Genomic DNA, 57037 nt, shown 5'->3' on the forward strand with positions numbered 1-57037 from the left:
CTCATGGACGAAGCCACCCTGCTCGCGCACGAGGATCTGTGGGTGCCCGAACCGAAGCCGAGCTCTGGCACGTTCCCGGAACTGACCGGCACCGAGGCTCGCGCGCTCGCCCGCATCCGGGCCGCGGGAGACGTGCGGCTCGAACAGGAGCGGATTCCCTGGGACACTGTCCTGGCCCGGCTGGCAGCCGCGGTCGGACAACCGGCGCCGGGCCACCTCGGCGCGGGTATGGACGGTTTCGCGGGAGGGGAGAGCCGCCTCGGCGAGGGGACGGGCCGGTCCGATGAGGAACCGCGCTGAATGGCTCCGCTGACGACCGACAAGCCGCGCGGGGGACTGACCGCGATGTGCATCGCAGAGCTGGTCTGCTGGGGCCTGCTCTACTACTCGCTGCCGGTGGCGGTCACCCCGATCTCGGCGGACATGGGGTGGAGCCACACCACGGTGACGGCTGCTCTGACCGTGGGTCTCATCGTCTCCGCGCTCGTCGGGCCCGCCGTCGGGCGGATGCTCGATTCGCACGGGCCCAGCCTGATCATGGGCGCGGGAACGCTCATCGGCGCCATCGCCTTGACGCTCGTGGCCGCCGCCCCGAACCTCATCGTCTTCTTCCTCGCCTGGATCCTCGCCGGCTTCGCCCAGGCCGCAACGCTCTACCCGCCGGCATTCGCCGTCGTCACCCGCTGGTACGGGGCCGAACGGACGAAGCCGCTGACGACGATCACGCTCGTCGGCGGACTCGCATCGACGGTGTTCGCCCCGATCATCGCCTGGCTCATCGATGAGGTGGGGTGGCGGACGACCTATGTCGTCCTCGCCGGGCTGCTCGCAGTCGTCGTCCTGCCGCTGAACCTGGGCTTCTTCAACAGACGATGGACCGACGAGGCGGCCGCACGCACCGAGAAGCCGAGCCGGGCCGAACTGCGCCGAGTCACCCGCGACCCGCGCTTCCTCATCCTCCAAGCTGCGGTCGCCGTCGCGACCTTCACCCTCTTCGCCGTGACGATCAACATCATCCCGCTCATCATCGAACGCGGTGCGGGGTACAGTCTGGCCGCCGTGGCGCTCGGCCTCGTCGGCTTCGGCCAAGTGGCCGGACGCTTCGGCTATCCCAGCCTGGAGAGGCACACGAACGCCCGCACGCGCACGGTCGTCCTCTTCGCCGCTGGGGCGGCCGGTCTCTGGCTGCTGGCGTTCGTGCCGAGGCCGATCTGGCTGCTCATCGGCATCGCCATGCTCGCCGGGGGAGTGCGCGGGTGCATGACTCTGCTGCAGGCCACCGCAGTCTCCGATCGGTGGGGGACGAAGAACTTCGGTGCCGTCAACGGTGTCTTCGTCGCCCCGATCACTGCCGGCACGGCCCTGGCGCCCGTCGCCGGTCCGGCCCTGGCCGGAGTGCTCGGCGGCTATCCGATGATGGCAGTGGCGATGGCCGGTCTGCTCACAGCGGCGACGCTGCTGTCGGCCAGGTCCTGAAGCACCGTCGGGCCTGGGTCGGGCCCGTGGCCGGTCCCGAAGCGCCGGCCAAGCCTGGGTCGGGCCCGTGCCCGGCCCCGAAGCACCGTCCAGGGGGAAGGCGTAAGGGTTTTCGCGTCAGGGACGTGACGCAGCTCGCGTGAGGAACCGGACAGCCTCGGCGGAGGATTCCGCGGCTAGACTGAAGACGCGGTCAAGGCCTCGCCTCGAGGCAGCCCCTGCCGGGGTTCGCACCAGCGCTTCCCTGGCGTTCGTGTTTCAACGGAAGGAACCACATGCCCACCGTCGCAAGAAACATCGTCGATACTCTCGTGGCCAGTGGAGTGGAGCGCGTCTACGGCATCCCCGGCGACTCGCTCAACGGCTTCACCGATGCGCTGCGGGTCAATCCGCAGCTCGAATGGGTCCACGTCCGCCACGAGGAGGCCGCCTCCTTCGCCGCCAGCGGCGAGGCCGCGCTGACCGGTGAGCTCGCGGTCTGCGCCGGCAGCTGCGGTCCCGGAAACCTCCACCTCATCAACGGCCTCTACGACGCCCAGCGCTCGCGCGTGCCGGTGCTTGCCATCGCCGCCCACATCCCCAGCGACGAGATCGGCTCGAACTACTTCCAGGAGACCCACCCGACGGATGTCTTCCGCGAGTGCAGCGTCTACGTCGAGCACGTCGCCAACCCCGAGCAGATGCCGCGGCTGCTGCGCATCGCCATGCGCGAGGCCATCGAGAAGCGCGGTGTCGCCGTCCTCGTCATCCCCGGTGACATCGGACTGAGCGAGATCGATGCCGCCGCCGAGGTGGTCAAGGCCTATCCTTCCCGCATGATCCCCGCCGAGTCCCAGATCGAGGCCGCGGCAAAGGCGCTCAACAAGAGCAGGAAGACCACGATCCTCGCCGGGGCCGGCACCGAAGGCGCGCACGATGAACTGCTCGCCATCGCCGAGAAGCTGCAGGCGCCGATCGTCCATTCCCTGCGCGGCAAGGAGTTCGTCGAACACGACAATCCCTATGACGTGGGCATGACCGGACTGCTCGGGTTCTCCTCCGGCTACGCCGCGCTCAAGGACTGCGACGCTCTGCTCATGCTCGGCACCGATCTGCCCTACCAGCAGTTCTATCCCGAGAATGCGACAGTCATCCAGGTCGATGTCCGCGGCTCACAGATCGGACGCCGCACCCCGGTGGACATCGGACTGGTCGGCACGGTCGCCGATACCGTCGAGGCCCTGCTGCCGAAGATCACCCCGAACCGCAGCAGCTCCCATCTCAAGGCGCTGACCAAGCACTATGCGAAGACCCGGAAGGATCTCGACGAACTGGCCACGCCCTCGAAGCGGACGATCCATCCGCAGTACCTGACCCGGCTCATCGACGAAATGGCCGATGACGACGCGGTCTTCGTCCCCGATGTCGGCTCACCGGTCGTCTGGGCGTCCCGCTACCTGACGATGAACGGCAAGCGCCGGCTCATCGGCTCCTTCAGCCACGGCTCCATGGCCAATGCCCTGTCCCAGAGCGTCGGCGTGCAGTCGGCCTTCGAAGACCGGCAGACCATTGCGCTCGCCGGCGACGGCGGTCTGGCCATGCTGCTCGGCGAGCTCATCACGCTGACCCAGAACAAACTGCCGGTGAAGACGGTCGTGTACAACAACTCCTCGCTCAACTTCGTCGAGCTCGAGATGAAGGCCGCCGGTTTCGTCACCTTCGGCACGGACCTCGCCAACCCCGACTTCTCCACCATCGCGGAGGCGGTCGGCATCAAGGGCTTCCGGGTCGAGAAGTCCAAGGACCTGCCGAAGGTGGTGCGGGAGTTCCTCGCCTACGACGGGCCGGCCGTCCTCGACGTGGTCACCGAGCGCCAGGAGCTGTCGATGCCGCCGTCGATCACCGTCGAGCAGGCCAAGGGCTTCGCCCTCTACGCCATCCGCACGGTGCTCTCGGGCAAGGGCGACGAACTCATCGACCTCGCCCGGACGAACATCCGCCAGCTCTTCTGAGCCGGCTGCGGGAGGCGCGCCGGCGAGGCCGCCGCGCGGAAGCCGCTGGCGCGGATGCGAAGCGGCCGGCGCGCCGTGTCGTGGAGCGCGGATGCTTCCTGTGGGCGGATCCGCTCTGAAATGCGCGCGGATTTCGTGCTGGATCCACCCGCAGGAGACACGTTTGGTGCGGAAGCGGCCAGCGCTCTCAGCCCAGGGGGTAGGGCGCGAGGGCGCGGGCGGTGACGAGGGCTGCGGTCATGGCTTCGTGGCCCTTGTCCTCCTGGGAGCCCTCCAGCCCGGCCCGGTCGATTCCCTGCTGCTCGGTGTCGCAGGTGAGAACACCGAAGCCCACGGGCCTGCCTGAGTCGATGGCAACCCTGCTCAGGCCGTCGGTGGCGGCCTGGCAGACATAGTCGAAGTGCGGAGTGCCGCCGCGGATGACGACGCCGAGTGCGACGACCGCATCGAAGTGCGGGGCCACTCGGGCCGCGGCGACAGGCAGCTCGAAGCTGCCGGGCACGCGGATCAGCGTGGTGTCTGCTCCGGTCTCGGCGGCGGCGCGCTGGGCTCCGTCGACGAGGCCGTCCATGATCTGCGTGTGCCAGGAGGCGGCGATGATGGCGACGCGCAGGTCGGCGGCGTCGACGGTGAGTTCGGGTGCTCCGAAATGGGCCATGGCTGTGTCCTTCGTTCAGGGCTCCGGTGAGCCGGGTTCGTGGATGATTCGGGGTGCGTGGCTGATGCCGTTCGTGCGTGATTCGGGGCGAGGGTCCGTGAATGCTGAGAGTCGGTGAATGGTGAGGACCCGTCCGCGCAGACTCAGTCTCAGCTGGCGACGGCCCCGGGCGCGGGGGTGCCCGCGACCTCCGGCAGCGCGAGCGCATGGTGCATGCGCTCGCGCTTCGTGGTCAGATAGTGCGTGTTCTCCGGCCGCGCCGCGATCTCGAGCGGCACGACCGCTTCGACCGTGATGCCCAGCTGCTCGAGCGATTCCGTCTTGGCCGGATTGTTCGTCAGCAGCCGGATGCGAGTGAGCCCGAGTGAGCCGAGGATCGCTGCCGCGGCACGGTAGTCGCGGGCGTCGTCGGTGAATCCGAGCTCGCGGTTCGCGTCCACGGTGTCCCTCCCCTGATCCTGCAGCGCATAGGCGCGCAGCTTGTTGCTCAGACCGATCCCGCGTCCTTCGTGACCGGTCAGATAGATCACCGCTCCACCGTGCTCGGCGATGACATCGAGCGCCTGGTCGAGCTGTTCCCCGCAGTCACACCGGTGCGAACCGAAGACGTCCCCGGTCAGGCACTCCGAATGCACCCGCACGAGCGGCGTCGGACCGGCCGAAGTCGTCTCGAGAGACCCGGCGAACACGCCGAGGTGGTCGTGCCCGTCGATCGTGAATGCGCGGGCCCGCAGGTGCCCGTGCTTCGTCGGCAGCGGCACCTCTTCGGTCGACATCAGCTTCTCGTCAGCTGAGTCCGGATCGGCCGGCTTCTCCGTCGCGGGCGATGGGGACCCGGCCGGGCGCCCATCGGTCTGCGGAGCCGCGTCGCGTTCCTCGAGGTAGGCGATGAGCTGTTCGATCGAGACCATCACGAGCTCGTTGTCATCGGCGAAGTCGCGCACCGCATCGAAGCGCATCATCGAACCGTCGTCGTGGACCACCTCGGCGATCATCGCCACCGGTCGGGCACCGGCCAAGCGCGCGAATTCGACCCCGGCCTCCGTGTGGCCGGGCCGCTCCCGCACACCGCCGGACTTCGCGACCAGGGGGAAGACATGACCGGGACGCGAGATCGCGGCGGGATCCGGGTCTGCCGCAGCGAGGACGCGACCGGTCCGGGCGCGCTCGGCGGCACTGATGCCGGTGGTCACACCCACCGCGTCGCAGCTGATCGTGTAGGCGGTGCCCTTCGGGTCTTCGTTGTCGGCGACCATGGGCGGCAGCTGCAGGGCGGCGGCGCGCTCGGCCGTCATCGGGGCGCAGATGACGCCGGAGGTGTGCCGGACGAAGAAGCCCATCGTGGCGGCATCGGCGAATTCGGCGGCCATGATGAGGTCTCCCTCGTTCTCCCGATCCTCGTCGTCGACGACGAGGATGGGCCGACCTGCGGCGATGGCGGAGACGGCGTCTTCGATCGGATCGAGACGGCTGGAATGGGCGACTGATTCAGTCATGATCGACTCCTTGGTGTGTGTTCGTCGCGGGGTGGGGACTCGCCGAGGCTGGCCCCGGGTGGGTCGGGGCGGTGTCGTCGACGGCATGGAAGGACAGGAGGCGGGCGGTGTACTTCGCGAGCACGTCCGCCTCGATGTTCACGGCCGCTCCGATCTCGAGCTCGCCGAAGGTCGTGTGGCTCAGCGTCGCTGGGATCAGCCCGACTTCGACCCATGCGGTGGCCTCAGTGGGTTCGGACACGGCGGTCAGGGTCAGGGACACCCCGTTGAGGGTGATGGAGCCCTTGACCGCGGTCAGCGGGGCGAGTCCGGCAGGGATCGCGATGCGCAGGGTGGACCAATCGGGCCGGTCGGTGCGGTCGACGAGTTCGCCGCATCCGTCGACGTGCCCTTGGACGATGTGGCCGTCGAAGCGTCCCGAGGCGGGAGTGCAGCGCTCGAGGTTGACCCGGTCCGCCGTCTGCAGCCTGCCGAGACCGGTCAGGCGCAGGGTCTCGCCCATGACCTCGGCGGTGAAGAGCCCCGGCTGCTCGGCGTCCTTCCGTCTCGTCGAGGTCAGGCAGACGCCGTTGACGGCCAGGGAGCCGCCGAGCTCGAGGTCGGCGACGAGCTCGCCGGCATCGATGGTGATCTCGGCCGAATCGTTCGTGTATTCGATGGCCTCGACGGTGCCGAGTCCTTCGATGATTCCGGTGAACATATGCCTCCGTGGTGCTGATTGCTGGGTGATGGTGGCCTGGTGCTGATGGCTGGCAGATGTGTGGTCAGCGCTGTGGTGCGGGCCGAGTGACCGGTGCAGGCGGGGCGATCGGCCATGGGCGGACCTGCGCGGTGGACTGCCCGCGGCCGAGCGCTGTCGCTCGGCTGTCCGGCGGCGCAGGGGCCGTGGTGAAATGCAGCAGGAAGTCCGGGCCGAGCCGCGAGACTGCGGGCACCTCGGTGTCGTCGGGGATCAGCCGCAGCGCCTCGCCGAGGGTGTCGATGCCCAAGCCGTCGACACTGGAGCGCCCGGGACCGATGAGCATCGGGGCCTGGTAGCAGAAGACTTCGTCGACGGCTCCGGCGGCGAAGAAGGCGCCGAGGACCCGCGGCCCGCCCTCGACGAGCAGGTGGCGGACGCCTTCGGCATACAGTCGTTCGAGCGCCGCGTCGATGTCGTGGGTGGGCAGCCGGAGAGTGTCCGGGTTGAGCGCGAGGAAGGACTCGGCCGGCAGCGGAGAGGTGCCGAGCACGACCGGTCGCGGCTGGTTCGGCAGCGGGGAGCCGTCGCCGTCGCGCGCGTTGAGACGGGGGTCATCGGCCAGGGCCGTGCCGGTGCCGACGAGGATGGCATCGACGCGGGAGCGGATCTCATGCGCATGGGCCCGGGACTCCGGCGAGGTGATCCACTGGCTGGTCCCGTCCGCGGCGGCGACGGCCCCGTCGAGACTCTGCGCGATCTTCGCCGTGACGAAGGGCCGGAGCTCGGCCATGGTCTGCGCCCACCGGGCGTTGAGGGCTTGGGCGTCCTCCCGGTGCAGTCCCGACCGCACCTGCAGACCCGCCTCGGCGAGGATCCGGCCACCGCCGGAGGCGCGGGGGTTCGGGTCGGGGGAGGCGAAGACGACAGAAGGGATTCGGGCGGCGATGATCGCCTCGGTGCACGGCCCGGTCCGCCCCCGGTGGGAGCAGGGTTCGAGGGTGACGAACAGCGTCGCGGTGCTCAGATCGATGTCGAGGTCGTGGGCGGTGGTGATGACGTCCACCTCGGCGTGGGCGGTCCCGGCTCCCGCATGATGACCGGTCACGATCTGCCCGTCCGCGGTCAGGACAGCGGCACCCACCAGCGGATTGGCCCCGCGGAAGCCCTCCCGCGCAGCGTCGAGGGCGGCCGACATCGCCGTGGATTCGAGTTCGGTGAACTCCGCGTCCAAAAGAAAACCTCCCGAGCCTTCGCCGGGAGGGAGGATATTGCGGGTGCAACCATCAGGGTGTCTCGGATGCGCGCCGGTGCCGTCGAATGCACCGAAACACAGCGGCCGAGGCCACCATGCTCCTCCCATCCAGACTCTGACTGTCGGTTTCGGAATTTCACCGAATCAGCCGCCGGCGCGAAGCTGGCGGGTCGCGGACTGTGACCGCCGGTACGGAATTTCACCGTCCCCGGAACATGTGAGGCCAGGTTAGCACGCCGATCGCCGAGGCGGGAATGGCATCGGTCACAGACCGAGTCCATCGGCCGGTGGGCTGAGCGATTTGCAGGGATGCATAACCTGGGTATATAAATAAGTTATGGATGATGTGGATTCGGCAGAGCTCGTCTCGCGGCTCGTCGTCGTCTCGTCGCGCCTGACTCGGGCGTTTCGGCGAGTGATCGGCAATGAGAACTCCTTGGCGACTCTGCGCGCGCTCGCCGTCGTCGAGCAGTATCAGCCCGTTCGGGTCGGCCATTTCGCGCAGGGGTATCTGAGTTCGCAGCCTGCGGCGACGAAGCTCCTCGCCCGACTCGAGGAGGCGGGTCTCGTGCTCCGGGAGGCGAGTCCGACCGATGGGCGCGCTTCCCAGTTCTCTCTGACCGAGGAGGGCCGCCAGCGGCTGGCCGAGAACCGGTCGATCATGATCGAGCAGATGCAGCCCTATTTCGAATCGCTGTCCCCCGATGAGCGGATGAGCGTCGATCGCGCGCTGGGGCTGGTGTCGGACTTCCTTAAGGACCGCCACCCGGTCGACAGCGCCGAGGAGGCTGTGCAGGAAGCGCCCGTACAGGAAGGTTCCGTGCAGGAGGATTCCGTGCAGGAACGCGACGGGGACGGATCCACGGAGGTCGAGCCCGCCTGATCCGGGCGCGACCGCGAATCACCCACAGATTTCACCACATATCGCACCACAGGGAAGGGGCCGCGGCCACCAGATGAGAGCGTCAACCGACAACGAAGCACCAGGAGACACCGCAGCGGAAGCATCCATTCTGCGTCAGCCGCGAGCCGTATGGGCCGTGGCATTCGCCGCGGTCATCGCGTTCATGGGCATCGGCCTGGTCGATCCGATCCTGCCGGCCATCTCGGCCGAGCTCGATGCCACACCGGCACAGTCGATGCTGCTGTTCACCAGCTACCTGTTCATCACAGGCGGCATGATGTTCTTCACCAGCTTCCTGTCCTCGCGCATCGGCGCCAAGACGACACTGCTCGTCGGGCTCGTCCTCATCGTCGCGTTCTCCGCCCTCGCCGGGTTCTCCGGCACGGTCGACCAGATCATCGGCTTCCGGGCCGGCTGGGGACTGGGCAATGCGCTGTTCATCTCCACGGCGCTGTCGACGATCGTCGGCGCGGCCTCGGGCGGTGCCGATAAGGCGATCATCCTCTACGAGGCGGCCCTGGGCGTGGGCATCGCCACCGGCCCGCTGCTGGGCGGTCTGCTCGGCGGCATGTCCTGGCGCGGGCCCTTCTTCGGCACAGCTGTCCTCATGGCCATCGGCTTCATCGCCATCGTCGTGCTGCTTCCGGGAGGTACGAACTCGAACGGCCCCACCGCCGAGCCGATCAGGCTCAGCGCCACGTTCCGCGCCCTGGCTCGGCCGGGCGTGGCCGTGCTGGGCGTCTCCGCTCTGCTCTACAACTTCGGCTTCTTCATCCTGCTGGCCTACAGTCCCTTCCCCGTCGAGGCGGCCGCCGCGAAGATGGGCATCGAGGAATTCGGTGCCATGGGGCTCGGGTACGTCTTCTTCGGCTGGGGCATCTGCGTGGCAGTCACCTCGGTGTTCGGTGCTCCGCTGCTGACCAAGCGCATGGGCCGTCGCCGCAGCCTCATTGTCACGCTCATCGGACTGGCCGCGCTGCTGGCCGTCATGTCGTTCATCGTCGAATCGTTCATCGGCATCATCGTCTGTGTCGTGATCGCGGGACTGCTGCTCGGCCTGCTGAACACGATCTTCACCGAATCGGCCATGGAGGTCAGCGACCTGCCCCGCCCGGTGGCCTCGGGAACCTACTCGGGCGTGCGCTTCGTCGGCGGCGCAGTGGCGCCGATCGTCGCGGGCTCGGTGTCCGAGTCGATCAGCGCCGGCGCACCCTACCTCTTCGGTGCCGGAGCCGCGCTGCTGTCGGTCGTGGTCATCTCGCTCGGCTGGAAAGCGCTGCGTCGCGTCGACGGACACATCGACGAGACTGCCGTCGACGAGGCCTATGCGCTGACCGGTGGCGATTCCTGAGCCCTGGCTCCCGTGGCCCGGCACAGCGGTGTTGCAGATCTGAAACCGGGTATTCACGTGATCGACGGGTGCGATAAGGCAGAATGGTGATCGCGCTTCCTGATGATCGGCTGAAGGAACCCTGACGATCAGCGGAAGAGTGCCGCCGGAAATATCACCTAACAATGAAGGCCATCATGTCCTACGACGCGAACGCAGCATACAACTCGGGCTCCGGAGCGCCCGGCCAAGGAATGCCAGGCGCCGGGACGCCCGGCGGACAGGGGTACGGTGCACAGGGCTTCGGCGGAGCGCCTCGCGGAGCCGCCAGCCCCGACGACCTCTCGCTCCCGCTCTACGGTGCGTCCTTCGGGCAGGCCATCAAGCGCTTCTTCAAGAACTACACGAAGTTCTCCGGACGCGCCTCGCGCAGCGAATACTGGTGGGCGTACCTCTTTGTGACTCTGCTGCCGGTGATACCCGGGATTCTCTGTGGGATCGGCGTGGGGATGTCGGCGGCATCGGCCTCGATGTCGGCCGCGGACCCCTACGGCATGTCGGCAGGCCCGTCCGGTGGGGCCTTGGCGCTCACCGGGATCGGCGGCATCCTGATGCTTATCATCGGTCTTGCGACGATCATCCCGTACCTGTCGATCTCCTGGCGCCGTCTCCATGATGCGAACTACCCGGGACCGATGTGGTTCCTCCACTTCATCCCCGGAGTCGGGTGGATCATCGTGCTCATTCTGATGGTCATGGAAACCAAGCCCGAGGGCCAGCGCTTCGACGCCTGACCTGCCAGGGTTCGAGGAGTCTGAGCGACCGCGGAGTCGGGGTAACCAGGGTGATCGTCCGGAGGGTCTCCTGACCGCTCGAACCGCCTCGTCGGTGGCAGTCTCCTCCCGCTGTGCGGTCATCACGCCCCGTCCGTGCCATCTCCTCCCGCTGCGCGACCATCACGCCCCGTCAGTGCCATCTGACACCGTTGCATCGGTGCGAGTTGGCATCGGCGGGGCGTTTCGTCTCTCGAAAAGCGGTGCGGAGCGTCAGAGTCGCGAAATGTGATGCTGTGCCTCCGCTGAATTTGCAGAGACCCCCGCGCCGAGCTCGCGGAGACTCACCGGTCGCGCAGAGAGCTCGTCGGCCGGGCAGGAGACTCACCGGTCGCGCAGGGAGCTCGCCGGCCGGGCAGGAGACTCACCGGTCGCGCAGGGAGCGGATGAACGACCAGACCATGGCGGCGAAGACGATCGCCCAGACGGTGAAGCCGACCCAGAACCAGTGCTGACCGATCCACTCGATCGCCGGCACGTGGTCCGAGTTGCCCAGGTACATGCTCGCCACTGCATACATGCCCAGCGGAAAGACCATGCTCCACAGCCCCGCCGAATAGCCCAGCGGTACGCGGTGGCGCAGATGACGCCAGGCCCCGGCCAGCACGAGCGAGGGGATGAGCCACGTGGCGAAGGCCCACAGCAGAGCCGAAGAGCCTCCGACGAGCAGACGCGTCGCATCGAGGAGCGGCGTCGATTCGAGTTCGAGGATCCTGGAGCCCGCAACGATCGAGATCGCCAGCGCGCCCATCGTCACCCAGTACGGGGCGTCGAAGTCCTCCGGCTCCAGTCGGTGCAGCAGCACCCGTACCCCGAGGAAGACCGCGCAGGCGATATAGAGCGCGAGGCCGACCGACCACATCACCACGGCGAGCAGTGACAGGGGCACCACGAGCTGTGGGGCGGTGTTCGTCTTCGGCAGCGCGATGGCCAGGCTCGAGGCCGCGACCGCCACGGACTGTGCCGCGACGACCCAGACGAACCACGTGCCGTTGACCCCGGTGACGACCGGGCGGATGCTCGAGCCGAGCACAGCGGTGAATGGGATCGCATAGCCGAGCACGAGCCACAGCAGGCCTCCGACGCAGAACAGGACCATCGCCACAGGTATGACGCCGAGGCCGACGAGGGCGGTGACGAGGACGTTCGTACCCGCGATGATGGTGAAGAAGCCGAAAGCCCGGTTCGGATCGTGGAGGTCGTGGCGAAGGCCCTGCCGGAAGCGCAGAACCCGCCAGAGGGTGAGCACGATGAAATAGGCGTAGAGCGCGACCGCCACCCAGAACAGCACCGCCGAGATCAGCGCGAGTCCTTTGAACTGTGCGCCGATCGAGACGATGCCCGTGGCCATGACCGAGGCGAAGCAGCCGGGGGCGAGGGTCGCCGGGTTCAGTCCCCAGTCCCTGTGCAGTTGCGAGAGATCGCCGCTGGCTGTGCTCATCCGTTCCTCGTTCTCGTTTCCCTCTTCTCCACCTTCGATACTACGACCCTCGGGCAGGTTGTGCCCTCGGGCCGCCGAGGGACTGTGTGATTGCAGACATTCGCCCGCGTGAGATTCAGAATCGCGGTCGGCTTGATTATAGTTACCTATGGGTAACTTGACCCGAATCGGGGTATGCCGCAACGAGCGCGCCGCAGTGGCGTAGTCTGCTCAGAAACGGGACGTGCGGATGCACCCCAATGCGATCGACCGACGCAGACACAGACGACGCAGGCACAGACGATTGGGAGCCAGGGCAATGGAGAGCACATCGGACACGCTCACCGAGGATGCCGAAACCAGCAGCGATGCGGTCCATCTGCAGGGCTGGGGCATGTCAGGAAAGCAGGGAAGCGTCTTCTCGGGCATCGATCTCGACGTGCCGACCGGCGGCATCGCGATCATCCGCGGCCCCGCCGGCAGCGGCAAGACCTCGCTCCTGCTCTCCATCGCCGGGCGGATGCGCGTCTCCGCAGGGGAGGGCCGCCTCGGCGATCTGGATATCCGGAAGCAGGCCCGCGCCGCCCGCGAGCACGTCGCCGTCGGGCACGTCGAGGGGCTGACCGATCTGGAGAACGACTTCACGGTGGCCCAACACGTTGCCGAGCGGCAGATCATGTTGCAGCCCTGGTACAAGCCGTGGGTGTCGAAACCGTCGCTGCGCGAGGTCATCGGTCTCATCCGCGATACCTTCCGCTCGGCGACCGAGTTCATCGATGAGCTGCCCGAGGGGACCTTCTCGACCGAAGACGCCCGGGAAGCCGACTTCCTCATCGACGCGGACGGTGAGGTGTTCGTCTCCGAGCTGAGCGAGCTGCAGAAGTTCCTCCTCGAGTTCGGACTCGCGAGCCTCAGTCGGCCGCCGCTCATCGTCATCGACAATATCGACTACCTGCGTGAACGCTCCGATCGCGCCCGGGCATGGGCCGGTCTGCTCATCTACCAGGAGCTGCGGAAAACGAGAGACCCGGACAATCCGCTCACGTTCATCGTCTCCTGCGAGGATTCCTCGGAATTCGACATCGCCCTGGAGGCTCTGCAGTCGGAGGTCTCGCCCACCGGGGTGAGCGAACTGCAGCTCAGCCCGCACCAGCCCCCACGCCACTGAGGCCGCCGCACTCCGTGATCCCTTCACTTCGACCCCAAAGGTGATTCTTCGATGTTCTCCCTGCCATGGCTCGAGCTCTCTCGCTTCAAACGGCACGCGATCACCCGTCTGGCGATGATCGTCGTCGCCGTCATCCCCGCCATCTACGGTGGCCTCTACCTCGCCTCGAACTGGTCTCCGACCGACCACCTCGACAAGCTGCAGGCGGCAGTGGTCAACGAGGACACAGGGGCGAAGAAGCCGGACTCCGACGGCGAATCCCTGCACGCCGGCGATGAGCTCGTCGACGAGATCACGCCCAAGGGCGAGGGCGGCTTCGACTGGGAAGAGACCTCTCAGAAGGAGGCCGATGAGGGACTGGCCGAGGGCAAGTACTTCGCCGTCCTCGAGATCCCTTCGGACTTCTCCGAGCAGCTGGTATCCACCGGTGGCGACGATCCGGAGCAGGCAGGGCTCCAGCTGCGCACCGACGACGCCCACAACTTCATCGTCGGCCAACTGGCCGGCACGGTGCTGACCGAGATCAAGTCGAGCCTGAACGAGACCACCACGGCCGAATACGTCTCGGAAGTCTATGTCGGGTTCAACGACATCCACTCCCAGACCGAGAAGGCCGCCGACGGAGCCTCGCAGCTCAACGACGGCTCCATCGAACTCCACGACGGCACCGGCGAACTCGTCGACGGCACGACCGAACTCGACAAGGGCGTCGGCACTCTGCAGAAGGGCATCGGCGACCTCGACGACGGAGCCGGCGAACTCGTCAAGGGAAGCGGCGACCTGAAGACGGGCGCGGACACCCTGGCGAAGTCCACCACCGAGGCGAAGAACGGTTCGAAGGACCTCGCCGACGGGGCCGGCCAGGTCGCCGACGGCACCTCGCAGCTGCGCGACGTCGCCGATGAGACCACCGGAAAGGCCGAGGATCTCAAACGGAAGGCCGACGACCTCGTCGACGGTGCCCGGCCCAAGCTCGAAAGGGCCGAAGGCGACTTCGACGATGCCCGCACCACCGTGCGCGGGGACATGGACGACCGGATCAAGCAGCTCCAGGAGGACTACCCGGACGATCCGAACGTGCAGCGGCTCGCCGAGGACATGAACGGACTCGGGGACGACCTCGACTCCGCTCATGAGCGCGCCTCCGATGCCAAGGACGAGGCCAAGAAGCTCGAGGACCCGGTGACGAAGGCCGTCGACGACGTCATGGCGAAGATCAAGGCCGCCGACAAGAAGATCGGGCAGCTCGACGACGGTGCGCAGCAGGTCTCGACGGGAGCCGATGACCTGCACTCCGGCCTGGTCAAGCTCGATGCCGGAGCGGGCAAACTCGCCACAGGTGCCGGTGATCTCAATGACGGAGCCAAACAGCTCAAGGACGGCACCTCCCAGGCGAAGACTGGCGTCGGCGACCTCAAGGACGGCTCTTCGCAGCTCGTCGACGGGTCGAAGGAGCTCGACACCGGCGCCGGCAAGCTCGTCGATGGCTCCGGCGAGCTCTCCGACGGCCTCGAGGAGGGGCTCAAGCAGATTCCGACCTATGACAAGAACGACCGCGACCACCGCTCGGACGTCGTCGCCGTGCCGGTCGATGCCGATAAGGTCAAGGACAACGCGGTCGACGCCTATGGTGAGGGCCTGGCGGCCTTCTTCGTCTCCCTGGCGCTGTGGATCGGCGGAATGATCACCTACATGGTCATCAACGCCATCCCGTATCGCGCTCTGGCGTCATCGGCGAAGTCCACGCGCATCGCCTGGGCCGGCTATGTGCCCGGTCTCCTCTTCGGCATCGCCCAGGTGGCCGTGCTCTACCTCGTTCTCACCTTCGCGCTCGACTTCTCGGCCGGCGCCTGGCTCTGGACCCTGCTGTTCTCCATCCTCGTCGCCGCGAGCTTCCACTCCGTGCATCAATTGTGCGTCGCGGCGCTCGGGGGAGTGGGCAGACTCATCGCCCTGGTGCTGCTGATGATCCAGATCGCCTCGGCCGGAGGGACCTATCCGGTCCAGACGGCACCGGGGATCTTCCAGATCATCTCACCGTTCCTGCCGATGACCCATGCGGTCAACGGACTGCGCACGCTCATCGCCGGCGGCGATATGTTCATCGCGGCGCAGTCGGCGGTGGTCCTGCTGTTGATGACGCTGATCTGCCTGGCCGCGACCGTCGTCGTCTGTTCCCGCAAGCGCATGGTCACACTCACTCAGCTCCACCCGAGCCTGAGTCTGTAGGCGGCCAGGGCGCGTCCGCCCGATGCGGGCTCGAGGCGTCGTCTCCTGCGGCGCTCTCTCCCGAGAACTGGTCACGTTCGGATACCGGATCGCCGATTTCGTATCCGAACGCGACCAGCTCTCGCTGTGTTCAGTGCCGCGACAGACGACGGCGGTGGAGGGTCGAGAGCCCGGGGGACCTGCGAGCTGGACGAGCCAGCCGCCCTACCCGAGTGCCAGCCGGACGGCGAGGATGATGAGCACGATCGCGATGAGCACATCGAGGACCTGCCACACCCGGGGCCGGGCCAGATAGCGGGAGAGCCCGCGGGCGCCGTAGCCGATGCCGAGGAACCAGGTGATCGAGCCGAGCATCGCGCCGATCGTGAACGGCCCGACGCCGCCGGGTCCCTGCTGGTTGGCGAGGTTTCCGAGCATTACGACGGTGTCGAGATAGACGCCGGGGTTGAGGAACGTCAGGGCCAGCGTGGTCACGATCACCGACTTCAGGCTGCGCTGATGCGTGTCCGCCTCGAGCCCCGACGCCGTCCTGGCAGATCTCAGGCTGCTCCACGCGAACCACAGCAGATAGGCCACGCCCAGCCACCGCAGGACCTCCAGGGCCCACGGGGCGAGGAGGACGATCGCCCCGATTCCCACGGTTCCCGCGCCGATGAGCAGCACATCGGCGAGGATGCAGATCCCGACGACGACGCCGAGGTGCTCGCGCCGGATCCCCTGCCGGAGGATGAGCGCGTTCTGCGGCCCGACGGCGATGATGAGCGACCAGCCGGTGAGCATTCCGGTGATGAGATGAGCGAGCACGGCTTCAAGAGTAAGGATCGCCGGGAGATAAGAAAAACAACAGAATATGCAATTGATGCACAATTGCTTCATGAACATCGACCATGTCAAAGCGCTCGCCGCCGCTGTGGACGAAGGCACCGTCGAAGGTGCGGCCTTCGTCCTCGGCATCACCGCCTCGGCGGCCAGCCAGCGCATCCGCACACTCGAGACCCGCCTCGGGCAGGTGCTCATCCGGCGTACGAATCCGATCACCGTCACCGAGGCTGGGCAGGCCATTCTGCGCTATGCACGGCAGGTCGAGCTCCTCGAATCCGAAGCGCTCGACCGGCTGCACGGCATCGATGCCGATGCGCTCGGCGCGGATGAGGCCAGCGGCCGACGGCGCGAGCCCACAGTGCTGCGGATCGGCGTCAACGCCGATTCGATGGCGACGTGGTTCCGCCCCCTCTTCGCCGAGGCGGCCGGCTGGGACGACGTCGTCGTCCGCATCGAAGTCGTCGATCAGGACAAGGCGCTGCCGCTGCTGGCCTCGGGGGAGGTGCTGGGCACGATCACATCGGCGGAGACAGGAGGATACGGGACGAAGGTCGATGAGCTCGGGACGATGCGGTATGTCGCCGTGGCAGAGCGGTCGCTGCTGGAAAGGCATGCCGCAGAGGGTGATCCTGACCTGACGCAGCTGCCGATGGTGAATTTCGGACAGGACGACGACCTGCAGTTCGAGTTCCTCCGTCGCTGCGGCATCGCTGCGAGGCCGCCGATCTCGGTTGTGCCGGGTTCGGCGGAATTCGCGGCTGCAGTCGCCGCCGGCCTCGGCTGGGGGATGATTCCGGTGATGCAGCTCGAGGCGCTCGATGCCGACCTCGTGGAGATCGGTGAGGACCCGCACATCGACGTTCCGCTGTACTGGCATCATTGGACGCTCGCTTCGGACAAGCTCTCCCGCCTCACCGAGGCATTGCGGCGCGCGGCTGCCGCCATGTGCTGAGCCGAGGCCTGGGAGTGCGGTGCGCTCAGGTGGTCGAAACAGGCTGATTCTGCCTGCTTAGGTGGTCCAAATGGGATGAATTTTTCGCAAGAGATCCTGCCCATTTAGCCCACCCAAGGTGTCTGGGGTGCCGATTCGCCTGCCCAAGCGCCCACACTCCGGAAGATCAGGGGGCCCAGAAAGTCAGGGGTCCAGAAGGTCAGGGGGCGAGGATCCTGCCGATCGTCCACTTGGCCTGCTTATGGCAGGTGCGTCAGTGCCTCGGCCTAGACTGGCCCCATGACGGAAAGCGCCCCGACATCCCCGCCGGTCCCTGCCGCCCATGACGACTTCACCGCCGAGGCCCAACGGATCCTCACCGAGCTCACCGCGAATCCGGACGCGCAGTTCCGCGAGGGGCAGCTCGAGTCGATCCGCGACCTCGTGCAGTTCAAGAAGCGCGTCCTCGTCGTCCAGCGCACCGGATGGGGCAAGTCCGCGGTCTACTTCGTGGCCACGCGGATGCTGCGCTCGGCAGGAACCGGCCCGAGCCTCATCATCTCCCCGCTGCTGGCGCTCATGCGCGACCAGATCGCAGCGGCGCAGCGTGCCGGAGTCCGCGCCGCCAGCCTCAACTCATCGAACGTCACCGAATGGGACTCTGTGCTCGACGACCTCAGGGCCGGCAGCCTCGACGTCCTCCTCGTCTCCCCGGAGAGGCTGAACAATCCGCAGTTCCGTGATGAAGTGCTCCCGCAGCTGCTGTCCTTCCTCGGCCTCATCGTCGTCGACGAGGCCCACTGCATCTCCGACTGGGGGCACGACTTCCGTCCGGACTATCGACGCATCGGTCGCATCCTGGCCGAGCTGCCCATGAACACCCCGGTGCTGGCCACCACCGCCACGGCCAATTCGCGGGTGGTCACCGATGTCGCCGAACAGCTCGGGGAACACACGACGGTCGTCCGCGGCGAACTCGCCCGCGACTCCCTGCGCCTCGGCGTCCTGTCCGACCTCGACGCCAGTGCTCGCATCGCTTGGCTGGGCTCCCATCTCGCCGATTTCGCCGGATCCGGGATCATCTACACACTCACCGTCAGCGCCGCCGAGGACATCACCCGGATGCTGCGCGACCAGGGCTACGAGGTCCGCGCCTATACCGGTCGGACCGATGCCGAAGAGCGTGCAGAACTCGAGCAGCAGCTCAAGGACAACCGCCTCAAGGCGCTCGTGGCCACCTCGGCGCTGGGGATGGGCTTCGACAAGCCCGACCTCGGATTCGTCATCCACATCGGCGCACCGTCCTCGGCCGTGGCCTACTACCAGCAGGTCGGCCGTGCCGGCCGCGCCACTGACTCGGCCGATGTGCTCCTGCTCCCCGGCCCCGAGGATGAGCAGATCTGGGAGTACTTCGCCACCGCCTCGATGCCGAACCAGAACGATGCGAACGCCGTGCTCGCCGCCCTGGCCGAGGCGGACGGCCCCCTTTCCGTGGCCCGCCTGGAGACCCTGGTCGGAACCAAGCGCTCCCGGCTCAACCTGCTGCTCAAGACCCTCGAGGTCGAAGACGCCGTGTCCAAGGTGCGCGGCGGATACATCTCGACCGGTCAGGGATGGACATACGATCGGGAGCGCTACGAGAAGGTGGCGGCTGTGCGGGCCGACGAGGCGCAGGCCATGCTCGACTACGAGGCGACCGAGCAGTGCCGGATGGAGTTCCTCATCCGGCAGCTCGACGACCCCGATCCGCGCCCCTGCGGCCGGTGCGACAACTGTGCAGGCGCGTGGTTCTCATCCGAGATCTCCGAGGAGCAGCGCCGGGCTGCGGTGGGGAACCTCCACAAGATCGGCCTGCCCATCGAACCGCGCAGCACCTGGCCGAGCGGACTGGCCAATATCGGCGTGCCGCTCAAGGGGCGCATTCCGGCCGAAGAGCTCGCCGAGGAGGGGCGTGCGATCGCACGCCTGAGCGACCTCGGACAGGGGCAGACACTGCGGTCCTTCCTCGCCCCCGACGCTCCCGATGCCGAGGTTCCGGCACAGATCGGCAAGTGGTGCCTCGAGGTGCTCGGGCAATGGAATTGGGACACCCGCCCCGAGGTGGTCGTGTCGATCCCGAGCGCCCGTCGACCCGTGACCGTGCGGTCCCTGGCCGCGAACCTCGCATCGGCCGGTCGTCTCGTCGACGGCGGTGAGCTTCTGCAGGTCGGCGATCACGGCACCCCGGACGTCAACAGCGCCTTCCGCGTCAAGGACCTCTTCGAAGCCTTCGTCGTACCGCCCGAGGTCGAGCAGGCAGTGTCCGGCAAGTCGGTGCTGCTGGTCGATGACGAGGTGGTGTCGCGGTGGACGATGACGATCTGCGCGCGCCTGCTGCGCCGGGCAGGAGCAGCTTCGGTGCTGCCGTTCGCACTGGCTCTTCGAGCTTGACGCAGACGGCGGACTCAGCGGGCCAGGCGCAGGTCCCTGGCCAACCTCGGTGTTGACCGGCGCCCGACCTGCCGGGTCCAGGTCGACCAGGGGTAGGACAGGCGGACGTGGAAGTAGTTGATGTACTCGACGACGGCGAACAGCCAGACGAAGACGATGAGCACACTGCTCAGGCTCGACCCGGGCCAGGCGGCGACGATGCCGATTCCGCAGCCGAAGAGCACGATCGGATCGAGCACGCGCAGCCCCCGGAAGAGGCGGTCGGCACCGCGCGGAATCGTCTCCGGCAGGTGGTGCCGGGCGAGCAGCCAGTAAGTCCCGGCCTGGACGAGGACGAAGATCAGCGGTGACAGTGCGAACCACAAGGCGGCTTCGGCGCCGTCCGCGGCCACGAATGCGAGGTTCGACGGCACAACGGCGAAGACGGCCGCGGCGACGAACTCCCCGAGCCCGAGGCTGAGCAGGCGCCGCCGCAGTGGCCGGAAGCGGTCGGCGGCAGCTTCGGCGTCCGTCACGGGTTCTGCTGCAGCTGGAACGTCGCCCCTTCCGGATCGGTGACCGTGACGATGCGCCCGTACGGGGAGTCTTCGGGGCCGTCGAGCACCTTGCCGCCGAGCTCTGTAACCTTCGACGCCGCCGCATCGGCGTGTTCGACGTTGAAGTAGGTGCGCCAGTAGGAGTTCTGGACCCACTCTCGGGCATCGCAGATTCCGGCCACGGCATCGTCGCCGGCGCCGTGCGTGGAGTAGGGGAAATCTCCCATCGGGGTGATCTCGAAGGAGAACACGTGGCCGTAGAACTCGTTCGCGGCCGAGTAGTTCACGGTTATGAGCTCGAACCAGACGGGCGTGCCCGGCGTCAGAGGTGTGTCGAAGCCGGAGAACTCTCCGGGTTGCCACATGCCCACACCGGCACCGGTGGGATCGGTGATGACGGCCATCTGTCCCAGCGGCCCCACGGCCATGGGCTCGGCGACGGGGGCGGCACCGGCTTCGAGCGCCTTCGCATAGACGTCGGAGATGTCCTCAGTGTGGAGATAGGTCGTCCACGTCGCTGGGATCATCGGATTCGGGGTGCCGTCCATGTTGAGCGCGCGCATGGCACCGCCGATGGTCACTCCGTCCTTCGTGATCATGTTGTAGTGGCCGAAGTCGGGCCCCTGGTCGTTGAACTCCCATCCGAAGATCTGCGAATAGAAGTTCGTGGTCGACTCGAACTCATGGCATGTGTAGTCGATCCAGACGGGCTGGCCCTCGCGGGGGTCGGCAGGCATTGCGGCTCCTCTTCATTGTGGTTGTCTCGGCCTGGGTCTCATCGGCGCCGGCGTCCGTTTCCCTGGTGGTTCGCCTAGTGCCAGTTCCGGGTGAAGTCTGCGAAGCAGTCCTGCAGCGCCGCCTGGAGCAGGGGCCCGAAGGTCACACGCTTGACGCCGAGATCGGCGACCTGGGACAGGTCGAGCTCATCGGGGATCGCGCCCTTGATCGGGTGCGCGGTGACATTGAGCGGCAGCGTGACCTCGGACAGGATGGTCGTGAGGGTTTCGGTGTCGGGGATCGCGACGGGGTAAAGCGAGTCCGCACCGGCCTCGGTGCACAGCTTGAGACGGCGGATCGCCTCGGCGACGGGGTCGTCGAACTGTTCGGCATTTTTGAATACATCGGTGCGGGCGTTGATGACGACGTGCACGCGCTGGGCCTCGGCGGCCTGCCGCAGGCTCCAGATGTACTCCGCATGCTCCTCGGCGCTGCGCATGCTTCCGCGGCTGTGGACGGTGTCCTCGATGTTCACCCCCACTGCTCCGGCCTCGAGGAGACCGGCGATGAGATCGGGGGCGGGGGTGTCGTACCCGGATTCGAGGTCCGCGGTGACCGGCACATTCACCGAGGCGGTCACTCGCGAGATTCCGGCCAGTGCCGTCTCGAGGGACATCGCCTCACCGTCGGCGGACCCGAGGGAGTCCGCCAGGGGATGGGAGCCGATGCTCAGGGCGTTGAAGCCCACCTTCACCATCGCTCGAGCCGACCAGGCATCCCAGACCGTCGGCAGGACGAGCGGTCCGCGCTGGTGGTGTCCTTCGAGCAGGGTGAAAGCACGTTCGGCGAGCACGCTGTAGTCGGTCATGATGACTACTGTTCCACCCCGCGGGTGCGACACGCCAGGGATCGGCCTGGTTCACCCGAAGGTCTCAGGGTGGCACGTTGGTACCATGAGCGTCATCCGAGGTCGTCGCACGGAAGGGGCGAGGTGACCGGTTCGGGCACCATTCGCGTTTCGCCCAAACCTGAGCGGGTCTGGGCACTGCTCGCCGTGCTCGCCGCACTGCTCGCCGTTCTCATCGAGATTCCCGCGGCACTGGCTTCCGAAGGCACCTATTCGTTCGTGCAGCAGTCGATCAGCCACCTCGGAATGACAGGATGCGGGGAGTGGGGTGACTCCGAGCCTCTGATCGAGGTGTGTTCGCCGGCCCACCCCCTCGTCAACGGCGTCTTCATCCTCGCCGGTTCGATGCTCGCGGTGATCGCGGTCGTCTGGCACGACTGGATCGCCCCGACAGCCTGGGGCAGGTGCGGGTCCTTCCTGCTCGCCGCCGGTGGGATGCTTCTGGCCGGAACGGGAATGGTCCCGGCCGACGTGGACCCCACCATGCACGCGGCGCTGGGCTTCGGAGGTGCCGTGGTCGAGAACCTCGGCCTGCTCACGGTCGGCATCGCGATGACCAGATGGTCGAGGGAACGCTGGATCGGGCCCGTCGAGCTGGGCGGACTGACGATCGGTCTGGCGGCGTTCGGATTCGCCGGAACCCTGCTCATGGCCGCTCCGGATGGTTGGGGTCTGCCGGTCGGGATCATCGAGCGGGTCGCCGCCTATCCATTCCTCGCCTGGTTCGTCCTCGCCGGATGGATGCAGCTGCGTGATGCCTCGAGGCGGCACCGCGACCTGGACGGTCGACGGCGCTAGTCCACGAGGACACGGGGAACGGCCTGATGGAATGCCCTCAGGGAACAACGTTTCACGACCCGAAACAGAGTCCTCAGAGCCGCGGGGTCCGCGGAGGCGCCTCGCGTCGGTCCCCGGTGGCCTCGAAGGCCGCGGCGATCTCGATGAGTGCGTTGTCGTCCCAGCCGCGTCCGGCGATCGTCAGGCCCACCGGGATCCCCGTATCGGCCATCGTGCCCATCGGCACCGTCACCGATGGGATGCCGAGGTGCCGGGGGACGAGATTGCCGTTGGCGACCCAGGTGCCGTTGCGCCAGCCGAGGTCCGCCGAGGCCTCGTCGACATCCATGTCGGCCGGGCCGACATCGGCCATGGCCGGGAAGATCACCGCATCGAGCCCGAGTTCGTCCATCCACTTCTCGAGATCGAGCCGGCGGGTCTCCTCGAGTCCGCGCACGCCCGTTTCGAGCTCTGGGATCTCGGTGAGCGACGAATAGCCGTTGGTGCGCACCTGCTCGGGGTAGGTCGCGATGTCGTCATCGAAGCCGGTGTACCGGTCGGGCAGTGCGCCCTGAGGATGCGGGAAGATCTGCTGTCCGTCGACCTGGGTGAGCGAGCTGAGCTTCGGGTCCCCGTTGGCGGCAAGGAAATCGTCCCAGGCCCAGGAGGAGAGGTCGTTGAGCTCGCGATCGAGGTAATCGGAGCTGACGAGTCCGCGGGTGCGGATCGTCGGCGCTCCGAGACGATCGCCCTCGTAGTTGCTCACGACCGGGAAGTCGGTCTCGACCACCTCGGCGCCGGCGGCCTCGAGGTCACGACGAGCGGCCTCCCACACCTCCATCACCGAGGCGCGGGTGTCGATCCGCTGACCGGTCGGTCCGCCGATCCCTCCGTGAGGATTCGTCCCGGCCTCGGGGTCGGCGTTGATGTACATCCGCGGCACGCCGAGGCGCCTGCCGGCCAGAGCCGAGGCCGCGGCCCGGGCGTCGGTCGGCAGCAGGGCCGCATAGGAATCCGGGCGCACAGCGCTCGCCGCCGGGATCTCGACCCAGGGCTGGACGCGCCAGAAGTCGCCGCGGGCCTCGGCGTCGTCGGCGACGATGACATCGAGGACCTCGCACAGGTCGGCCATCGTGCGGGTGTGGGGGACGACCACGTCCATGGTCGGCACGAGGGGCCAGTTCCCGCGCACGCTGATCACTCCGCGTGACGGGGTGTAGGCGATGAGCGCATTGTGCGAGGCCGGGGCTCGCCCGGACGACCAGGTCTCCTCGCCGAGGCCGAAGGCCGCGAAGCTCGCCGTCGTCGCCGTGCCCGACCCGTTCGATGACCCCGAGGCGAAGGCGCTGGTCAGCCACTCCGCATTGTACGGGCTCTCGGCGCGACCGTAGAGGCCGCGCTGCATCCCTCCGTTGGCCATCGGGGGCATGTTCGTCAGTCCCAGGCAGATGGCGCCGCCGGCGCGCAGGCGCTCGATCGTGAACGCGTCCTTCTGCGCCACGAGATCGGCGAATGCCGGGGAGCCCGAGGCGACGGTCAGGCCGGCGACCATGTAGCTGTCCTTCGCGGTGTACGGGATCCCGTCGAGGGGGCCCAGTGTCTGTCCCGCGGCGCGTCGCTCATCCGAGGCGGCCGCCTCGGCGAGTGCCTGCGGATTCTCCACGATCACGGAGTTCAGCTTCGTCTGCGTGTCGGGGCCGTCGAAAGCCGCGATCCGATCCTGGTAGGCCTCGACGAGCTCCACCGAGGTGGTGCTGCCGTCTTCGAGGGCGGTGCGCAGTTGGGCGATCGAGGCCTCGACTGCATCGAACTTCGTCATGCTCATCCTCCGTGCACTCGGCGGTGCGTGCGCGTTGCGATTGTCTGCTCTGCCCAGGGTAGCGTCGACAGGGGGTCGGCCGGGCTGCGGAATCCGTCGCCCCGGCCCCGGAACAGATTTCTACTGGTTGTAGAATGAAGGTGGAGACGGTCTCCGAGCAGTTCCCCACTGAGGCAGTCGCGAGGAAGTGATGGCATGCCGCGAAGAGTGAACGATTTTCGAGGGTTGGCCGAGGTCAGCCGGGTCAAGCTCCTCGGTGCTGTGCAGAACCGGCCGGGAAGCCGGCTGAAGGAGCTCGCCGACGAGGTCGGCCTCCACATCAACACCGCCAGGGACCATCTGCGGATCCTCATCGAGGAGGGCTTCGTCTGTCTCGAGCCCGCCGCGACCGGCACGCGCGGGCGACCTCCGATGGTCTATCGGCCCGTGGACGCTCCCGAGATGAATGAAGCTGCTCGTGAGCGCATCGACCGTGCCCGGGAGCACCGGCAGGTGCTGCGGAGGCTGGCGAACGGCGATGGCACGCAGCCGGCGGCACTCGATGAACTGGGCGATGACGCCGGGGCGCAGTTCGATGTGCTCTATGAGCACCTCGATGATTCGGGGATGGAGCCGATGGTCGACGAGGAGGAGATGCTCATCTCCCTGGCCCCGTGTCCGCACTATCGGATGGTCGGCGACGAGCGCGAGATCGCCTGCGCGATCCACGCGAATCTCGTCCGCAGCCTCCTCAGCCAGGTGCCCGGCCCGCTCGAGCTCGATCGTCTGCTGCCGTTCACCTCGGCGGACACCTGCCAGATCCTGCTGCGCGATGCCGATTGCCCGGGTGCCGCGATCCCGCAGGAACCGGAAGCCGGATCGGGCGCCGAGTCCGAGCGGGACTCCGAGCCCAGGCAGGGCCCTGAGCCGGGTTCGGACCCGGACGACGGCTCTCAGTAGTCGATGCGCTCCCAGCCGCGGCGCTCCGGCTGGGTCTGCCGGTCCTTCGAGCGGTAGATGATGTACGGCCGTGTGATGTAGCCCAGCGGCGCGGCGAACACATGGACGAGTCGGGTGAAGGGCCACAGTGCGAAGATGAGGATCGCGGCCATGACATGGATCTGGAAGCCCAGCGGCGCCTGCGCCATGAGCGCGATGTCGGGCTGGAACATCCAGAACTGGCGGAACCACACGGACACGCCCTCACGGTAGTCGTAGTCGCTGAGCGCCGAGTCGAAGATCGTCGAGTACACCCCGGCGAGGATGACGATTGCGAGCATGAGGTACATGAGCTTGTCGAGTCGGGTCGTCGCCCCGAAGACGCGGTTGTTCGTCCGCCTGCGGTAGATGAGCAGGGCGAGCCCGCCGACCGTCGCGGCCGCGGCGCCCAGGCCCACCGTGATCGCCATGAAGTGGTACATGTGGTCGGTGATGCCCACGGCGGAGGTCCACGACTTCGGAATCCCGAGGCCGATGACGTGACCCAGGAAGACGAAGATGATGCCGTAGTGGAACAGCGGTGAGCCGATCCGCAGCAGCTTCGATTCGTAGATCTGGGTCGACCTCGTCGTCCATCCGAAGCGGTCGCGACGGAAGCGCCAGACATGGCCGAGGACGAACACGGCCAGCGCCATATAGGGGATGATCACCCACAGGAACGTGTCCAGCACTGTCGGTGAGTTCATGATCGCTCTCCTGTCACATCTGTCAGCGGAATGAAGGTGTGCTGCCCGCCGCTCCCACAGCCGCCCGCGGCCTGTGCCGAGCCGGGCGACATCGCAGCGCCCGCCGCCATCGCCGCGGTCATCTCGGCCGCGCTCGGTGGAGCGTCACCGTAGCCGCCGAGTCCGTCGAGGCCGACGGTCTCGGTGGCCGGGCCCTCGGCGGCCAACCGTTCGACGGCGTGGATGTCGTCGCCGTCGAGGGCGGGCAGGGTGGCGCAGACGGCGCGGATCGTGCCCGCCCAGGGGGAGTCGATCTCGGTCAGGTGCAGGCGCAGCAGCTCGATCCCGGCCCGGTTGGACAGCAGGATCCGCACGCCTGCGTCGAGATCGTGCCCGGCGGCGAATTCGAGGACGTAGGTGAGATGGTCCGGCAGCTGCGTTTCGTCCATGTCCAGACCCGCCGATCGGTAGATGTCCTTGATCTGCAGCAGCGCCTGCCCGCGCTTGCGCGTGTCCCCATTGGAGAAATAGGTGAGGAACAGGCAGCCGCGACGCCGCGTGTCGAAGGTTTCGACATAGTCTGCACGCAGTTCGATGGGATCGGCAGCGCCGAGGTGGCCGATCGTCGCGTCAAGATCCTCACGCAGGTTCTTCGGCACGTCCGCTCGGTCGAGGACGGCCGAGATCTGCGGCAGCCTCTGCAGCGCCTCCTCATCGGGATAGTCGATGAGCCAGGAGGCGGCGGCATAGACGGCGCGCAGAGCCTGGCGGCTCACCCCCGGCGCGGTCTGCCCGCCGGACTCGGCGTGCACGGCGGCGCGTTTCGTCCACTTGGACAAGAACTTCAGCGGTCGGTACATCTCAGGCTCCGGCCGGTCCGTCGATGGTCGGGAACAGCCCGGTCGGACGTCCCTTCCCGTCCCAGTTGAGCAGGTTGAGCCGACCGCGCAGATGCGAGCGTTCTCCCTCGTCCTCGGCGCTGCGTTCGGCCAGCGGGTCCGACATCCCGGAGGTGCCCGCGAAGCCCCTGGAGGCGATGTCGGGCATCTCGCTCATCCCGGGCCCGCCTTCGGCGTTGAGCGGGCAGTCGGAGCCGATGCCCTCGAGGCTGTGTGCCTGCTCCGAGTGACCGGCGGGGATGACGTAGCGTTCGTCGTACTTCGCGATCGCCAGCAGCCGGTACATGTCCTCCATCTCCTCGGGCTCCATGCCCACCGAGTGCGGGATGCGCTGATCGGGTTCGACACCCATGTTGATGTCGCGCATGAACGCTCGCATGGCCGCCATGCGCCGGAGCACATCGGCCACGACATCGGTGTCCCCGGCGGTGAAGAGGTTCGCGAGGTACTCGATGGGGATGCGCAGCTCGTCGATCGCGGCGAAGAGGTTCACCGCGTTCTCCGCGTCGTAGCCGGTGTCCTTGACCACGTCGACGACCGGCGACAGCGGCGGGATGTACCAGACCATCGGCATCGTCCGGTACTCCGGATGCAGCGGCAGCGCGAGGTCGTAGTCCTTGATGAGCTTGTACACCGGGGAGCGCTGAGCCGCCATGATCCAGTCGTGGGGGATGCCCGCCTGTTCGGCGGCGTTCATGACATCGGGATCGTGCGGGTCGAGGATGAGATCCTTCTGGGCTGCGAAGAGGTCCTTCTCATCGGGCACCGAGGCCGCCTCGGTGACACGATCGGCATCGTAGAAGACCAGCCCGATGTAGCGCAGGCGGCCGACGCAGGTCTCCGCGCACACGGTGGGTTCGCCGTTCTCGATCCGCGGGTAGCAGAACGTGCATTTCTCGGCTTTGCCGGTGCGGTGGTTGAAGTAGATCTTCTTGTACGGGCAGCCGGAGATGCACATCCGCCAGCCGCGGCAGGAGTCCTGGTCGACGAGGACGATGCCGTCCTCCTCGCGCTTGTAGATCGCGCCCGAGGGGCACGAGGCGACGCAGGAGGGGTTGAGGCAGTGCTCGCAGATGCGGGGCAGGTAGAACATGAAGGTCTCTTCGAACTCGAGCTTGACCTTGTCCCCGATCGATTTGAGCATCGGATCGAGATCGCCCTTGGCATAGGTGCCGCCCAGGTCGTCGTCCCAGTTGCCCGACCACTTGATGTCCATGCGCTCGCCGGTGAGCAGGGACTTCGGCGGTGCCGTGGGGATGTGCTTCTGTTCGGGTGCCGAGAGCAGATTGTCGTATTCGTAGCTCCAGGGCTCGTAGTAGTCCTCGATGCCCGGCAGCTTCGGGTTCGAGAAGATGGACGCGAGCTTCTTGAGCTTGCCGCCGGCCTTGAGCTTGAGCCGGCCGTTCTTGCTCAGCGCCCAGCCGCCCTGCCACTTCTCCTGATCCTCGTAACCGCGCGGGTAACCCTGACCGGGTCGGGTCTCGACATTGTTGAACCACACGTATTCGGTGCCCTTGCGGTTCGTCCACGCCTGCTTGCACGTGACCGAGCACGTGTGGCAGCCGATGCATTTGTCGAGGTTCATCACCATCGCCATCTGCGCCATGATTCTCATCAGTATGCCTCCTGTTCCCGAGTCGGTGTCCGCTGCTGGTCGTCGGTGGGTGCCATCGCTGTTCAGTACTCCACGTTCTGGTTGGTGCGACGCCGGATCACGGTCACCTCGTCGCGCTGGTTGCCTGTCGGGCCGTAGTAGTTGAATGCGAAGGACAGCTGCCCGTACCCACCCACGAGGTGGGTCGGCTTGATCATGATCCGGGTCAGGGAGTTGTGGATGCCTCCGCGCTGTCCGGTCGTCTCCGTGAGCGGAACGTTGACCGTGCGCTCCTGCGCGTGGTGCATGAACGCCGTGCCCTGCGGCATCCGGTGGGACACGACCGCACGGGCGGCGACGACGCCGTTGCGGTTGATCGCCTCGATCCAGTCGTTGTCGGCGATGCCGACGGCCTCGGCGTCCTCGACGCTCATCCAGATCGTCTGCCCGCCCCGACCGAGGCTCATCATGAAGAAGTTCTCCTGGTACATCGAGTGGATCGCCCACTTGTTGTGCGGGGTGAGGTAGCGCACGGCGATCGAGGTGCCGTCCGACTCGCCGATCTGCGGTTCGCCGAACAGAGCGTTCATGTCCAGGGGCGGTCGGAACGTCGGCAGGGCGTCGCCCATCTCGAGGAACCAGTCGTGATCGATGTAGAACTGGTAGCGCCCGGTCAGCGTATGCCAGGGCTTGAGCCTTTCGACGTTGATGGTGAACGGCGAGTAGCGGCGGCCGCCGGATTCGGAGCCCGACCACTCCGGGGAGGTGATGACGGGCACGGGAGCCGCCTTCGCATCCTCGAAGGAGACCTGTTTGCCCTCATGCTCGGCGGCCAGATCGGCCAGCCTCTGCCCGGTGCGCCGCTCGAGGGTGGTGAACCCTTCAGTGGCCATGAGCCCGTTGGTCGTCCCGGACAGGCCGAGGATGTAGTCCGCGGCGCGCCGGTCGGAGTCCAGGCGCGGCTGCCCCTTGCCGGCGCCCTTGGTCGCGACTCCGTTGAGTCGGCGCAGCCGTTCGACGTGATGGTCGACGTTGTAGCGGATGCCGCGGGCGTTCATGCCCTGCGACTCCAGCAGCGGGCCGATCGTCGTGTACTGGTCGTGGATGGCCGTGTAGTCGCGTTCGACCTCGACGAGCTTCGGCATCGTCTTGCCGGGGACGGGCTCGCATTCGCCGAACTTCCAGTCCTTGACCCGGCCGTGGGGGGTGTTCAGCGCATCCGGGCTGTCGTGCTGCAGCGGTTGAGCCACGATGTCTTTGCGCGTGCCAAGGTGGGTGCGGGCGAGCTCGGAGAACTTCTCCGCGATCGTCGCCCAGGTCTCCCAATCGTTGCGGGACTGCCAGGGTGTGGAGATCGCGGGATTGAAGGTGTTGACGAAGGGGTGCATGTCCGTCGTCGACAGGTCGTGCTTCTCGTACCAGGTCGCCGCGGGCAGGATGACGTCCGAGTGCAGCGTCGTCGTCGTCATCCGGAAGTCGAGCGTGAGCAGCAGGTCGATCTTGCCCTCGGGCGCCTCATCCCGCCAGGCGACGTCGCGCGGACGCAGGTTCTCGGGCGTCTCCTCGGCACTGACCGAGTTGTCGACGCCGAGGAGGTGCTTGAGGAAGTACTGATCGCCCTTCGCCGAGGAGCCGAGCGTGTTCGCCCGCCACATCGACCAGATCCGCGGGTAGTTGTTCTCCGCGTCCGGATCCTCGGCCGCGAAGCGCAGACGTCCGCTCTTGAGCTCGTCGACGACGTGGTCGGCGCTCGATTTGCCGGCCCGTGCGGCCTCCTCGGTGAGTTCGAGCGGGTTGGCGTCGAAGGTCGGATAGTACGGCTGCCAGCCCAACCGCGTGGCCTGGGCGACGGCGTCGGCGGTCGACATGCCGTCGAACTTGCCCTGCCCGGCCCGCGCGGAGAGCATGTCGGCCCCGAACTGGTCGTAGCGCCATTGGTCCGAGTGCATGTACCAGTACGTCGTCTGCGTCATCTGCCGCGGCGGCCGCACCCAGTCGAGTGCGTTGGCCAGGTGGAGCCAGCCGGTGAAGGGACGGATCTTCTCCTGCCCGACGTAGTGGGCCCAGCCACCGCCGTTGACACCCTGCGTGCCGCACAGGGTGGTCAGGGTGAGGAAGGTCCGGTAGGTCTGATCGGAGTGGAACCAGTGGTTCGTGCCCGCACCCATGATGATCATCGACCGCCCGTGCGAATCGCGGGCATTGGCTGCGAACTCGCGGGCGATGCGCGCCGCCGCCTGCCAAGGCACTCCGGTGATGGCTTCCTGCCAGGCGGGCGTGTGAGGACTGGTGGCGTCCTCGTAGTCTGCCGGCCACTGGCCCGGCAGCCCCTCGCGGGGCACCCCGTACTCGGCCAGGAGCAGATCGAAGACCGTCGTCACGAGCCGGTCGCCGAGGCGGCGGACGGGGACTCCGCGCACGACCTCGTCGATCTGGCCCTGCGCGGCGGTGTCGAAGCGCGGCAGCCGGATCTCGGCGGTCTCACCGGAACCGATGGTTCCGCCCTCATCCGTGGTTGCCTCGGCGATCGACAGCGCCGGGTCGATGTCCTCGAGGTCGAGGTTCCACTTGCCCTCGCCATCGGCTGCGAATCGATGGCCCAGGGTGCCGTTGGGGATCGCGGGACCGCCCGTGCGGCGGTCCCAGACGGCGGGCTTGAAGTCCGCGTCCTCGGTGTCCGCCTCGGCGGTGGCGCTGCTGCCGAGGTCTGCTGCGGTGACGAAGCGTCCGGGTGAGTGGATGCCGTCCTCACCGGGTTCGAGCTCGACGATGAACGGCAGGTCCGTGTACTTGCGGACATAGCCATCGAAGTACTCGGTCTTCGCATCGACGAAGAACTCTTTGAGGATGACGTGGCCCATCGCCATCGCCAGGGCGCCGTCCGTGCCGGTGGCTGGTGCCAGCCACTCGTCGGCGAACTTCACGTTTTCCGCGTAGTCCGGAGCGATCGAGATGACCTTCTGCCCGTGGTAGCGGGCCTCGGCCATCCAATGTGCGTCGGGGGTCCGGGTCATCGGGACGTTCGAGCCCCACATCATCAGGTACGAGGAGTTCCACCAGTCCCCGGATTCGGGCACGTCGGTCTGATCGCCGAAGACCTGAGGGGATGCCGGGGGCAGATCGGCGTACCAGTCGTAGAAGGAGAGCATCGAGCCGCCGATGAGCTGATGGAAGCGGGCACCGGAGGAGAAGGAGACCGGGCTCATGGCGGGAATGGGGGAGAAGCCGGTGGTGCGGTCGGGTCCGAGGTATTTCACGGTGTACACATAGGCGGCGGCGACGATCTCGACGGCCTCGGCCCAGGTGGCGCGCACGAGTCCGCCCTTGCCGCGCACGGACTTGTAGCGGCGGGCTTTGACCGGGTCCTCGACGATGGACTTCCAGGCCAGCACCGGGTCGTGTCCGTTGGCGGCTTTGGCCTCGCGGAACAGGCGCAGCAGGGCGCCGCGGACATAGGGGTAGCGGACGCGGGTGGGGGAGTAGGTGTACCAGGAGAAGGAAGCGCCGCGAGGACAGCCGCGCGGTTCGTATTCAGGCATATCGGGACCCGCGCTGGGATAGTCCGTGGCCTGGGACTCCCAGGTGATCAGCCCGTCCTTGACATAGACGTGCCACGAGCACGAACCGGTGCAGTTGACGCCGTGGGTGGAACGGACGACCTTGTCGTGCGACCAGCGGTTGCGGTAGAAGGAATCGCCCTGGCGGCCGCCTTTGAGATGCAGCTCGCGCTTGTCCTCGCTCATCGTGGCCCGGGGAGTGAAGAACTTCCGGCTGCCGATGAGGGCGTCCATCAGCGAGTTGTCGGTGCCCGGACGGTCGGTCCTCGGCACCGAGGACTCCGCGGGCGTGTGCTGGTCCCTGCCCTGCGCCATGTTCTCGGTGGTCATGACCGTGTCTCCTTGTCGTCGTCGCTGATACGTGGCTTCGTGGGGCCGCTGTCGGCCGCGGCATGTTCGGCGCTCGAGCCGGTGCCGGGCGCGGAGGCAGCGGCGGTGCCGCCGGCGGTCGCGGCTTCGGCCGGCGGCGTCGCCGGCGGGTTCGTGCCGATCCAGAGTGTGATGAGGAGGGCGATCACCGTGAAGCCGGCGAGCAGCAGCAGCCCGAGGGAGTAGTCGTGGGTCGCCGACCACATCGCTCCCAGCAGGAGCGGCGGGACGAATCCGCCCAGTCCGCCGGCGGCGCCGACGAAGCCGGTGATCGAGCCGACCCGGGAGGGGTCCGAGCGCTGGGCGATGAGAGCGAAGGTCGCGCCGGAAGCCAGCCCGAATCCCGCCGACATGGCGATGAACTCGGAGGTGTAGACGATGAACTCCAAGGGATGGAAGGACAGTGCGATGGCGCAGATGGCGATGAGCGAATAGGCCACGCCGAGTGTCTTCACCGCGCCGAGGCGGTCGGAGAGGACGCCGCCCAACGGACGGGCGACGACGGCGACGATGACGAAGCCGGCCATGCGCAGGGATGCGTCGGCGGGTTCGAGGTCGTAGTCGTTGTTGAGGAAGGTCGGCAGGTAGACGGAGAACGCGACATAGCCGCCGAAGGCGAGAGCGTAGAGGTAGGCGGCCTGCCAGGTCAGCTTCACCGACAGGGTCTGCCCCAGGGTGGCGATGAGGCTCTGGCGCACGGGCTGCCAGTCGGGCGGATTGCGCATCATCGTGAAGGCCAGCACCGCGTAGACGATGAGCACGACGGCGGCGACCACGAAGGGAAGCTGCGGCCAGATGTTGTGCAGGGGAACCGTGGTGAAGGCCGCGATCGCAGTGCCGCCCATGCCCATGCCGTAGACGCCGATGGCCGAACCGCGGGATTCCTTGGGGAACCAGCGGTTGACGTAGGGGACGCCGACGGCGAAGCTCGTGCCGGCGACGCCGAGGAAGAATCCGCCGACGATGAGCGTGGCGTAGTTGTACTGGCCGACGAAGCCGACGAAGAGCACCGGGATGACCGTGATGAGGGCGATGAACGACATCATGAAACGGCCGCCGAGGCGGTCTGTCAGCGCTCCGACGACGATCCGTCCCAGCGAACCGACGAGCACGGGCACGGCCACGAGCAGCGCCGAGTCATCGGTGAGCTTCTCCTCGACGAAGTGCGGACCCAGCGGGCTGATGAGCGACCAGGCCCAAAACGTCACGGTGAAGCCGAGTGTCGCGAAGACCAGTGCTCGGGTCCGCTGGGCGTTCGTGGCCGAAGCGGGTGATCCGCCGGTCGCTGGTTGCTGCCTCTCAGGCTGTGACATCTTCTGCCCTCCTCGACGAATGTGCCGACTGCTTCCGATCACAGCAGAGTTGAGGGGAAAGTGGAACAGTTTCCACCGTGTTTAATCCCGAGGGCGCACAGGAGGCGTCCCTGCGGGGGTCGCAGCCGGCCTCACGAGGTCACGAAGTGATTTAGGTCATGGTTCCATGACTGATTCTACTGTTGGTAGAAAAGCGTATGATCGAGCCATGTCGATCACGGTGATGATTCTCAGCGGCGGTCGCTCCCGACGGTTCGGGGGCGTGCACAAACCCGGTGTCCGCCTCCGCGGGCAGACGGTGATCTCGCGGATCCTCGGCACTGTCCGTGAGGCCGTGCCCGAGGCCGAGGTATGGGTGGCCGGATCCACCGCGGGGCTCACGGAGGCCGAGACGGAATCCGTCGGCAGCGTACGGGAGGAGCCCGAGTTCGCAGGCCCTCTGGCCGGAATCGATGCCGCTGCCCGAGTGATGGGTGACTCCGAGGTCACTGTGATCTTGGCCGGGGACATGCCGCTGGTGCGGCCGGCCCATCTGCGGGCGCTCATCGCCGCGTGCCGGGAGACCGAGCTGCCTGCCGCCGGCGTCGATGATCGCGGCAAGCTCCAGTTCCTCTGTGCCGCCTGGCCCACCGCGTTGCTGCGCCGACGTCTGGCCGATATCGGCCAGACGCGGGACAGGGCGGTCAAGCTCCTCTTCAGCGGACTCGACGTGGCACCGGTCGACGTCGACCCCGCGGAGATCGTCGACTTCGACACCCGCGAGGAGTACGAGCGCGTGGCCCGGAAGATCGACACGGCCGATGCGGCTGTTCCGCACTCGGATGCGTCGGACGAGCAGAGGGCTGCCACGGACGCTCCCGCGAACTCGGCCGCAGCGAAGGCTGAGGCTGCACGAGGCGGCAGGTCCGTGCCGGAGCAGGTGCTGCGGATGCGGGATCTCGCTGCGGCCGAACTGCCGGGAGAAGCGAGGATGACCGATGCCGAGGTCGCTGCCGTGCTCGAGTTCGCCTCGCACATCAAGCATTCGGACTCTTCGCTCAGCCCGGTCGTCGCCGCCTTCCTCGCCGGCAGACTCCACGCCGCGGCGCCGGGGGACGACCGCGCCTCGGTCGCCGAGGCGCTGGCTCAGGTGGAGGAGATCCTCACTCGGCCCCGGCGCTGAGATCCTCGGCCCCGGCGCTGAGTCCGGACGAGGCACCGGGTCGGGCCCCCAGCCCGGGCTCGTGGCCGTGGCCGCGGCCGCCGACGAGTCCGTCGACGAAGGCAAGACCGTGGTCGTCCTCGTCCGCACCGGCGACGCAGCCGGCGAGAAAGGTCCCGAAGGGCCCGGAGGCCCGGGTCCCCGTCTCTGCCGACCAGCGGGCGCTGGCGTCCAGCAGCACCGTGACGAGTTCGGCGGGGGACTCCGCCTCCGGGAGGGGAACTCCAAGTGTCTGCGCGGCGGCGAGGAGTTCGTCCGTCATCGCCGCGATGCGGCCCGGTGAGTAGTCCATCGGCATATCGTCCCTCCTTGGCCACCGACCCTAGCGCAGGGGCCGGTGGCGGGCAGGCGGTTTCGGCCGTGACTAATCGACCAGAGGCGAGGATCAGTCGTCGATCTGAGTCTGCTCCACGGCTTCGACGGCCTCTTCGGGAGTGAGGCGGCAGGCGATGCCGACGTAGAAGACGATGATCGAGAAGACCACCGTGACGATCTCACCGACGATGAATCCCATGATGTCGAGGCCGCCGCCGTAGTGGCCGATGAAGCTGAGGACGACGAGTCCGACCATCCACAGCAGCATCCACCAGCCCGAGCGCATCTTGAGGTCCGGCAGGCGGGCCTTGTCCTTGGCGAAGATGTGGTGCGCGATCATCACGACATACCCGATGGCCACGGCGAGGAACAGCTTCCAGTTCGTCTCCCAGCCGGTCCAGTAGACGATGAGGTTCGCACAGATGAAGCCGATGATCGGCAGCGCGTCGCCGCCGGGCAGCTTGAACGGACGCTCCTGCTCGGGCAGCTGACGGCGCAGAGCCGCGACGACCACTGGGCCGGTGGCGAAGGAGAGGACTGTGCCCGAGGTGATGAAGCCGACGAGCTTCGCCCATGAGGGGAACGGCAGGAACATGATGCAGGAGACGATGAAGACCACGAGCAGCGAGACCCAGGGGATGCCGTTCCTGTTGAGCCTGGCCAGGGCGCGGGGCGCGTTGCCGACCTTCGCCTGCGAGTACGACAGCCGCGGCGCCAGTGCCGTGTAGATCAGCCCGGTGTCGGCCGGCGAGATGATGGCGTCGCCGTAGAGGATGACGGCCAGCCAGACGGCTCCCAGCAGCAGGGAGATCTCGGCCAAGGGGCCCGCATCGTTGGTGAACGCGAGGTTCGCCCAGCCGTCCTTGAGCAGATCGGTCGGCAGCGCCCCGATGAAAGCGGCCTGCAGCAGGATGTAGATGAGGCCGGTGACGAGGATCGAGCCGACGACTGCGAAGGGAACGTTCTTCTGCGGGTTCGTCGTCTCGCCGGCGAACTCCACGCCCTGGCGGAAGCCGAGGTAGGAGAAGACGATGCCCGCCGCGGGCAGAGCGGCCAGGATCGGGGCCACGCCGTTGGGAGCGAAGCCGCCGAACTGCTGCGAGGTGAAGTGGCCCGGGTTGAACGCGAGGACGAAGAACACGACGATGACGAGCAGGATGACGGCGAGCTTCCACCACACGAGGACGTTGTTGAAGCGCGCGAAGAGCGAGACGCCGTAGAGGTTGATGACGCTGAAGACGAGCATGAGCGCGATGCCGGGACCGGTGAGGACGGCGACGTCGTCGACGGTGTGCATGAGCCAGGGAAGGTAGCTCGAGGCGTACTGGACGGCGGCCATGACCTCGATCGGCACGGTCGCGGCGACTGAGAGCCAGGTGATCCAGCCGCTGGTGAAGGACGCGAAGGAGCCGAAGGAGAAGTGCGGGAAGCGGATGACTCCGCCGGCGACGGGGAACATCACGCCGAGTTCGGCGTAGTTGAGCGCCACGAAGATCATCATGACGGCGCCGAGGGCCCAGGAGACCAGTGAGGCGGGGCCGACCATCACCGAGGCGTTGAACGCCCCGAACAGCCAGCCGGAGCCGATGATCGAACCGACTCCGGTGAAGAGCAGGCCGATCTTCCCGATATCCCTCTTCAGTCCTTTGTCGGCGCGAACGTCGACCTTCATCGGCCGGCCCGATCCGGACGCCGCAGGCCCGGAGGTCGGGGGATTCAAAATGGACATCATCGCCCTTTCGATTGTGAAACCGTTTTCGACTGTTGAAGTGTGCGCCCGCCCGATGGTGATGTCAATCACGATTCGGCCTTTTTGGGGTCGCATCAGCCGTCTCCATATACACCAGATGACCAGCACGGATACTCAGTTTTGAAGGGCGCGTCATTCTCCGGGCGGAATTGGATCCAATGATTGTTCGCACCATTGGCGCGTTTGCCTGAATTGCGCATATCGGAGACAAGGGCGCCTGGCAGATCGGATCCAATCTCCTGGAATTCTCACAGGATGCGATCAGAGGGGATCCTCGTCATAGAGGTCGGTTGCAATTGGGTTGCGATTTTTTCTCCGGCCGGCGAGTCGCGCAGAGGATAGGCTTCTGAGCGGAAGACGGAGGGAGGACGGGCAATGGCACATGATCCTGCTCGCAGCGCTGCGATCGCGGCTGAGCTGCGGGCCCGAATCATCGGCGGCGGACTGCAGCCGGGAGACCGCATCCGGCAGGAGGAGGTCGCCGCGGAGTTCGGTGTCAGCCGAATCCCGATCCGCGAGGCCCTGCGCATCCTCGAATCCTCGGGGCTCGTGACCTTGGTGGCATCGACGGGAGCCTGGGTGACCGAGTTGAGCCTCGAAGAATGCCGCGAGATCTACCTCATGCGCGAACGCCTCGAGCCGCTGCTGCTGTCATTGGCGATGCCGACGCACACTCAGGAGTCGATCGCGGAGTTCGACCAGCTCGCCGAGGTCGTCGAGCAGGCGGCTTCGCCCGGCGATTTCCTTGAGGCCGACCGCGAGTTCCACCGCGCAGTCATGGCCGTCCCCGGCACCCTGCGGCTGAGCGAGACTGTCGACCATCTGTGGAATCTCAGCCACTACTACCGCCGCCGTCTGCTCAGCCCCGAGGTGAGCCGTCGACGCGAGGACATCGTCGCCGAGCATCGGATGATCCTCCGTGCGCTCGAGCTCGGCGACGTCGACTCCGCCGAGGCGATCATGGCGGCCCACATCCGCCATACCCGCAGGCTCGTCGAGGCCCACCCGGAGATGTTCGCGCGGGATCGGAATGGTGAAGAGCGTTAGCATGGGTGGCCGAAACGGCGAGCACAGTGGGAGGCGACATGGGCGGACGCAGATTCAGGGAAGCGGTGCCGGTCATCCTGCTCACCGGCTACCTCGGCGCTGGGAAGACGAGTCTGCTCAACCACCTGCTGCGCCACCCCGATGCCCGCATCGGTGTCGTGGTCAACGATTTCGGTGAGCTCAACATCGACGCCGGCCTCGTCGTCGGGCAGGTCGACGAGCCGTTCTCGATCTCCGGAGGGTGTGTCTGCTGCCTGACTGATGACTCCTCACTCGAGGACGCGCTGGTGGCGATGACGGACCCGGAACTGCGCCTGGACGCGATCATCGTCGAAGCCAGCGGTTTCGCCGAGCCCCTGACCCTGGCGCGGATGGTCACGCGCATGGGCCGTCACCGCTTCCACCTCGGCGGGGTCATCGACGTCGTCGACGCCGCCATGCACTTCCGAACCGTCGACACGTCGCACCTCCCGCCGCTGCGCTACGCGGCCACGACGCTGGTGCTGGTCAACAAGCTCGACCAGCTTCCCGTCGCCGATCGCGAAGCCGCGGTCGAAGCGATCCGGGCCCGTGTCCATCAGCGCAATCCGCGCGTGATCGTCATCGGCACGTGCCATGCCCGCCTCGATCCCGCCCTGATCTTCGATCCGGGGGAGGGGGAGCGCGAACTGCGCGACCGGCGCCGAGGCGGGAGTGGAGCAGGCGAGGAGGCGATCCAGCCCGAGCTGCCGATCCGCGAGCTGCTGCGCCAGGCCTATGCGGAGGCCGCGGTCGAGCAGACCGGGGAGGACGAAGAGCCGGTGCCGCACCGGCATGCCCAGTCGGTGACGGTCACCGGCACCGGTCCCGCCGACCCCGACGCCGTGATGGACTTCGTCGAGGACCTGCCGCCGGGGGTGTACCGAGTCAAGGGGACGGTGCGCACCCGGGAACGGGGTCGGTGGCTGACGTTCGGCGTGCAGGCGGTCGGCCCGAACGTCTACGTCGCCGACGGCCGGCGTCGGGAAGGTGCTGCCGATTCGGGAAGCGTCCTCGTCGTCATCGGCGAAGACTTCGACGAGGCTGCGGTTCGCCGTCGGCTGCACGGTGCGCTCGCGCCGGATGAGGACGATGGGAACTCACTCGGTACCGGCGTGGAGCGGCTGCGTCACCACGTGCGTCTCCACAGCTGACCGGCTCCCGCGGTCGACCGGCTCCTATGACTGAGGCGACGGTCTGCGAGCCTGGGCGCTGACAGCGGGAGGCTCACGGTTCCTTGTCCGCGTTCAGTCGTCGGAGAGGCCGGGAAGCTCCGAAGCGGCGAAGCGGATGTGCTCCTCGGTCAGCCTCGCCGCCTCCTCGGTGTCACCGGCGACGATCGCAGCCATGATCGCCCGATGCTGAGCCTGCAGCTCGGACATGAGGCCCTGTTGGTCCTCGATCCGATTGAACGCCGCGAAGATCGAGGTGCGCAGCGACGTGCGGATCGCTCCCGTGAGATCGGAGAACAGCTGATTGCCCGCCGCCTGTGCGATGGCGACGTGGAACGCGGTGTCAGCATCGTTGAAGACCTCGAGGCTGATCCCGGGGGTGTCCATCATCGCCAGCTGAGCGTTGATCGCGGCGAGGGCGTCCTCACCGGCGCGGGCGGCCGCGAGGACGGCGCTGGAGCGCTCGAGCTGGATGCGCGTCTCCGTGACGTCGCTGAGGCTGAAGTTGGTCAAGGCCACGTGGAGGCGGAGGAAGCGGGTGAGCGCGGCCGAGGGCATCGCGGCGATGAAGGTGCCCGCACCCCGCCCGGAACCGCCGGAGGATCGGACCACGCCGAGGCTCTCGAGGACACGCAGTGCCTCGCGGACGCTCGCGCGGCTGACGCCGAGCTTGCTCGCGAGATCGCGCTCGGCCGGCAGAGGGTAGCCGACGGTCAGCGAGCCGGCCACGATCTGCTCCTCGATCGCATCGATGACCAGCTCATAGGTGTTCGCTCGGGACACCGGTCTCCATGTCGGGCCCGCGGTCGCCTCGGCGCCGGGGGATCGCGCCGATCGTGTCTCGGCGTCATCGTCACTCATGGTCGTTCCCACCGGGTCATCATGTCACGTCCCTTCTCGCAATTCCTCTCGATCCGTTCGCATCTGTTCTCCAGGCGGCTCTTGACGCAGTTCACAGACCGGTTCTATGCTCAGATTAATGGTCTGACCTCATAAAGGCCATGCTGAAACTATTCGAGTTCGGAGCGCGTTCACAGGGGAGCCGTCTCAACGTGGGCAAGCGCCGGCTGTGTTGGAGAGTTCATGTACACACCCGAAATCGCGCCGGTCGCCGACAGCCTGCTGTGGTCGTCTCTGTTGGCGATCCTGCCCCTGCTCACGATCTTCATCACGCTCGGCGCGCTCAAGTGGAAAGCCCACTGGGCCGGTCTGTCCGCTGTGGCAGTCGCTCTCATCGTCGCGATCGCCGCCTACGGGATGCCGATCGGGCTGGCCGGACTGTCGGCGACGCAGGGCTTCGCCTTCGGTCTGTTCCCGATCATGTGGATCGTCATCACCGCGATCTGGCTCTACGAACTCACCGTGCGCTCGGGGCATTTCGAAGATCTGCGGCTGGTCATCAACGTCATCTCCGATGATCCGCGCATCCAGGCCATCATCATCGCCTTCTGCTTCGGCGGTCTCCTCGAGGCGCTCGCCGGATTCGGCGCCCCTGTGGCGATCACCGGCGTCATGCTCGTGGCCGTGGGATTCACTGCCATGCGCGCCGCCGTCGTCGTCCTCGTGGCCAACACCGCTCCCGTGGCCTTCGGGGCCATCGCCATCCCGATCATCACCGCCGGCACGCTGACCGGAATCGACTACCAGGACATCGGTGCCATGGTCGGTCACCAGACCCCGTTCCTGGCCGCGATCGTTCCGCTCTTCCTCGTGATGCTCGTCGACGGGCGTCGCGGACTGCGCCAGATCTGGCCGCTGGCGCTGGTCGTCGGCGTCGTGTTCGGTTTCGCTCAGTACATCTCCTCGAACTTCCTCTCGGTCGAGCTCACCGACATCATCGCCTCGTTGGTCGGCCTCGCCGCCGTCGTCGTGATGCTGCGCTTCTGGAAGCCGAAGGGCGGACAGGACGCCCTCGACCGCATGGCCGACGAGCGTGAGCACGAAGGCGCCGATGCCCCCGACGCCGGGGGAGCGGCAGCGGCGGTCGCGACCGATGTCGAGAAGACGACCGCGCCTCTGACCGGCTCCCGCGTCTTCCTCGCGCTCTTCCCCTATCTCCTCGTGATCGTGATCTTCTCAGTGGCCAAGCTCGTTCCCGCTCTGAACAGCTGGCTGGCCTCCACCGATGTGCAGATCCCGTGGCCCGGTCTCGACGGAAGGCTCCTCACCTCCGCCGGGGAGGCGTCGGCGAGCACGATCTACAACTTCCAATGGCTGTCGTCGCCGGGAACGCTGCTGCTCATCTCCGGCATCATCGTCGCCATCGTCTACCGGATGACGGCCAAGGAGGCGCTCGACGTCTTCGTCGTCAACGTCGTCAAGATGCGATTCTCGATTCTCACGGTCGGTTCGGTGCTCGCGCTGGCCTATGTGATGAACCTGTCGGGTCAGACCATCACGATCGGCACCTGGATCGCCGGCACCGGAGCCTTCTTCGCCTTCCTCTCGCCGATCCTCGGCTGGCTGGGCACGGCCGTCACGGGCTCGGACACGTCGGCCAACGCCCTGTTCGCGACACTGCAGCAGACGGCGGCGCACGAAGCCGGCCTCAATCCGCTGCTGCTGGTGGCGGCCAACAGCTCCGGCGGCGTCCTCGGCAAGATGGTCAGCCCGCAGAACCTCACGATCGCGGCGACCGCCGTCGGCCTGCTCGGCAGGGAGGCGTCGATCTTCCGCCGGGTCATCGGATGGTCACTCGGCATGCTCGTCCTGATGTGCCTGCTCGTCGGGCTCCAGTCGACGATCCTGTCCTGGATGGTCCCATCGACCTGAGGGCCGCGGTCTGAGCCGTGGGGCCTGCGGCTCAGACCCTGAGGCAGAACAGCCGCGCCACAGCAGCCCCGCACATCATCGACAGCCCCACATACCGAACAACCCCAATTGCAACAGCAAGGAGCGATGCACCATGGTCAAGAGGCAGATCCCTCAGCCGTCCGAGATCTTCGATCTGATGAAGTTCAAGAAGTTCGAACTCGATCCGAAGAGGCGCCGTCTGGAGAACGCTCTGACGATCGAGGACCTGCGTCGGATCGCCAAGCGGCGCACGCCTGCCGCGGCGTTCGACTACACCGACGGTGCGGCCGAGGGAGAGATCTCGATGGCGCGCTCGATGCAGTCCTTCCAGGACATCGAGTTCCACCCCTCGATCCTCAAGGACGTCACCAACGTCGACACGAGCACCCAGATCATGGGCGGCAGCTCGGCCCTGCCCTTCGGCATCGCCCCGACCGGCTTCACCCGACTGATGCAGACCGAAGGCGAGATCGCCGGAGCCTCCGCGGCCGGTGCCGCCGGCATCCCATTCACTCTCTCGACGCTGGGCACGACCTCGATCGAGGACGTGAAGAAGGCCAATCCGCACGGCCGGAACTGGTTCCAGCTCTATGTCATGAAGCAGCGCGACATCTCCTACGGCCTCGTCGAGCGGGCGAAGAACGCCGGGTTCGACACCCTGTTCTTCACCGTCGACGCCCCCGTGGCCGGTGCCCGACTGCGCGACACCCGCAACGGCTTCTCCATTCCGCCGCAGCTGACCCCGCAGACGATCCTCAACGCCATCCCCCGCCCCTGGTGGTGGTGGGACTTCCTGACCACCCCGAAGCTCGAATTCGCTTCCCTGTCCGAGACCGGCGGCACGGTCGGCGAGCTGCTCGACTCGGCGATGGACCCCTCCATCGACTTCGAGGACCTCGCCGAGATCCGAGCCATGTGGCCCGGCAAATTCTCCGTCAAGGGCGTGCAGACGCTCGAGGACGCGAAGAGGCTCGCCGATCTCGGCGTCGACTCGATCGTGCTGTCCAACCATGGTGGGCGTCAGCTCGACCGCGCACCTGTGCCGTTCGAACTCCTGCCCGAGGTGGCCCGCGAGATCGGCAAGGACGTGGAGATCATCATCGACACCGGCATCCGCAACGGTGCCGATATCGTCGCCGCGCTGGCCCTCGGAGCCGACTTCACGCTCATCGGCCGTGCTTATCTCTACGGACTCATGGCCGGCGGCCGGGAAGGTGCGGATCGGACGATCGGGATCCTCGGCGAACAGGTCGAACGCACCATGCGTCTGCTGCAGGTCGCCGATGTCTCTGAGCTCAACCCCGCTCATGTGACCCAGCTGCGGCAGTTCGATCGCGACGACAGGGCCGAGATCATCGGCTCTCGCCCCGCCCGGGGCTGAGCTGCGTGCCGAGCATCTGACGAACAGGTCGGCCGGTGTCGCAGGATCGCATGATCATCGACACCGGCCGATCTCTGTCTGCCCGAAAGACTCTGTCTGTCCCTGGGGAAGCTCCGGATGCCAGAGAGATGCCTTCTGCCTTGTACGGCTCTGCTCGGATCACCGAACAATTCTTGAGTTGAGCTGATCGATGAATTCGTCGGCGGCGGCGAGCTGCTGTGCAAGTCTGTCGCGACGTTCGTGAGCATCATCGAGAAACTGCGTCAGCTCATTCGCTCCATCGGCACTTGAGGAATCGCTCCCGCGTGCACTCTCCAGCGCCCGGAGCAGGTCGCCCATCTGCTCCAGCGAATATCCCAGCGGCTTCATCCTGCGAATCAGCATCAGCTGGTCATGATCGTCTTCCGTGTAGAGGCGGAAACCTCCCGCCGACCTGCCCGAAGGAGTCAGCAGGCCTATCTGGTCGTAGTGGCGAATCGTCCGCAACGACAGCCCTGTGCGTTCAGCCAGCTCTCCGATGTGCATCATTCCGGTCTCGGGCATCGACACTCCCCTCATTTCGCGGCAACCTTTACGTTACGTTAAGGTTGGGTTCAGCGCCCGTATGACAGCGCGGCTCGTTCCCGGTTCTCACCTCCCACGTGATGTGGGGCCATGCCGATCGCGCGCAAGCGCATTCCCTTTTCAGATGGTGTCACATGACGTGCTCCCGGCCTTGGAGGCTCAAACATGACGACGAACGCGACGACCGCCGCCGCCCGAAGCCGCTATCTCCCCGATCCTTCATTGATGACCGCACTGAAGACTCCGCGTATCCTCACACGAGAAGTCCTCGCGGGGCTGGTCGTCGCGCTGGCACTGATTCCAGAGGCGATCTCGTTCTCCATCATTGCCGGCGTCGACCCTGAAGTCGGGCTCTTCTCCTCGTTCATCATGGCCGCAGCCATTGCGTTCGTCGGCGGGCGCCCTGCGATGATCACCGCTGCCACTGGGGCGGTCGCGCTCGTCATCGCGCCGGTGGCCCGTGAATACGGAATGGACTACTTCATCGCCACCGTCCTGCTTGCCGGAGTGCTGCAGGTTGTGCTCGCGGGGTTCGGTGCCGCAAAGCTGATGCGTTTCATCCCGCGCAGCGTCATGGTCGGATTCGTCAACGCTCTGGCGATTCTCATCTTCACCGCTCAGCTCCCACAGCTGATTGATGTGCCTTGGATGGTCTATCCGCTCGTTGCGACCGGTCTGGTCATCATGATCTTGATGCCGAAGATCACCAGGGTCATCCCCGCTCCGCTGATCTCGATCGTCATCGTCACTGTCGCAGTCGTGGCCTTCGCGATCAACGTCCCCACCGTGGGCGACCAAGGGGAGCTGCCCCGCAGCCTGCCGGAGCTGTTCATCCCTGACGTCCCCCTGACCTGGGGGACACTGACGATCATCGCCCCCTATTCTCTGGCGATGGCCCTTGTCGGACTCATGGAATCACTGATGACTGCGAAGCTCGTCGACGATGTCACCGATACGCATTCGAACAAGACCCGCGAAAGCTGGGGCCAGGGAGTGGCGAATATCCTCTCAGGGCTCTTCGGCGGAATGGGCGGGTGCGCCATGATCGGGCAGACCATGATCAACGTCAAAGCCTCCGGCGCCCGCACCCGCATATCGACATTCCTCGCCGGGCTGTTCCTGTTGATTCTCGTCGTTGCTCTCGGAGACGTCGTATCCGTCATTCCGATGGCCGCACTCGTTGCCGTGATGATCATGGTCTCGGTCGGCACCTTCGACTGGCACTCCATCAGACTCGCCACGCTCAGGAGAATGCCCAAGAGCGAAACAGCCGTCATGGTCATCACGGTCGCCGTGGTCGTCGCGACCCACAATCTCGCGATCGGCGTCGTTGTCGGGGTGTTCGTGGCCTCTGTGATGTTCGTCCGTCGCGTTGCGCATCTCATCGACGTCCGCCGAGAGATCCGGATGCAGGGCGATCAGGAGGTTGCTCACTATACAGTCGAAGGGCAGCTGCTGTTCGCCTCCAGCAACGACCTGACGACACTGTTCGAGTACGCTGACGATCCGGATCGAGTGGTCATCGATTTCACGAATTCGCATGTCTGGGATGCGTCGACCGTCGCCGCTCTCGATGCGATCGAAACGAAATACGAGCAGTATGGAAAATCCGTCGGGTTCGTCGGCATGAACGACTTCACGACTGCGTTCCACGCTCGACTCACAGGCGGCCTCGGCGGCGGCCACTAGGAGCAGTCCCGTCCCCTCGCCGATTCTCGCAGGGTGCATATTCTGCAGTCGTTGTCTGCGGCTTCTCTGCTCGAGACGAAATCCGAGCGCCTGGGGCGGCCATGGAGAAGTTTTCTCTTCTCCCAGGAATAAAGCCGGCCTCAGTAAAGTTGAGTCTAGTGTACGCAACTTTGATGAAGTCGGTTTGACGACCGAAACTTCGAAGAGAATACTTGAGTCCGGTTGGCTCAATGTGTGCGCTCGAGTGGATCCGCTGCTCGCTCCATGGCAGGAAATGTCGTGGAAGCTCGGCGGCGGAGCCGCCCGAGCACACGCATTGAGCCGCAGGAACTCGCTCAAAGTAAGGAGATAACGCTATGGCACGTGCAGTTGGAATCGACCTCGGAACCACGAACTCCGTCGTCACGGTCCTCGAGGGCGGTGACCCGAAGGTCATCGCGAACGCGGAAGGCGGTCGCACGACGCCGTCCGTCGTCGCTGTCAACAAGAACGGTGACTCTCTGGTCGGCGAAATCGCCAAGCGCCAGGCCGTCACCAACATCAAGAACACCGTCTCTTCGGTCAAGCGCCACATGGGCACCGACTGGACCACGGAGCTCGGCGGCAAGACGCTGTCGGCGCCCGAGGTCTCAGCTCGCATCCTCCAGAAGCTCAAGCACGACGCCGAGGAGTACCTGCAGGAAGACGTCACCGATGCAGTGATCACCGTCCCCGCATACTTCAACGATGCCGAGCGCCAGGCCACGAAGGACGCCGGCGAGATCGCCGGCCTCAACGTCTCGCGCATCATCAACGAGCCCACTGCGGCCGCTCTGGCCTACGGGCTCGAGCGCGGCAAGGAAGACGAGACGATCCTCGTCTTCGACCTCGGCGGCGGCACCTTCGATGTCTCGCTGCTGGAAGTCGGCAAGGATGAAGACGACTTCTCGACCATTCAGGTCCGGGCCACCTCGGGCGACAACCGCCTCGGCGGCGATGACTGGGATCAGCGCATCGTCGACTGGCTCGTCGGCGAGGTCAAGAACGGCTACGGCGTCGACCTGAGCAAGGACGCGACCGCTCTGCAGCGTCTGAAGGAAGCCGCTGAGCAGGCCAAGAAGGAACTGTCCTCGGCCACCAGCACCAACATCTCGCTGCAGTACCTGTCGATGAGCGAGAACGGACCGATCCACCTGGACGAGACGCTCTCGCGGGCGAAGTTCGAGGACCTGACGAAGGATCTCCTCGAGCGCACCAAGGCTCCGTTCCACGCTGTCATGAAGGACGCGGGAGTGTCCGTCAAGGACATCGACCATGTCGTGCTCGTCGGCGGCTCGACCCGTATGCCGGCAGTGTCCGCCGTGGTCACCGAACTCACCGGCGGCAAGGAACCCAACAAGGGCGTGAACCCGGATGAGGTCGTGGCAATCGGTGCTGCCGTGCAGGCCGGTGTCCTCGTGGGCGAACGCAAGGACGTTCTGCTCATCGACGTCACTCCGCTCTCGCTCGGACTCGAGACCAAGGGCGGCGTGATGACCAAGCTCATCGAGCGCAACACCCCGATCCCGACCAAGCGTTCGGAGACCTTCACCACGGCCGAGGACAACCAGCCCTCAGTCTCGATCCAGGTCTTCCAGGGTGAGCGCGAGTTCACTCGCGACAACAAGAACCTCGGCACCTTCGAGCTGACCGGCATCGCTCCGGCTCCGCGCGGCGTGCCGCAGATCGAGGTCGCCTTCGACATCGACGCCAACGGCATCGTCCACGTGTCGGCCACCGACAAGGGCACCGGCACGGAGCAGTCGATGACGATCACCGGCGGTTCCGCGCTGCCGAAGGAAGACATCGAGCGCATGGTCCGTGAGGCCGAGGAGCACGCAGAAGAGGACAAGAAGCGCCGTGAGGCCGCCGACGTCCGCAACAATGCGGAGAACCTCGCTTACCAGACCGAGAAGCTGCTGACCGACAACGAGGACAAGCTGCCCGAAGAGGTCAAGACCGAGATGCAGGGCGATGTCGACGCCGTCAAGGAAGCCCTCAAGGGTGAAGACGACGACGCCGTGAAGACCGCCTACGACAAGCTCGTCGCCAACCAGCAGAAGATCGGCGAAGCCATCTACAGCCAGCAGGGCGCCGACGGCGCCGCTGCCGGTGAAGAGGCAACCGCCGATTCCGGTGCCGAGGACGATGTCGTCGACGCCGAGGTTGTCGACGAAGAGGACGAGGAGAAGAAGTAATGACTGCCGAGGGCAACGATCAGTCGTCCGAGGAGCCAGGCTTCACTTTCAGCGACAAGCGCCGGGTCGACCCGAACACCGGTGAGGTCCGTCCCGAGGCCGACGACCAGTCGGCCTCGGCCGGGGTCGACGAGGAGCAAGTCGCGGATCCCAACTCCGATCAGGTGTCCGACGCCGATCAGACCGGAAGCGGATCCGCCGATGCCAGCGACCTCGGGGTGGACATCCCCGCCGATGCATCGGATCTTGAGGACACCGAGCCGTCGGCCGAGCCCGAACCGGGTTCGGAGGCTGCGGCCCATCTCGCGGACCTCAAGCGCATCAACGCCGAGTACGCGGCGTACCGTATGCGCGCCGACCGCGAACGGGAACGGGCGGCCCTCGGCGGCACGATCAAGGTCATCGAGGCCCTGATCCCCGTGCTCGACGAGGTCAAGCTCGCCCGTGAGAACGGCGATGTCACCGGGCCTTTCGAGACCCACGTGAATAAGCTGATCGAGTCGCTGGGCAAGCTCGGCGTCGAACAGTACGGAGAGGTCGGCGACGAGTTCGACCCGAACATCCACGAAGCGCTCATGCAGCAGCCTTCGGACGATGTCGAGAATCCGACGGTCTTCCTGGTCATGCAGCCGGGCTACCGAATCGGGGAGCGCATCATCCGCGCGGCCCGGGTCGGTGTCCAGCAACCGGAGGACTGAACGACCACGATCGCCGAGGCGGCTCCCGGAACCCCTGCGTCAGCGAACTGACGCAGGGGACCGGGCGGCCACCTCGGCGGCGGTCCGGATCGTCGGGGCGCTGGCCCCGAAGGTGCGGATTGTGAGGAGACAAGTGAATACACTGATGACAGGATTGCTGGGAAGGAAAGGAGGTGCCAGGTGAATACCGGACCTCAGAATGATTGGTTCGAGAAGGACTTCTACAAAACCCTCGGCGTCTCCAAAGATGCTTCCGATGCTGAGATCAAGAAGGCCTACCGCAAACTCGCACGCAAGTACCACCCGGATGCCAATCCCGGTGATGACAAGGCCGAGGAGAAATTCAAGGAGATCGGACAGGCGCATCAGGTGCTGTCCGACAAGGAATCGCGTGCTCAGTACGACCAGGTCCGAGCCATGGGCGGCGGTGCCCGGTTCAGTGCCGGAGCCGGAGGGCCCGGCGGTGCTGCAGGCGGCGGATTCGAGGACGTGTTCTCCGACCTCTTCGGAGGCGGGGGAAGGACACGGACCCGGACGACCTACGGCGGCGGGGGAGACGTCCCCCCGGATCTCGCAGATCTGCTCGGCGGATTCGGCGGAGGCTACGGCGGCGGGTTCGGCGGTGGCTACTCGCCGCCGGTCAAGGGGGGCGACATCAGATCGAGCACGACCCTGTCGTTCACCGAAGCGATCGACGGTGCTTCCGTCAAGCTGAATATGCCCGGCGGCAAACCGCTGACCGTGCGCACACCGATCGGCGTCAAGGACGGACAGAAGATCCGTCTGACAGGCAAGGGCAAGGCCAGTCCCAACGGCGGCGAGCCCGGCGATGTGATCCTCACTGTGCATGTGAAGCCACACCCGGTCTTCACCCGGGACGGTGACAACCTCCGCATGGACCTGCCCATCAGCTTCGACGAGGCGGCTCTGGGAGCGGAGATCAAGGTCCCGACGCTGGGCGGCATGCCGGTCAAGGTCAAGGTCGCGCCCGGGACTCCCTCGGGCCGGACCCTGCGCGTGCGCGGCAAGGGAGTGAAGACGAAGAAGGGCACCGGCGATCTGCTGGCGACGGTCGAGATCGTGGCGCCGAAGAATCTGTCCAAGGAGGCCAAGGAAGCGGTCGAGGCATTCAAGTCCGCGACCGAGGGCGAAGATCCCCGCGACGGCCTGCTGGACAAGGCAAAGGCCAGTTGAGGTGGTGAAGCACGATGCACATTTCATCGAGTGCGGCGGTGTATGTCATCTCGGTGGCCGCGGATCTGGCGGGAATGCATCCGCAGACTCTGCGGCAGTATGACCGCCTGGGTCTCGTCACTCCAGAGCGCACGGCAGGCCGGGGACGGCGTTACTCGGGACAGGACATCGCCAAGCTGCGGATGATCCAGCAGCTGTCGCAGGACGAGGGAGTGAACCTCGTCGGGATCAAGAAGATCATCGACCTGCAGAACCGGGTCGATGCGCTCCAGCACCGGAATGAGGAGCTCGAGGCCGAGGTCCGTTCGCGGATGTCGGCGCAGGAGCGCGAGGCCCGAGTCTTCGCGGCCGGCACCGTCGGCGGAGACGTTGTTTCGATCTCCCGTGGGCGTCGCCCGCAGGGCAGACCCGAGCCGGGCGCGCTGGTTCTGTACAACAGGTTCCGGCGCCGTTGAGTAGACCGGAGACGAGAAGAGCGCGGACCCGACTGGGTCCGCGCTCTTCTCGGCTGCGCCGGGTCCTGCGGCCACCGGTGAGCAGGTCAGTGAAGCTGTTGTGCAACACTGAACTCCATGAGCGAGTCCGAGAAGTTCAGAGAGGTCGCCGAATCCGCCGATGCGGCGGCCCAGGAAGCCGCCGGCAGCAGATGGTTCGAACGGGTTGCCCGCGCGGGCTTCATCGCCAATGGGCTGGTGCACGCCGTGCTCGGAGTCGTGGCCATGGCGATCGGACTCGGTCAGGGCGGCGGTGAAGCCGACCAGGCTGGAGCCGTCGGACAGATTGCGGCGGAACCCTTCGGCGTGGTGCTCATCGTCATCTGCTTCATCGGGTGCGCATTGCTGGCGCTGTGGTGCCTGATCAACGCCTTCTTCGGCTCCGCGTCGCTGCGCAGACCCGGGACTCGGGATCCACAGCAGAAGCAGGGCCGGCGCCGTTGGACCGAATTCCTCAAGACTCTCGGATTCGCGATCGCCTACGCGGTGATCGCCGCGAACTTCTCCCGGTTCGTCTTCGGGGGCGGAGCAGATTCGGGAAAGGCCAGTTCACAGGCATCGACGACAGTGGCGAGGGTCCCGGGTGGGCTCTATCTCCTCATGGCTGTCGGGGCCGTCGTCGCAGTCGTGGGCGTCGTGTTCTGCGTGAACGGCCTGCGTCGCTCGTGGACGAAGGATCTGCGCAGGCCGAGCAGTGCCGTCACCCGTTTCCTGATGGGCTTCACCGGCATCGTCGGATATCTGGGCAAGGGGGCGACGCTGCTGTCAGTGGGCATCCTCGTCGTGGTGTCGGCGGGCACCGGGGATCCGGAGGAGTTCACCGGCATCGACGGGGCGTTGAAAGGTATGCGCGACCAGCCCTATGGTCCCCATCTGCTGCTGGCCGTCGGAATCGGCTTGGTGCTCTATGGGATCTTTCTCGCTCTGCGCTCCCGCTATGACCGAATGGAGTGAACCCAGCTGAGGCAGGAAGAGCGCGAACCCGATCGGGTTCGCGCTCTTCTCATTTCACGCCGGCTCAAGTGAGCTCAGGTGACGCCTGTCAGATCTCGGAAGGATCCTGAGCGGCCTTCTTCCGACGCATGGTCAGTGCGACCGAGATTCCGCCGATGAGCAAAAGCCCTGCACCGCCGACGAGGCCGGTCAGCTCGGTGCCGGTGCGGGGCAGGTCGCCGCCGCCGTTTCCGTTGTCAGCACCGTCAGCGTCGCCTTCGTTGCCCTTGTCGTCGGCACCGTCGTTGCCGTCCTCGTCGCCGTCGCTGCCGCCGGCATTGGCATCGTCGCTGACCGAGAACTCGCCGGTCAGTTCGGCATCTCCGCAGGTGACGGTGACGTCGTAGTCGCCGATGTAGGCCGAGGCATCCGAAGAGGTGCCGTAGACGTTGACGGAGGCCTTGCCCTCGTCATCGGCCTTGGTGGTGTTCTCGTAAGCGGTGACATTCGAATCGCCCTTGGGGTTCACGACGAATTCGACGTCTTCGCCGGGCTCGCAGTTCTCGACGGCAAGGGTGACGCCCTTGTCCTTATCGATGAAATCAGCAGGCGAGACAGTTTTGGGCGAGACGGTCAGCTCGGCCTCCGCGGCAGGAGTGGTGGGCTCCTCGGTCTCCTCCTCGACAACCGTGACCTTTACGGGCTCTGATGTCGTGTCGGCCTCCTGGTCGGCGCCCCAGACGCTGTACTCGCCGGGTTCGAGAGCGGTTTCGCTCTTGACCGTGCCGCTGACCTTGCCGTTCTCATCGGCTTTGACAGTGGCTGTGCCGAAGGGAGACTGCGCCGTGCCTCCGACCAGGAGGACCTCTCCATCGGGGGTGAAGCCCTCACCCTCGACCTTGATTCCGTCCTTCTGAAGTTCCTCGGCAGTGAGTTCCTGGTCGGCGACCGAGATCTTCGGGTCAGCTGCAGGAGCTTCAGGCTCGTCGGACTCGTCGCCGGTGACCTCGAACGTCATCTGATACGAAATGTTGCTGTCTTTGGTGTCGTTGACCGTGACGGAGTAGGTGCCGACGTAGGCGGTGTCGTCCGCGCCGTAGATCTTGTGCGAGAACGTTCCCTCAGAGTCAGTCGTGGCGGTCGTCGTCAGTTTGTTGACGTTCTGGCCACTCTGAGGGGACACGATGATGTCATAGCCGTGGTCGGCTTTGAGGCCCAATCCATTGACGTCAACGCCCTTATCCTCATCCCCGAAATCTGCTTGCGACAGCTTCTCGGCGGAGAGCGTGACGACTGGCTCTTTTTCCGCGTGTGTTTCGATCGAGCCGGCGCGAGCTTTGAGGACGCCCGGGGCTGTTGTGGTCTGCGAATCGCTTGAGGCGGCCGAGGCGGGGGCCTCTGGAGCTGCGATGACTGGGGATGCGGCCAGCCCGGTGATGGCGATGGCCACTGCGGGTGCAAGGGCGAGCTTCTTCATGTATTTCCTTAGAAAATTACAGCTGGGTGTGAAGTATTGCGAATGTAACGGTAATGCAACAATGACGACACGCATAGTTGTGGTCGTTGTGTTCAGCGGTGAGTTCGGCGTGGCCGCAGAGTTCATCCCCCATTCACCGTGAACCGTGGTTTCGGTGCGAACTTCAGAGTAGAAGGAGGGGCGGCCCGGCATGTGCTGGACCGCCCCTTTGACTGCGGCCAAGGTGACCGCCCGACTCAGATCAGAAGCTGGTCGGCGTCTGGCCGAACTTGTTCTTGCGTCCGGTCAGCGCGATCGCTGCACCACCGACGAGGAGGAGCATCGCCCCCGTTGTCAATCCGCCGAGGTCGGCACCCGTGCGAGGCAGCTGACTGCCGTCGTCGCTGCTGCCGCTGTCTCCGCTGTCTCCGCCGTCGCTTCCGCCGCTGTTGGCGCCCTCGGTGACCTTGAAGGAGTCCTTCATGGTGTCATCGCCGCAGGTGGCGGTCGCAGTGTACGAGCCGACGTAGGCCGAAGCGTCCGAGGATGTGCCGAATACGTTGACCGAGGCGCGGCCCTCATCGTCGGCCTTGACGGTGTTCTCGTAGGCCGTGACGTTGATGCCCTTCGGGTTGACCTCGAAGTGGACGTCAGCGCCAGGCTCGCAGTTCTCGACGGCGAGCGTGACGCCCTTCTCCTCGTTGGCGAAGTCCGTGGCCTCGATCGTCTTCGGCGACACCTTCAGGCTCGCCTCGGCGGGGGCTTCGGTCTCATCGTCGACGACGTTGATGTTGCCCTTGAGCGTCTCGGACTCGGTGCCTTCGCGTTCGATGGTGACTTCGAAGGGGACCTTTCCGACTTCGAGGCTGTCGGGGTTGCCGTCCCACCAGAGGTGGAGGACGTGGGCACCGTCGGCTTCGGCGGTCTCGGTCTTCCCGGTGAGGGAGTCCTTGATCTTGTCGCCCTTCTTCACGCCCGAGACAGTGACGGTCACGCCCTTGTCCTTGTCGGCGAGGTCCTCGGCGGTGATCTCCTTGGGGTCGACCGTGAGGGAGGCGTCGATCGGGTCGACGGCGTCCTCATCCTCGGTGACGGTGACCTCGACCGGGCCGGATTTCTCGCCGGTCTTGTCGTCGACGAAGGTGAGGGAGTACTTCCCGGCCTCCAGCGACTCGGGCGCAACCACAGCGCCTTCGACGTTGCCGTCCTCGTCGGCGCGGAGTTCATCGGTCTGAGGGGCGGCGGCGCGCTGCGTCTGGACGGCTGTGCCTTCGACGCTGATGGTTCCGTTCGAGGAGAATCCGGAACCGGTGAACTTGAGGCCGTCCTTCTTGAAGTCCTCGAGAGTGATCTTCTTCGACTCCAGCTTGACGGAGGGGTCGACCTCGGTGTCGTTGACGACGTTGATGGTGCCCTTGAGCGTTTCGGACTCGGTGCTTTCGCGGTCGATGGTGACTTCGAAGGGGACCGGCCCTTCTTCGAGGTCCGCGGGGTCGCCCTTGTAATAGACGGCGAAGGTGAAGGCTCCATCGGAGGGCACCGACTTCTGTTTATCCGTCAGCGAGTCCGTCACCTTATCGCCTTCCTCCAGGCCGGTGACGGTGATGTCGATACCCTTGCTTTCGTCTGCCAGATCTTCTGCAGTGATTTCGTCGGGTGAGACCTTGAGGGAGGCATCGATTGCGTCCTGTGCGTCGACGTCAACAGTTCCGGTCACCGTTTTGGTATCCGTGCCGGCGCGCAGGATATTGACGGCGAAGCTCCTGCTGCCGTCTTTGAGCGAATCGGCGTTTCCGGCATAGTGCAGTTTGAGCGTGGCGGTCGAGCCGGTGGCAGTCGTGGCCGGGCCCTTGAGGCCGGAGGCAGCCTCCACCTTGTCGCCCTTTTCGAGACCAGTGACCTTGACGTTGACGCCTTCGGCCAGCTCTTCGGCAGTGACTTCACCCGAGGGTGCCTGCACCGAGGCGTTGATCGGGTTGACCTTGTCCTTGTCGTCGTTGCCCTCATCCTTGGGGGAGGGGGCAGGCTTGGGATCGACCTTCTTCGGGGCCTTCGGCTTGTCGTCCTTCTTCTTGTCGGCCGCGTCCTCGGCCGCCTTCTTCTCCTTGGCAGCCTTCTCTTTTGCGGCCTTGGCCTCGGCAGCTTTCTCCTTGGCAGCCTTCTCCTGCGCGGCCTTGTCCTCAGCTGCCTTCTTCTCAGCTTCGGCCTTTTCCTTTTCCGCCTTCTCCTGCTCCGCCTTCTTGGCCTTCGCCTCGGCGGAATCGGACGACTGTGCGGATGGGGATTCCGCAGCGGCGACCGGGCTGGCGACGAGTCCCGTGAACGCGAGGGCGACTGCGGGCGCGAGGATGATCTTCTTCATTGGAGTGCCTTCAATCTGCTTTGAGGGGGTTCACATCTGAGACTCATCCTAGGTTCGAAGGAAACTCCAAACTATTTCTGTACGTTTTGTTCAGCGGCAATTCCGATAACGCTTTGATGAATTCGTGTAATCGTTTCGTGACCTACTATTTGGTAATCGCAAGTCCGGTGGAATCGTCTCGAGGACCTCAGACGGGCCAGGCATCGGCCCGGATCTGCTTGCGCTGTTCGACGGTGGGCACGCGGACCGTCAGGGCTGAGGGCCTGACCTCCATCTCCAGGTAGGACGACTGTCCGATCGGATCCCCGTCGAGCTGGACATCGAGTTCCTCCCTGGACTCGATGACAACCTTCTGGCACTTCCGGATGTTCGTGTGCAGGCCCTTCGACGCCCGTCGCCCCGCGATCGAAGCGAGCACCCCGACCCACTGGCCGAGGTTCTTCGGACTGACAATGAGCACATCGAGCATGCCGTCGTCGATGACCGCCTGCGGCAGCAGTTGGATCCCGCCCTGCAGCCTGCCGCAGTTCCCGCCGAGCACTGAACGCACCCGAGCCGAGATCCGGTAGTCGTCGTCGAAGGTCACCTTGACATGGCTCGGTTTGCCGGCGAGCTTCCTCGACCCCGCTTCCACGTAGGCCAGCCACCCCAGGCGGCTTTTGAGCTCATCGTTGGTGTCGGCCATGACCGCGGCATCGAAACCGAGCCCGGTCATCACGGTGAAGACATGGGAGTCGCCGTCGGCGGCGATCCTCGCCGCTCCCACGTCGATCTCCCGATTGCGGCCCCAGAGGGCGATCCGCAGCGCCCATTCGGTCTTGTCGAGCACGAGGTCGATGTTGCGAGCGAGCAGATTGCCGGTCCCCAAGGGCACGATCCCCATCGGTGTCGAGGACCCCGCCAGCGCCGAGGCGACCGCGCGGATGGTCCCGTCCCCGCCGGCGGCGATGACGACATCGACCCCTTCGTCGAGAGCGCGGATGGTCGCGCCCTCACCGGAGTCGTCGATGGTGGTCTCGAACACGAGAGGAGGATTCCATCCCTCGAAGCGGCAGATCGCCTCGGCGGTGGACGCGAGCCGTCGCACGTCGGTCTTCGTCGGATTGACGATGAGGGCGGCGCGATAGCGGGCCGCGTCACTGACCTCGGAGTCCGAGAGATTCGCAGGGTGGACGAATCGCCGAACCGAGTTGAGGGTGCGGCGGATGCCGGAACGGCGGCCGAGTAGGAAAGCGGCCACGAGCACGACGAGGGCGCAGACGACGATGCCCCAGGTCATCAGAGGATCCAACTCGATGGTCATGTCCCAAATCTACCGTGCCGAACTCGTGTGCGAGCTGAGGGCCGTATCCGTGCACGAGAGGGTGCCGACCCTCTGTGCGGGCTGAGGGTCGAATGTCGAAAACAGGTCCGGCCCGTTAAGCTGAGAGGGTGATCGATCTAGCGCTTCTCAGAGACAACCCGGCCCTGTTCAAGGCATCACAGGAGGCTCGCGGGGAATCCGTCGAGCTCATCGACGAGGTTCTCGCCGCCGATTCTGCGCGCCGTGCGGCCATCACGGCCTACGAGGACGCTCGGGCAGACCAGAAGTCCTTCTCGTCCCAGATCGCGAAGGCGCCGAAGGAGGACAAGCCTGCACTCATCGCAGAGGGCAAGCAGAAGTCCGAAGCCGTGAAGTCGCTGTCGGCCGAGTCCGAGGAGGCGAGCTTCGCCTTCGACCAGCTCGTGTCGAAGGTCCCGAACCTCATCATCGACGGCATCCCCGCAGGCGGCGAGGAGAATTTCGTCACCCTCAAGACCGTCGGCGAGCCCCGCGACTTCGCCCCCGACGGCTTCGAGCCGCTCGACCACCTCGAGATCGGTGAGAAGCTCGGGGCCATCGACACCGCGCGCGGCACCAAGGTCTCCGGCTCTCGTTTCCACTACCTCACCGGGTTCGGAGCGAAGCTCGAGATGGCGCTGCTCAACCTCGCCCGCGACGTCGCCGAGGAGGCCGGCTTC

The 57037-nt window shown here is 66.2% G+C and carries 47 protein-coding genes and 1 riboswitch (2 of these 48 running past the window's edge); of the genes, 25 read left to right on the plus strand and 22 right to left on the minus strand.

Annotation, left to right across the window (positions count from 1 at the left end):
• From IHE57_RS02195 to poxB, 3 genes are all read left to right on the plus strand, one after another.
• Positions 1 to 300, plus strand: the 3' portion of a protein-coding gene (locus IHE57_RS02195) for a Wadjet anti-phage system protein JetD domain-containing protein (protein ID WP_209370481.1). 1014 nt of this gene lie to the left of the window's left edge; the window shows 300 of its 1314 coding nt (coding positions 1015-1314); the start codon falls outside the window, past its left edge; the stop codon is at positions 298 to 300.
• Complete coding sequence (locus IHE57_RS02200; RefSeq protein WP_253719828.1) at positions 301 to 1476, plus strand: MFS transporter; 1176 nt, start codon at positions 301 to 303, stop codon at positions 1474 to 1476. It begins immediately after the preceding gene.
• 275 nt (positions 1477 to 1751) lie between these two features.
• Positions 1752 to 3467 (plus strand): ubiquinone-dependent pyruvate dehydrogenase, encoded by a 1716-nt coding sequence (gene poxB, locus IHE57_RS02205; protein WP_209370482.1) that lies wholly within the window; start codon positions 1752 to 1754, stop codon positions 3465 to 3467.
• A gap of 187 nt (positions 3468 to 3654) precedes the next feature.
• Here poxB and ribH read toward each other — a convergent pair whose 3' ends face one another.
• From ribH to ribD, 4 genes are all read right to left on the minus strand, one after another.
• Entirely contained in the window at positions 3655 to 4125 is a 471-nt protein-coding gene (gene ribH / locus IHE57_RS02210) for a 6,7-dimethyl-8-ribityllumazine synthase (RefSeq protein WP_209370483.1), read from the minus strand.
• A gap of 149 nt (positions 4126 to 4274) precedes the next feature.
• A complete protein-coding gene (gene ribA / locus IHE57_RS02215) occupies positions 4275 to 5621 on the minus strand; it encodes a GTP cyclohydrolase II (protein ID WP_209370484.1) in 1347 nt (448 codons plus the stop codon).
• The gene (locus IHE57_RS02220) at positions 5614 to 6321 is read right to left on the minus strand and encodes a riboflavin synthase (RefSeq protein ID WP_209370486.1); all 708 of its coding nucleotides are present in this window, start codon (positions 6319 to 6321) and stop codon (positions 5614 to 5616) included. Before IHE57_RS02220 ends, ribA begins: the two co-directional genes overlap by 8 nt.
• A gap of 64 nt (positions 6322 to 6385) precedes the next feature.
• On the minus strand, positions 6386 to 7534 hold the full coding sequence (gene ribD, locus IHE57_RS02225) for a bifunctional diaminohydroxyphosphoribosylaminopyrimidine deaminase/5-amino-6-(5-phosphoribosylamino)uracil reductase RibD (protein ID WP_253719829.1): 1149 nt from the start codon (positions 7532 to 7534) through the stop codon (positions 6386 to 6388).
• A gap of 113 nt (positions 7535 to 7647) precedes the next feature.
• Positions 7648 to 7775: riboswitch (FMN riboswitch) on the minus strand.
• A 117-nt stretch (positions 7776 to 7892) separates the two neighbouring features.
• On the opposite strand from ribD, the gene IHE57_RS02230 reads away from it, so the two are divergent.
• The 3 genes from IHE57_RS02230 (at position 7893) to IHE57_RS02240 (ending at position 10583) form a co-directional block, all read left to right on the plus strand.
• On the plus strand, positions 7893 to 8438 hold the full coding sequence (locus tag IHE57_RS02230) for a MarR family winged helix-turn-helix transcriptional regulator (RefSeq protein WP_209370489.1): 546 nt from the start codon (positions 7893 to 7895) through the stop codon (positions 8436 to 8438).
• 73 nt (positions 8439 to 8511) lie between these two features.
• The gene (locus IHE57_RS02235) at positions 8512 to 9810 is read left to right on the plus strand and encodes an MFS transporter (RefSeq protein ID WP_209370492.1); all 1299 of its coding nucleotides are present in this window, start codon (positions 8512 to 8514) and stop codon (positions 9808 to 9810) included.
• A gap of 176 nt (positions 9811 to 9986) precedes the next feature.
• Positions 9987 to 10583 carry a DUF805 domain-containing protein gene (locus IHE57_RS02240; RefSeq protein WP_253719830.1) on the plus strand — a complete coding sequence of 199 codons (597 nt, stop codon included), beginning with the start codon at positions 9987 to 9989 and terminating at the stop codon, positions 10581 to 10583.
• Between the two features lie 403 nt (positions 10584 to 10986).
• Here IHE57_RS02240 and IHE57_RS02245 read toward each other — a convergent pair whose 3' ends face one another.
• Positions 10987 to 12063 (minus strand): tellurite resistance/C4-dicarboxylate transporter family protein, encoded by a 1077-nt coding sequence (locus IHE57_RS02245; protein ID WP_209370494.1) that lies wholly within the window; start codon positions 12061 to 12063, stop codon positions 10987 to 10989.
• A gap of 298 nt (positions 12064 to 12361) precedes the next feature.
• On the opposite strand from IHE57_RS02245, the gene IHE57_RS02250 reads away from it, so the two are divergent.
• Together IHE57_RS02250 and IHE57_RS02255 are read left to right on the plus strand one after the other, a co-directional pair.
• The gene (locus IHE57_RS02250; RefSeq protein WP_209370496.1) at positions 12362 to 13210 is read left to right on the plus strand and encodes an ATP-binding cassette domain-containing protein; all 849 of its coding nucleotides are present in this window, start codon (positions 12362 to 12364) and stop codon (positions 13208 to 13210) included.
• A gap of 51 nt (positions 13211 to 13261) precedes the next feature.
• Entirely contained in the window at positions 13262 to 15439 is a 2178-nt protein-coding gene (locus tag IHE57_RS02255; RefSeq protein ID WP_209370499.1) for a YhgE/Pip domain-containing protein, read from the plus strand.
• A gap of 204 nt (positions 15440 to 15643) precedes the next feature.
• Here the strand turns inward: IHE57_RS02255 and IHE57_RS02260 are convergent, their stop codons facing one another.
• The gene (locus IHE57_RS02260; protein WP_366933829.1) at positions 15644 to 16243 is read right to left on the minus strand and encodes a LysE/ArgO family amino acid transporter; all 600 of its coding nucleotides are present in this window, start codon (positions 16241 to 16243) and stop codon (positions 15644 to 15646) included.
• Between the two features lie 70 nt (positions 16244 to 16313).
• On the opposite strand from IHE57_RS02260, the gene IHE57_RS02265 reads away from it, so the two are divergent.
• Together IHE57_RS02265 and IHE57_RS02270 are read left to right on the plus strand one after the other, a co-directional pair.
• The gene (locus tag IHE57_RS02265) at positions 16314 to 17213 is read left to right on the plus strand and encodes an ArgP/LysG family DNA-binding transcriptional regulator (protein WP_253719831.1); all 900 of its coding nucleotides are present in this window, start codon (positions 16314 to 16316) and stop codon (positions 17211 to 17213) included.
• 279 nt (positions 17214 to 17492) lie between these two features.
• On the plus strand, positions 17493 to 19622 hold the full coding sequence (locus IHE57_RS02270) for a RecQ family ATP-dependent DNA helicase (protein WP_209370501.1): 2130 nt from the start codon (positions 17493 to 17495) through the stop codon (positions 19620 to 19622).
• A gap of 14 nt (positions 19623 to 19636) precedes the next feature.
• Here IHE57_RS02270 and IHE57_RS02275 read toward each other — a convergent pair whose 3' ends face one another.
• The 3 genes from IHE57_RS02275 to IHE57_RS02285 all read right to left on the minus strand — a co-directional run bounded on the left by IHE57_RS02275 (position 19637) and on the right by IHE57_RS02285 (position 21743).
• Positions 19637 to 20137 carry a hypothetical protein gene (locus IHE57_RS02275; RefSeq protein WP_209370503.1) on the minus strand — a complete coding sequence of 167 codons (501 nt, stop codon included), beginning with the start codon at positions 20135 to 20137 and terminating at the stop codon, positions 19637 to 19639.
• The gene (locus IHE57_RS02280; protein ID WP_209370506.1) at positions 20134 to 20895 is read right to left on the minus strand and encodes a VOC family protein; all 762 of its coding nucleotides are present in this window, start codon (positions 20893 to 20895) and stop codon (positions 20134 to 20136) included. Before IHE57_RS02280 ends, IHE57_RS02275 begins: the two co-directional genes overlap by 4 nt.
• A 74-nt stretch (positions 20896 to 20969) precedes the next feature.
• The gene (locus IHE57_RS02285; RefSeq protein WP_209370508.1) at positions 20970 to 21743 is read right to left on the minus strand and encodes an isocitrate lyase/PEP mutase family protein; all 774 of its coding nucleotides are present in this window, start codon (positions 21741 to 21743) and stop codon (positions 20970 to 20972) included.
• Between the two features lie 123 nt (positions 21744 to 21866).
• On the opposite strand from IHE57_RS02285, the gene IHE57_RS02290 reads away from it, so the two are divergent.
• A complete protein-coding gene (locus IHE57_RS02290; protein WP_209370510.1) occupies positions 21867 to 22580 on the plus strand; it encodes a DUF998 domain-containing protein in 714 nt (237 codons plus the stop codon).
• Between the two features lie 73 nt (positions 22581 to 22653).
• Here the strand turns inward: IHE57_RS02290 and IHE57_RS02295 are convergent, their stop codons facing one another.
• Positions 22654 to 24378: an amidase gene (locus tag IHE57_RS02295; RefSeq protein WP_209370512.1), complete on the minus strand. Its 1725-nt coding sequence runs from the start codon at positions 24376 to 24378 to the stop codon at positions 22654 to 22656.
• A gap of 195 nt (positions 24379 to 24573) precedes the next feature.
• Between IHE57_RS02295 and IHE57_RS02300 the strand changes: the two genes are divergently transcribed.
• The gene (locus IHE57_RS02300) at positions 24574 to 25317 is read left to right on the plus strand and encodes a winged helix-turn-helix transcriptional regulator (protein WP_209370514.1); all 744 of its coding nucleotides are present in this window, start codon (positions 24574 to 24576) and stop codon (positions 25315 to 25317) included.
• Here the strand turns inward: IHE57_RS02300 and narI are convergent.
• From narI to IHE57_RS02325, 5 genes are all read right to left on the minus strand, one after another.
• Positions 25311 to 26042: a respiratory nitrate reductase subunit gamma gene (gene narI / locus IHE57_RS02305; RefSeq protein ID WP_209324017.1), complete on the minus strand. Its 732-nt coding sequence runs from the start codon at positions 26040 to 26042 to the stop codon at positions 25311 to 25313. The two genes, IHE57_RS02300 and narI, sit on opposite strands and share 7 nt — an antisense overlap.
• Positions 26039 to 26881 (minus strand): nitrate reductase molybdenum cofactor assembly chaperone, encoded by an 843-nt coding sequence (gene narJ / locus IHE57_RS02310; RefSeq protein ID WP_209370517.1) that lies wholly within the window; start codon positions 26879 to 26881, stop codon positions 26039 to 26041. Before narJ ends, narI begins: the two co-directional genes overlap by 4 nt.
• Before the next feature lies 1 nt (position 26882).
• A complete protein-coding gene (narH, locus tag IHE57_RS02315; protein ID WP_209324015.1) occupies positions 26883 to 28535 on the minus strand; it encodes a nitrate reductase subunit beta in 1653 nt (550 codons plus the stop codon).
• 62 nt (positions 28536 to 28597) lie between these two features.
• The gene (locus IHE57_RS02320) at positions 28598 to 32401 is read right to left on the minus strand and encodes a nitrate reductase subunit alpha (RefSeq protein WP_436627474.1); all 3804 of its coding nucleotides are present in this window, start codon (positions 32399 to 32401) and stop codon (positions 28598 to 28600) included.
• On the minus strand, positions 32398 to 33753 hold the full coding sequence (locus tag IHE57_RS02325) for an MFS transporter (RefSeq protein WP_209324014.1): 1356 nt from the start codon (positions 33751 to 33753) through the stop codon (positions 32398 to 32400). The genes IHE57_RS02320 and IHE57_RS02325 overlap by 4 nt, the downstream gene beginning before the upstream one ends.
• Before the next feature lie 208 nt (positions 33754 to 33961).
• Here IHE57_RS02325 and mobA point away from each other — a divergent pair, with 208 nt between their 5' ends.
• Positions 33962 to 34915: a molybdenum cofactor guanylyltransferase gene (gene mobA / locus IHE57_RS02330; RefSeq protein WP_209324013.1), complete on the plus strand. Its 954-nt coding sequence runs from the start codon at positions 33962 to 33964 to the stop codon at positions 34913 to 34915.
• Here mobA and IHE57_RS02335 read toward each other — a convergent pair.
• Positions 34896 to 35252, minus strand: a complete 357-nt coding sequence (locus IHE57_RS02335; protein ID WP_209324012.1) for a hypothetical protein — start codon at positions 35250 to 35252, stop codon at positions 34896 to 34898. The genes mobA and IHE57_RS02335 overlap by 20 nt on opposite strands.
• An 87-nt stretch (positions 35253 to 35339) precedes the next feature.
• Positions 35340 to 36941, minus strand: coding sequence for an APC family permease (locus IHE57_RS02340; RefSeq protein WP_209370519.1), 1602 nt, complete (start codon positions 36939 to 36941; stop codon positions 35340 to 35342).
• 49 nt (positions 36942 to 36990) lie between these two features.
• On the opposite strand from IHE57_RS02340, the gene IHE57_RS02345 reads away from it, so the two are divergent.
• The 3 genes from IHE57_RS02345 (at position 36991) to IHE57_RS02355 (ending at position 39238) form a co-directional block, all read left to right on the plus strand.
• Complete coding sequence (locus IHE57_RS02345; RefSeq protein WP_209370522.1) at positions 36991 to 37143, plus strand: hypothetical protein; 153 nt, start codon at positions 36991 to 36993, stop codon at positions 37141 to 37143.
• A 251-nt stretch (positions 37144 to 37394) separates the two neighbouring features.
• Complete coding sequence (locus tag IHE57_RS02350) at positions 37395 to 38066, plus strand: GntR family transcriptional regulator (RefSeq protein ID WP_209324010.1); 672 nt, start codon at positions 37395 to 37397, stop codon at positions 38064 to 38066.
• Between the two features lie 38 nt (positions 38067 to 38104).
• Positions 38105 to 39238, plus strand: a complete 1134-nt coding sequence (locus IHE57_RS02355; protein WP_209324009.1) for a CobW family GTP-binding protein — start codon at positions 38105 to 38107, stop codon at positions 39236 to 39238.
• A 93-nt stretch (positions 39239 to 39331) separates the two neighbouring features.
• Here the strand turns inward: IHE57_RS02355 and IHE57_RS02360 are convergent, their stop codons facing one another.
• Positions 39332 to 40117, minus strand: a complete 786-nt coding sequence (locus IHE57_RS02360) for a FadR/GntR family transcriptional regulator (protein ID WP_209370524.1) — start codon at positions 40115 to 40117, stop codon at positions 39332 to 39334.
• 222 nt (positions 40118 to 40339) lie between these two features.
• On the opposite strand from IHE57_RS02360, the gene IHE57_RS02365 reads away from it, so the two are divergent.
• Both IHE57_RS02365 and IHE57_RS02370 read left to right on the plus strand, forming a co-directional pair.
• Positions 40340 to 42028 (plus strand): L-lactate permease, encoded by a 1689-nt coding sequence (locus tag IHE57_RS02365; RefSeq protein WP_209324007.1) that lies wholly within the window; start codon positions 40340 to 40342, stop codon positions 42026 to 42028.
• Between the two features lie 133 nt (positions 42029 to 42161).
• A complete protein-coding gene (locus tag IHE57_RS02370) occupies positions 42162 to 43430 on the plus strand; it encodes an alpha-hydroxy acid oxidase (protein WP_209324006.1) in 1269 nt (422 codons plus the stop codon).
• A 159-nt stretch (positions 43431 to 43589) separates the two neighbouring features.
• Here the strand turns inward: IHE57_RS02370 and IHE57_RS02375 are convergent, their stop codons facing one another.
• Positions 43590 to 43973: a MerR family transcriptional regulator gene (locus IHE57_RS02375; protein ID WP_209324163.1), complete on the minus strand. Its 384-nt coding sequence runs from the start codon at positions 43971 to 43973 to the stop codon at positions 43590 to 43592.
• A gap of 186 nt (positions 43974 to 44159) precedes the next feature.
• Here IHE57_RS02375 and IHE57_RS02380 point away from each other — a divergent pair, with 186 nt between their 5' ends.
• From IHE57_RS02380 to IHE57_RS02405, 6 genes are all read left to right on the plus strand, one after another.
• On the plus strand, positions 44160 to 45683 hold the full coding sequence (locus IHE57_RS02380; protein WP_209370526.1) for a SulP family inorganic anion transporter: 1524 nt from the start codon (positions 44160 to 44162) through the stop codon (positions 45681 to 45683).
• Positions 45684 to 46039: 356 nt separating this feature from the next.
• Positions 46040 to 47899 carry a molecular chaperone DnaK gene (dnaK, locus tag IHE57_RS02385; RefSeq protein ID WP_209324004.1) on the plus strand — a complete coding sequence of 620 codons (1860 nt, stop codon included), beginning with the start codon at positions 46040 to 46042 and terminating at the stop codon, positions 47897 to 47899.
• Positions 47899 to 48597 carry a nucleotide exchange factor GrpE gene (locus tag IHE57_RS02390; RefSeq protein ID WP_209324003.1) on the plus strand — a complete coding sequence of 233 codons (699 nt, stop codon included), beginning with the start codon at positions 47899 to 47901 and terminating at the stop codon, positions 48595 to 48597. The genes dnaK and IHE57_RS02390 overlap by 1 nt, the downstream gene beginning before the upstream one ends.
• A gap of 180 nt (positions 48598 to 48777) precedes the next feature.
• Positions 48778 to 49791: a DnaJ C-terminal domain-containing protein gene (locus IHE57_RS02395; RefSeq protein WP_209324002.1), complete on the plus strand. Its 1014-nt coding sequence runs from the start codon at positions 48778 to 48780 to the stop codon at positions 49789 to 49791.
• A 14-nt stretch (positions 49792 to 49805) separates the two neighbouring features.
• Positions 49806 to 50246 carry a heat shock protein transcriptional repressor HspR gene (locus IHE57_RS02400; RefSeq protein ID WP_209324001.1) on the plus strand — a complete coding sequence of 147 codons (441 nt, stop codon included), beginning with the start codon at positions 49806 to 49808 and terminating at the stop codon, positions 50244 to 50246.
• Positions 50247 to 50363: 117 nt separating this feature from the next.
• The gene (locus tag IHE57_RS02405) at positions 50364 to 51239 is read left to right on the plus strand and encodes a DUF1206 domain-containing protein (protein WP_209324000.1); all 876 of its coding nucleotides are present in this window, start codon (positions 50364 to 50366) and stop codon (positions 51237 to 51239) included.
• Positions 51240 to 51327: 88 nt separating this feature from the next.
• On the opposite strand, the gene IHE57_RS02410 is transcribed toward IHE57_RS02405, so the two are convergent.
• The 3 genes from IHE57_RS02410 to IHE57_RS02420 form a co-directional block, all read right to left on the minus strand.
• Positions 51328 to 52695, minus strand: coding sequence for an LPXTG cell wall anchor domain-containing protein (locus IHE57_RS02410; RefSeq protein ID WP_209323999.1), 1368 nt, complete (start codon positions 52693 to 52695; stop codon positions 51328 to 51330).
• Between the two features lie 241 nt (positions 52696 to 52936).
• On the minus strand, positions 52937 to 55036 hold the full coding sequence (locus IHE57_RS02415) for a hypothetical protein (RefSeq protein WP_209323998.1): 2100 nt from the start codon (positions 55034 to 55036) through the stop codon (positions 52937 to 52939).
• A 187-nt stretch (positions 55037 to 55223) separates the two neighbouring features.
• Complete coding sequence (locus IHE57_RS02420) at positions 55224 to 56339, minus strand: diacylglycerol/lipid kinase family protein (RefSeq protein WP_253719832.1); 1116 nt, start codon at positions 56337 to 56339, stop codon at positions 55224 to 55226.
• 128 nt (positions 56340 to 56467) lie between these two features.
• Between IHE57_RS02420 and serS the strand changes: the two genes are divergently transcribed.
• Positions 56468 to 57037, plus strand: the beginning of a protein-coding gene (gene serS, locus IHE57_RS02425) for a serine--tRNA ligase (protein ID WP_209370528.1). It continues 711 nt past the right edge of the window; only the first 570 of its 1281 coding nucleotides appear in the window; it begins with the start codon at positions 56468 to 56470; the stop codon falls past the right edge of the window.

This window comes from Brevibacterium renqingii, from assembly GCF_017808105.1.
GTDB classification, from domain to species: domain Bacteria; phylum Actinomycetota; class Actinomycetes; order Actinomycetales; family Brevibacteriaceae; genus Brevibacterium; species Brevibacterium renqingii.

Excerpts from the sequence above, each read along its gene's own strand:
- IHE57_RS02420 (WP_253719832.1), bottom strand. The coding sequence starts at position 56,339 with ATGACCATCGAGTTGGATCCTCTGATGACCTGGGGCATCGTCGTCTGC.
- IHE57_RS02245 (WP_209370494.1), bottom strand. The coding sequence starts at position 12,063 with ATGAGCACAGCCAGCGGCGATCTCTCGCAACTGCACAGGGACTGGGGA.
- narI (WP_209324017.1), bottom strand. The coding sequence starts at position 26,042 with ATGAACTCACCGACAGTGCTGGACACGTTCCTGTGGGTGATCATCCCC.
- IHE57_RS02235 (WP_209370492.1), top strand. The coding sequence starts at position 8,512 with ATGAGAGCGTCAACCGACAACGAAGCACCAGGAGACACCGCAGCGGAA.
- IHE57_RS02340 (WP_209370519.1), bottom strand. The coding sequence starts at position 36,941 with ATGAAGGTCGACGTTCGCGCCGACAAAGGACTGAAGAGGGATATCGGG.
- narJ (WP_209370517.1), bottom strand. The coding sequence starts at position 26,881 with ATGTACCGACCGCTGAAGTTCTTGTCCAAGTGGACGAAACGCGCCGCC.
- ribH (WP_209370483.1), bottom strand. The coding sequence starts at position 4,125 with ATGGCCCATTTCGGAGCACCCGAACTCACCGTCGACGCCGCCGACCTG.
- IHE57_RS02415 (WP_209323998.1), bottom strand. The coding sequence starts at position 55,036 with ATGAAGAAGATCATCCTCGCGCCCGCAGTCGCCCTCGCGTTCACGGGA.
- IHE57_RS02370 (WP_209324006.1), top strand. The coding sequence starts at position 42,162 with ATGGTCAAGAGGCAGATCCCTCAGCCGTCCGAGATCTTCGATCTGATG.
- IHE57_RS02365 (WP_209324007.1), top strand. The coding sequence starts at position 40,340 with ATGTACACACCCGAAATCGCGCCGGTCGCCGACAGCCTGCTGTGGTCG.
- dnaK (WP_209324004.1), top strand. The coding sequence starts at position 46,040 with ATGGCACGTGCAGTTGGAATCGACCTCGGAACCACGAACTCCGTCGTC.
- poxB (WP_209370482.1), top strand. The coding sequence starts at position 1,752 with ATGCCCACCGTCGCAAGAAACATCGTCGATACTCTCGTGGCCAGTGGA.
- IHE57_RS02345 (WP_209370522.1), top strand. The coding sequence starts at position 36,991 with ATGGACATCATCGCCCTTTCGATTGTGAAACCGTTTTCGACTGTTGAA.
- IHE57_RS02405 (WP_209324000.1), top strand. The coding sequence starts at position 50,364 with ATGAGCGAGTCCGAGAAGTTCAGAGAGGTCGCCGAATCCGCCGATGCG.
- IHE57_RS02220 (WP_209370486.1), bottom strand. The coding sequence starts at position 6,321 with ATGTTCACCGGAATCATCGAAGGACTCGGCACCGTCGAGGCCATCGAA.
- IHE57_RS02250 (WP_209370496.1), top strand. The coding sequence starts at position 12,362 with ATGGAGAGCACATCGGACACGCTCACCGAGGATGCCGAAACCAGCAGC.
- IHE57_RS02335 (WP_209324012.1), bottom strand. The coding sequence starts at position 35,252 with ATGCCGATGGACTACTCACCGGGCCGCATCGCGGCGATGACGGACGAA.
- IHE57_RS02410 (WP_209323999.1), bottom strand. The coding sequence starts at position 52,695 with ATGAAGAAGCTCGCCCTTGCACCCGCAGTGGCCATCGCCATCACCGGG.
- IHE57_RS02200 (WP_253719828.1), top strand. The coding sequence starts at position 301 with ATGGCTCCGCTGACGACCGACAAGCCGCGCGGGGGACTGACCGCGATG.
- IHE57_RS02400 (WP_209324001.1), top strand. The coding sequence starts at position 49,806 with ATGCACATTTCATCGAGTGCGGCGGTGTATGTCATCTCGGTGGCCGCG.
- IHE57_RS02300 (WP_209370514.1), top strand. The coding sequence starts at position 24,574 with ATGCCGCGAAGAGTGAACGATTTTCGAGGGTTGGCCGAGGTCAGCCGG.
- IHE57_RS02350 (WP_209324010.1), top strand. The coding sequence starts at position 37,395 with ATGGCACATGATCCTGCTCGCAGCGCTGCGATCGCGGCTGAGCTGCGG.
- IHE57_RS02375 (WP_209324163.1), bottom strand. The coding sequence starts at position 43,973 with ATGCCCGAGACCGGAATGATGCACATCGGAGAGCTGGCTGAACGCACA.
- IHE57_RS02295 (WP_209370512.1), bottom strand. The coding sequence starts at position 24,378 with ATGACGAAGTTCGATGCAGTCGAGGCCTCGATCGCCCAACTGCGCACC.
- IHE57_RS02270 (WP_209370501.1), top strand. The coding sequence starts at position 17,493 with ATGACGGAAAGCGCCCCGACATCCCCGCCGGTCCCTGCCGCCCATGAC.
- IHE57_RS02255 (WP_209370499.1), top strand. The coding sequence starts at position 13,262 with ATGTTCTCCCTGCCATGGCTCGAGCTCTCTCGCTTCAAACGGCACGCG.
- IHE57_RS02230 (WP_209370489.1), top strand. The coding sequence starts at position 7,893 with ATGGATGATGTGGATTCGGCAGAGCTCGTCTCGCGGCTCGTCGTCGTC.
- IHE57_RS02360 (WP_209370524.1), bottom strand. The coding sequence starts at position 40,117 with ATGAGTGACGATGACGCCGAGACACGATCGGCGCGATCCCCCGGCGCC.
- IHE57_RS02285 (WP_209370508.1), bottom strand. The coding sequence starts at position 21,743 with ATGACCGACTACAGCGTGCTCGCCGAACGTGCTTTCACCCTGCTCGAA.
- IHE57_RS02240 (WP_253719830.1), top strand. The coding sequence starts at position 9,987 with ATGTCCTACGACGCGAACGCAGCATACAACTCGGGCTCCGGAGCGCCC.
- IHE57_RS02320 (WP_436627474.1), bottom strand. The coding sequence starts at position 32,401 with ATGACCACCGAGAACATGGCGCAGGGCAGGGACCAGCACACGCCCGCG.
- IHE57_RS02355 (WP_209324009.1), top strand. The coding sequence starts at position 38,105 with ATGGGCGGACGCAGATTCAGGGAAGCGGTGCCGGTCATCCTGCTCACC.
- narH (WP_209324015.1), bottom strand. The coding sequence starts at position 28,535 with ATGAGAATCATGGCGCAGATGGCGATGGTGATGAACCTCGACAAATGC.
- ribA (WP_209370484.1), bottom strand. The coding sequence starts at position 5,621 with ATGACTGAATCAGTCGCCCATTCCAGCCGTCTCGATCCGATCGAAGAC.
- IHE57_RS02265 (WP_253719831.1), top strand. The coding sequence starts at position 16,314 with ATGAACATCGACCATGTCAAAGCGCTCGCCGCCGCTGTGGACGAAGGC.
- IHE57_RS02380 (WP_209370526.1), top strand. The coding sequence starts at position 44,160 with ATGACGACGAACGCGACGACCGCCGCCGCCCGAAGCCGCTATCTCCCC.
- IHE57_RS02390 (WP_209324003.1), top strand. The coding sequence starts at position 47,899 with ATGACTGCCGAGGGCAACGATCAGTCGTCCGAGGAGCCAGGCTTCACT.
- IHE57_RS02280 (WP_209370506.1), bottom strand. The coding sequence starts at position 20,895 with ATGCCTGCCGACCCCCGCGAGGGCCAGCCCGTCTGGATCGACTACACA.
- mobA (WP_209324013.1), top strand. The coding sequence starts at position 33,962 with ATGTCGATCACGGTGATGATTCTCAGCGGCGGTCGCTCCCGACGGTTC.
- IHE57_RS02325 (WP_209324014.1), bottom strand. The coding sequence starts at position 33,753 with ATGTCACAGCCTGAGAGGCAGCAACCAGCGACCGGCGGATCACCCGCT.